We start from the raw sequence: 51,093 nt of genomic DNA, 5'->3' as shown, positions 1-51,093 counted from the left end.
GCACCCTGATCGTCGAAGGTCTGGACCGGCTGTCGCGAGACCTCGTCGAGAGCGAGCGTATTGTCCGGCGACTGGAGCATCGTGGAGTGCGCATCATAGGTTGTGCCGACGGTTACGACTCGGAGCTTGCCGGCCGCAAGGTGATGCGGCAGGTGCGCAGCCTGGTCAACGAGCTGTATCTGGACGATCTGCGGCACAAAACGCATCGCGGACTTGCCGGGCGGGTCGATCGCGGTTTCCATGGGGGCGGTAAGTCTTTCGGCTATCGGTCCGTCCCTATTGACGGGGGGCACAAGCTCCAGGTCGACGCTGAACAGGCTCGCTGGGTGACATGGATCTTCGAGCAATATGCCCATGGCTGGAGCGTTCAAGCGATTGCCTATCAGTTGAACCAAATGGGCGTAGCGGCGCCCAGAGGCGGCACCTGGGCGGTCTCCTGCATTTATGGCAATCGACGCAAGGGCAGCGGCATCCTATGTAACGAGCTCTATGTCGGGCGTTATGTCTGGAACCGATCATTGTGGATGATCGAGCGCAACACCCACGAATCGCTGATCACCGAAGACGAAGCGCACATGCTGCTGAATCAGCTGCAGTGCCGTAGCCAAGCGGTGACACGGCAGCGCCGCAGCGTCTATCTGTTCGGCAGCCTGCTGCATTGCGGCTGTAGTGCCCGCATGGAAGGTAACGCCGGTTACTACTGCTGCAGCCAGTCTTGCGGTGCGCGTGGCATCAAACGCGACCCGCTCGACCAAGCCGTGCTGGCTGCGGTCCTGGATAAACTGGTGACGTTGGAAAGCCTCAGCGCCTTACGTGTTGAAATCGAGAAGCAGGTGCGTACGGTACAGCAAACCCAGGATAGCCAGGGGCAGGCACCCCAGCAGGAACTCAAGGCACTGGACAAGGAAATCTGCGAACTGACCGGCATGCTGACCGAAGTCAAGCACCGGCGCCCGATTCTGGAGCGGCTGGATCAACTGGAAGAACAGCATCTGGCACTGGCAAAACGGCAAACAGCAGCCAAGCTCATGACCGCCACCCCGATCGACCTATCGGATGCGGCATTGAGACGTTATGTTCAGGAGTTTCGCCACAATCTGGCGATGGGCGGTATCAAGCACCGCAAGGCGCTGGTACGAACGGTGGTGGAAAAGGCCGTGCTGAAAAACGGCATCTTGCATTTGCACCCAGCAACCGAAAAGATCACTGGGGTTAAGATGGCGTCCCCACGGGGATTCGAACCCCGGTTATCGCCGTGAAAGGGCGGTGTCCTAGGCCTCTAGACGATGGGGACATTGAGGCTATGTCTTGCTGCGGAGGTGTGGCGTCCCCACGGGGATTCGAACCCCGGTTATCGCCGTGAAAGGGCGGTGTCCTAGGCCTCTAGACGATGGGGACGCTACGTTTCCACGCTGCTGGGCAACGAGGAAGGCGCGCATTCTATGCTGGCATGTGGCGCGTGTCAACGCTTTTTTGATTTGATTGCTAGATGGCCCGGGCTTGGGTGGCGTCATCATAGTCGGGCTTGCTGGCTGTGTCGCCGGTGGGAACCTGCCTGATGTCCCAGTTGGCGATTGCCCATTGCCACAAACTGGGTAGGTCGGCCAGGTTGGCGTCGAGTGGTGGCTGCATGCCGAGAAAGCGCAGTGCGTCAGCCAGCGAAGCGGCTGCACGGGCGGCGTCGAGCGGCTTGGCGAGGTTCTGCTTGGAGAGTTTGTCTCCCTGGCGATTGAGCGCTAGCGGCAGGTGGGCGTAGCTCGGGGTGGGCACGCCAAGGCAGTGTTGCAGGTAGATCTGGCGTGGCGTGGAGAGCTTGAGGTCGGCGCCGCGCACGATGTCGGTGATGCCCGCGTCGGCGTCGTCCACCACCACAGCGAGTTGGTAGGAGTACAGCCCGTCGGCGCGCTTGAGGATGAAGTCGCCGATCTCGCTGCCCAATTGCTGGCTGACTGGCCCTTGAATCCGGTCGTCAAACTGGATTGACCCATCGGGGACGCGGATCCGCCATGCACGTGGCGTGCGCCCGGTGGCAAGCCCGTTGCGGCAGGTGCCGGGGTAGACCAGGCCCTCGATTCCGCGTGTTGCCGAGTCGGCGATTTCCTTGCGCGTGCAGGCGCAGCCGTAGGTCAGGCCTGCGACGTCGAGTCGGGCGAGCGCATCGGCGTAAGCTGCGTTGCGTCGGCTTTGATAGACGACTTCTTCGTCCCATTCGAAGCCGTGAGCTTCCAGCGTGCGCAATATGTCGTCAGCCGCGCCTTTGAGCTCGCGCGGCGGGTCGATGTCTTCGACGCGGAGCAGCCACTGGCCATTGCGCGCGCGGGCATCCAGGTAGCTGCCGACTGCTGCGACGAGCGAGCCGAAGTGCAGTGGCCCGGAGGGCGTCGGGGCAAAGCGGCCACGATACGGTTTGTGCGATGGAGAAGGCATCTGCGGCTGGCTGGCAAATGAGGGCGGCATAAGCATCAGGAAATCGGCCGCATGATGCGGTGATTCTGCTAAAATCAAGCACTGACGCCGACTTAGCCGTATGTAAGGAATCTCAATGACCTACGTTGTAACCGAATCCTGTATCAAGTGTAAATACACCGATTGCGTCGACGTATGCCCGGTGGATTGTTTCCGCGAAGGCCCTAATTTCCTGGTGATTGACCCGGATGAGTGTATCGACTGCACGCTGTGTGTCGCAGAGTGCCCGGTAGAGGCTATTTACGCTGAAGACGATGTGCCTGCGGGGCAGGAGCACTATATCGACCTGAACCGCGATCTGTCGAAGAACCCGAAGTGGACTGTGATCGTCGAGAAGAAAGATCCGCTGCCCGACCACGAGCAGTGGGCCACGGTGAAAGACAAGTTCAACGAGCTTGATCGTAACGAGTAAGCCCGCACTTGGCGTGGCGCCGAACGAGCCCTGCAGATGCAGGGCTCAGTTTTTTGTGGCGAGCCGCAGTACGCATTCCACCCATATTCCCAGCCGTGACTGCACCAGCAACCAGCCAATGGCCACACCGGTGCTGTTGGCGAGCATGTCCATGGTGTCGTAGGTGCGATACGGCGTCATGCCCTGCAGGAACTCGATGGCGACGCCCATGCCGACCAGCAGCCCGGCGATCGTGAGCCGCCGCCCGAGCCCGGGGTAGAGCAGGGCGAACCAGAACATCGGGAAGGCATAGGCGGTGAAATGTTCGACCTTGTCGAAATTGCTGATGTCGATCTGGGGCGGGCTTGGGGTCAACGAGCCGTAGCACACGAGAGCGAGCCAGCCCCAGCCCATCGCCAAGCGTGCCAAACGTAGCTGCTTGCTTGAAATCATCGTGCCATAATAGCGTAAAAACCAGCACTGGCGCCGCATGACGCACTCCCTCCTGAATCGTTACCTACTCCCTTTCCTGATATTTGTTTGCGTCTTAGCGCCGGCCAGAGGCGATGGCGGCAACGATGGCAGCCTGAGCGAGCGCGACGACGTGCGGGCCTTTATCGAGCAGATGGTCGAGCGCCACGGTTTCGAACGGACCTGGCTGCAGGATCTGTTTGGCGCCGTGCAGATCAAGCCGTCGATCATCGCCGCGCTGGACAAACCGGCGACGTCGCGCCCGTGGTACCAGTTCCAGGGTAATTTCCTGAATGAGCACAAGACGCGCGAAGGGATCGCTTTCTGGCGTCAACACAAGGCTTGGCTGGACAAGGCCCGTGCCGAGTACGGCGTGGCGCCCGAATACGTAGTGGCCATCCTGGGGGTGGAAACGGGCTATGGGCGCAATGCCGGCGGTTTCCGCGCCATCGACGCATTGAGCACCATCGCTTTTGATTACCCGCGTCGCGCGGACTATTTCAAGGAGCAGCTGGAAAACTTCCTGCTGCTCGCCCGCGAGGAAAACCGGGACCCGCTCGACTTCAAGAGCAGCTATGCCGGCGCATTGGGCATGCCGCAGTTCATGCCAGCCAGCTTCCGCGAGTTTGCCGTCGATTTCGATGCCGATGGTCAGCGTGATATCTGGCGCAACCCGGCCGATGCGATCGGCAGCGTGGCTTACTACTTCAAGAAATATGGCTGGCAGGCTGATGCCCCGGTAGCGGTCAGGGCCGAGGCAGAAGGCGACCAGGTGGCGGCCTTGCTGGCCGACAAATTCAACCTGCACTACAGCGTGGCGGAGTTGGCCGAACGTGGGGTGAAGCCGGTGGAAGCGCTGCCCATGGGCGACAAGGCCGTGCTGTTCATGCTGGAAACCGAGCCCGGTGTGAACGAATACTGGCTTGGACTCGGCAACTTCTACGCGATTACGCGCTACAACCGTAGCGTCAATTACGCGATGGCTGTCAATCTACTGGCCCACCGCCTGCGTGAGGCCTATGAGCACCCCGAAACGCTGGCGCCAGAGCCAGCCAGATCAACTGTCGTGGGCAAGCGGCATGCTCAGTCCCAAGCCCGCCACAAGCCGGCCAAACGCGGACGTTGAGTGACGGCCGGTAGCCCCGGTCAGGGTTTATTCGTCCTCGAAGCGATTGGCCCAGACGATTGCCTCGATGTGCTCCCGGTTGACATCCTGCTCCGTCAGCGTGAGTGGCCCGGCAAGCGCAGCCAGTTCTTTCGGCGTTGCATTTTCGCAGGCGATGGCCAGCTGCAGGTAGGCGAAACACGGGCCGCTGTCGTGCAACAGGGCATCCACCACATCCTGCGGCAGATTGAGGTAGCCCAGGGCGCGATGCATTGGCTGTTTCAGCAACACGTCGAGCAGCGAAAAGATTCCCGTCAGGAACAGGGTGGTCGATTGTGCCTCGCCCAGGCTGGGCTTACCGATCTGTTCCATGAAGCGGGCCCGGATCAGCGCATTGTCGAGCAGCGCGAACTCCTCACCCAGATCTTCGCCCGAGACAAACAGCAGCAGCGATAGCCAGCCATAGAGCTTGTCGCGGCCGATCACCATCACCGCCTGTTCCGGCGTCTCGACCTTGGCGCGCAGCCCAGTGAGCGGACTGTTGACGAAGCGCAGCAGCTTGTACAGCAGCACCGGGTCGCGCCGTAACGTGTCGGCGATGGCGGTGCTGTCGACCTCCTGTTTCACCTTGTTCAGCAGTTCGATGATGCGCAGCTTGCTGGCCTCGATCGGCTTGTCTTCCCACGGCTCGCGCGAGGTGACGAATGGCCCCTGGAAATACTGGACCTGCTGGCTCAACGCCGCACTGTCGTAAACGGCATTGAATTCTTCGTGCAGGACGATGTTCTTGGCCAGCAACTGGATCGCCGGCCGCTCGCCCAGAATGGCGCCGATCGGCGAGGCGATGTCGGTGTCGGTCGGGCGGCTCAGGTCGATTGCCAGAAAATCGACCTGCTGGTAGACCTCCAGATCGGCGAGCTCGAAACGGCCGTCGAACACCGCGCAGATACGGAAACCGCGTTGGCGCAGGTCGGTGATGCGTGCGCGAACATCCTCGAATGGGGTGGCGCGGAACAGTTCAAAATCGAAGCTCAGCACGCAATGTGCGGCGGAAAGATCGTCGATGCCCTTGTCGTTCAGCGATTCGAGCGCAAACAAGGGGATGAAGGCCATGCGCTTGCCGAGCAGGCGATCGATACCCACAGCCAGCATGTGGGCGATCAGGGCGATGTCGTACAGACGGGCGATGGCGCTGGTCTGCAGCTTGACGCGCTGGGTCAGCGAACGGTGCAGCATGAATTCGTAGCCGGCCACGCGCTGGTCCCGATCCAGTACGGCCTCGCGGCACAGAAACGCGCGTTCTTCACGCAACTGACCGTTGATCGAGAGTGCCGGTTCGTCCTGGTGCTCGTCCGGCTCGTTGATCAGTGGCGAGATCGAGTTGAGTTTCTCGAAGCTTGCACGGTCTTCGGCTGGGGTGGATTTGCTGCTGCGGCGCTGGAAAAATCGTTCAAGCATTGTCGTTATCGCTCTGGTCCGGTCATGCCGTTCGTTCATCGGTCGGTGGCGAAGCTTATCGGGCGCGCAAGCACACTACGCCAGGATATATGTCAATCTTAGCCCGAGAGGCCGATTTTACAAGCGTTCGCGGGCCTGGCCGCCGCCTTGCTCAACGGCCTAATTCGTCATCCCAGAATTTGTTGAGGCGCTTCAGCGATACCGGGAAGGGGGTCTTGAGCTCTTGAGCGAACAGTGACACACGCAGCTCCTCGATCAGCCAGCGGAAGTCTTCGAGCTTGGGTTGATCCACGCCGTTCTTGCGGTTGCGCTCCTGCCGCTGCAGGTAGCGCGCCCATAGCTCGTTGACCTCGGCGCTGCGCTGCTGGTCGCGTGCCTGGGCATTGGCGTATTTTTCGAGCCTGACGCGCAAGGCCTTGAGGTAGCGCGGCAGATGGGCGAGCTGCGCCCACGGAGTCGCGTGGAAAAAGCCCTTGTACACGAGCCGCTGCATCTGCTCGCGCAGCTCGGCCATCGGTTTTTGGTTGCCGGCGAGCTTGAGCACATTCTGCTGGTATTCGGTGGCGATCTGTCCAAGCAACTGCATCGCGCCCTGCGTCACGGCCGGCAGGCGCGTCTTGGCCTTCTGGCGCAGCTCTGTGAAGGCCTTGTCGTTGCGCGGCAGGTCTTCATCGCCGATGAAGGCACGGTCGGTGATGGCGAGCAGCACATCGTCCCTGAGGTCGTCGGCATTGGCGACGGCACGCAGCTGCATGGCGATCTGCGTGAAATTAGGCAGTGATTTCTCCAGCTGCTTCATCTGCTCCTTGAGCTCCAGCCTCATCAGCCGCCGCACGCCGGCACGCATGGCGGCCTGTGCCTCGAGTTCGGTGTCGAACAGGCGGATCGCGACCGACTCGCCGTTATCCTCGAGCGCGGGATAGCCGGTCAGCTGCTGCTTGCCCTTGTTGAAGGTGATCTTCTCGGGCAGGTCGCCGACATCCCATTTGGTGATGCCTTCGCGCTCGATCGACGGGGCATTGTCACGGAAGGTGAGCTGCGCCGCCTGGCCGAGCTGCGCTTTCAGCGCGTTGAGGTCGCGGCCCATCGCCAGCTCGTTCCTGGCGTCGTCGACGATGCGGTAATTCATGAAGCTGTGAGGCGACAGCTCCGCCAGATTCCAGTCGCCATGCACCACGCTCTGCCCGGTGCGCTGCTGGACGTAGGCACCGAAGGCATCGAGCAGCGGGCCGTCGCCGATTTTCATTGACGTCATCGCGGCGGTAACGAAGTCGGGTACCGGCACGCAGTTGCGGCGTATCGCCTTGGGCAGCGATTTGATCAGGCTGGCGAGCTTCTCGCGCAACATGCCCGGCACCAGCCAGTCGAACTGTTCGGGCTCGAGCTGGTTGAGCAAGGCCAGCGGCACGCTGATGGTGACGCCGTCGAGTGCGTGGCCGGGCTCGAAGCGGTAGCGCAGTGGCAGGCGCACGCCATTGATGTCCATCGCCTCGGGGTAGAGATCGGCCGTGACCTGGTTGGCGCCGTGGCGCATCAAGGCCTCGCGCGTCATCCACAGCAGCTTGGGCTGCTGTTTTTCTGCCTGCTCGCGCCAGGCCTCGAAGCCGGCTGCGGTGCAGATGTCGGCCGGGATCAGCGCGTCGTAGAAGGCGAAGATCTGTTCGTCATCCACCAGCACATCGGGCCGACGGGCCTTGTGTTCGAGCTGCTCGATGTCGCGGATCAGGTGCTGGTTGTGCTGGTAGAAGCCGCCTCGCGTGATCAGCTGGAACGTCGCCAGCCCCTCGCGGATGAACAGCTCGCGTGCCTCCTGCGGGTTGATGCGGCCATAGGACACATTACGGCGCGGCACGATAGGCAGGCCGTAGAGCGTGACGCGTTCCCACGCCACCACTTCGCCGCGGTCCTTCTCCCAATGCGGCTCGTAGTAGTGGCTCTTGCACAGGCTGCCGGCGACCGGCTCGACCCATTCCGGCTCGATTTTGGCTACACAGCGCGCGTAGAGCTTGGTGGTCTCGACCAGCTCGGCGGTCAGTACCCATTTCGGCCGTGACTTCTTCAGCCCCGAGCCGGGGAAGATGCTGAACTTGATGCCGCGTGCGCCCAGGTATTGCTCGTCCTCTTGCTGCTTCATGCCCAGATTGCCCAGCAGGCCCGACAGCAGGGCCTTGTGCAGCTGTTCGTAGGTGGCCGGCTTGTCGTTGAGGCGGTAGCCCATGTCGGCCACGATACCGGCCAGCTGGGCATGCAGCTCGCGCCACTCGCGCAGGCGCAGGTGCGACAGGAAATGCTCGTGGCACAGATTGATCAGCTGCTTGTTCGACTTCTTGTGCTTGAAGGCCTCATCGAAGAAGTCCCACAGCTTGAGGTAGGCCAGGAAATCCGACCGCTCGTCGGCAAAGCGTGCCTGGGCGCGGTCGACAGCCTCGCGCGCCTCGTAGGGGCGCTCGCGCGGGTCCTGGATCGACAGGCCGGAGGCGATGGTGAGTATTTCGGCGAGGCAATGCTCGTCGCGGCCCGCGATCAGCATGCGGCCGATTTTCGGGTCGACCGGTAACTTGGCAAGCTCGCTGCCGAGTGGGGTCAGGCGGCGTTGTTCGTCGACCGCGCCGAGCTCCTGCAGCAGCTGGTAGCCATCGGCGATCTGGCGCGACGAGGGCGGCTCGATGAACGGGAACGCCTCGACCTCGCCGAGCTTGAGCGCCTCCATGCGCAGGATGACGTTGGCGAGCGACGAGCGCAGGATCTCAGGATCCGAGAACGGCGGGCGGGCATTGAAGTCGTCCTCGTCGTAGAGCCGCACGCAGATGCCTTCCGCCACCCGGCCACAACGGCCGGCACGCTGGCGGGCGCTGGCCTGGCTGATCTTCTCGATCTGCAACTGCGTGACCTTGCCGCGCGGGCTGTAGCGGTTGATGCGCGCGAGCCCCGTGTCGATCACGTAACGGATGCCGGGGACGGTCAGCGAGGTCTCCGCGACGTTGGTAGCCAGCACGATGCGGCGTGCGCCGGACGGCTTGAAGATGCGCTGCTGGTCCTCGACGCTGAGGCGCGCAAACAGCGGCAGCACCTCGACGCCACGCATCGCATGCTTGCGCAGATGCTCCGCGGTATCGCGGATCTCTCGCTCACCGGGCAGGAAGACGAGGATGTCGCCGCCACCCTCGCGCATCAGCTCGTCCACCGCGTCGACGATGGCTTCTTCCATGTCTTCCTCGCGGTCGTCCTCGTCCTTGGTCTGCAAGGCGCGGTAGCGTACCTCGACCGGGTAGGTGCGGCCCGAGACTTCGATCACCGGTGCACCGTTGAAGTGCTGGCTGAAGCGTTCGGCGTCGATGGTGGCCGAGGTGACGATCACCTTCAGGTCGGGCCGGCGCGGCAGCAGCTGCTTCAGGTAGCCGAGCAGGAAGTCGATATTGAGGCTGCGCTCGTGCGCCTCGTCGATGATGATCGTGTCGTAGGCGTTGAGAAAGCGGTCGCCCTGTGTCTCGGCGAGCAGAATGCCGTCGGTCATCAGCTTGATGTGGTTGCGCTCGCTGATCTTGTCATTGAAGCGCACCTTGTAGCCGACCGCCTCGCCGAGCGGCGAGCTGAGTTCCTGCGCGATGCGCGATGCCACTGAGCGCGCGGCGATGCGGCGCGGCTGGGTATGGCCGATCAGGCCGGCGACGCCACGCCCGAGGTCGAGGCAGATCTTGGGTAGCTGCGTGGTCTTGCCCGAGCCCGTTTCGCCACACACGATGACGACCTGATGTTGCTGGATGGCTGTGCGAATCTCGTCGAGCCGCTGGTTGACGGGCAGAAAGTCGTCGAAGGCCGGGCGCGGCAGGGTTGCCAAGCGCCGCCGATAGCCGTCGAGCGAGTGGCCGATGGCGGTTTCCAGCTCCTCGTGCATGCGGTCGGACGGCTTGCCTTGCTTGAGCCGTGCATCGAGCTCGCGCAGGCGCCGGCGCAGGTTGGGCCGGTCTTTCTGCAGACAGGAATCGAGACGGGAGCGAAGTTCGGACAACGTGCTGGGCATGAGGTGAAACGGGCCGGAAAAAGCGGCAATTCTAGCACAGCGGGCCCTCGGCCCTTTGCGGCTACAAGGCCGACGAGACGGGGCGCGGGCAAGGTGAGTGCCATGCCGTTGGCGGGCGCCCGGCGGTGCCGTTCAGCTGCGAAACAGGCGTGGATCGAAGGGATAACGGGCTGATGCAACGACGCGGCAACCGCGCGCGTCGGGATGAAGCGGGTTGAACAGCACATTGTGCGTGTGCGGCACGATGGCGCTTGGCACATGCAGCAGAGCAGAGGCATGGTCGCGCAGCCAGCGGTCGCCGATGCGGCGGGTGAGCAGGGCCTGCCTGTCCCAGTCGTCGGTCAGTATCGACGGATCGAGATCGAGCCGGCTGACTTGCGGCGGCACGTCGATCTGCAGCAGCTGGTAGGCCTTGGGCAGCGCGCGCGGGGAATCGAGCTCGAGGTGGACCAGTATCTCGAGCAAGGCGCTGGCGGGCGACGTCGCGAGGTAGACGATGGGACGCCCCTGGCTGTGCCAGCGTGCAGCACCCAGCAGCCCGCCGGTGCCGGCCAGATCGGCATGGTTGCTGATACGCCACAGGGTCAAGGCTGAGTGGGTGGGAGTCAGGCTGCGTAACCTTCGTCGATCTGGATCAGGTAATGCTCGACGAGGCGTGCGCCGACATCGGTATGCAGCATGTCCAGCGGCGTCTTGCCGGCAAAGCGGCGAAGCGGCTTTCTGAGCCAGGCCAGGGCGGCATCGTGGTCACCCCACACCGTTTCGGCCTGAGCGATGACACGTGCCAGCCGCAGCGCGCGCTCGCTTTCTTCCGGGCTCAATGGCTCGCCCTTGCTCTGGCGATGCTGCAAGGTGCGTGCGGGGGCGACCAGATCGCTTATCTCGCTGCGCTTGATGCCGGCGGCGGTGAGGGTGTTGACTGCGGCGATAGGCAGCCCGGCGACGATCTGTTCGGCCACGTTCAGCTCGTCGCTGAATTCGACTGAGAGCAATTCGGCCACACGAGAGTAATCGTCAGCCGCATAAACGGCTGCTGGCTCAGAGAGGGTTTGGGTGGTGTACTGGCTCATGGTGTACAGAATATGATGGGTACGCAATTTGCCGTTTAATGTTAGGCGTTTTGCGTTTTTTGTGCAAATCAAAATGTGACGCGTGCCTCGAACCCGCCCTCGGCATGATTGTGCAGCAGCAGCGTGGCGCCATGGGCATCGACGATCCGTTGGACAATGGCCAGGCCGAGCCCGCTGCCACCATCGGCCTGGCGAGCGGGGTCGAGGCGGACGAAGGGCTGGGTGAGCTGCGAGATCGAATCCTCGGGCACCCCCGGGCCATGGTCGCGCACCGCGAGCCAGACCCGGCCGGCTGCCTGCCCGGTGGATAGCTCAAGCGGCGGTGAGCCGTAGCGGCGCGCATTGTCGATCAGATTGCTGAGCAGACGCTGCATCGACAAGGGGCGTGCCGTCAGCAACGGCAGGTCGCCCACCAGCCGGGTGTCGATGGGAACGCCTTCACGGCGGTAGCGTTGGCAGACGTCGTTGACGAGCACATTGAGATCGGTCGCATCGACGGCTTCTTCCGGCTCTCCGCCAATGAAATCGCGGAACTGCCTCACGATGCGTTCGATATCGCCAAGATCGGTCAGCATGCCGTCACGCAGGCTGTCGTCGCTCATCATCTCCACGCCAAGGCGAAGGCGAGTCAAGGGGGTGCGCACATCGTGCGAGATGCCCGCCAGCATGATGCGGCGATCGCTTTCGGCCTGTTCCAGTGCCGTCGACATGCGATTGAAGCTCTGTGCCAGCGTACGGGTTTCCTTCACACCCCGTTCGGATAGCCGCTCGGGGTATTGCCCCTGAGCCAGCTGCCGGGCTGCTTCGGCCAGACGCTTGAGCGGGCGGTTCAGATACCAGGCAAAGACAAAGGCCGCAGCCAGCGCCACGACGCCAAAACCGAGCACGGCAGCAAGAAAGGTCCAGCGCAGCTGGCCGCCGTCCTCGCCGAGCGGGACGGTCAGCCAGTACCAGTCGCCGAGCATCGATACCTTGATCCACAGCACGCGCTTGGGCGTGTTCTGGAAGCGCGCATCGGTGAACGAGACGTGGTCCGCCACCAGCCGCTCAGCCAGAAAGCCGGCAAAACGGTCTGCGTCCGGCGTCTGGTGCGGTGGGTGGGCAGTGGCGACTGGCAACAGGTTGATCGAATAGGGACGGTTGTACAGATCGAGATACACCGCCCGCTCGTCCGCAGAGGCCTGGTCCAGCGCCGATTCGAGCTCGGCCAGCGCATCGATCGCCTGTTCGGACAACTGCCGGGCGACGAGCTGGGCCCGGCTGTAGCCCAGCAGCCCGAGCGTGAAGACCTGGCTCACAATCACGAGCCCGACGACCAGCAACGCCAACCGGCCGAACAAGGTGCCGGGAAGAAGGCGCGGCAGCCAAGTCACCGCGCGCCGCCGTCGGGCACGAACACGTAGCCGAAGCCCCAGACGGTCTGGATGAAGCGAGGCTCGGCCGGGTTATCCTCGATCAGTTTGCGAATGCGCGACACCTGGACATCGATCGAGCGGTCGAAGGCCTCGTGCTCCTTGCCGCGCGCCAGCTCCATCAAGCGTTCGCGCGACAGCGGGTGGCGTGGGTGCATCGCCAGCACCTTGAGGATGGAGAACTCGGCATGGGTGAGCGGGATGTCCTGGTCGGCACGGGTCAGCTTGCGGCTGCCGGCGTCGAGCACGAAATCGGCGAATTCATACACTTCGTCGCTGTTGTAGGCCGCCGCCAGTGCTGGCAGATTGGATTGCCGCCGCAGGATGGCGTTGATGCGTGCGACCAGCTCGCGTGGGTTGAAGGGCTTGGCCAGGTAGTCGTCAGCGCCCATCTCGAGGCCGATGATGCGGTCGATGTCGTCACCTTTTGCCGTCAGCATCAGGATCGGCAGGCTGTCCTGCTGCGCGCGCAGGCGGCGACAGATCGACAGCCCGTCCTCGCCGGGCAGCATCAGGTCGAGCACGAGCAGGTGGGGGCGATTGCGCTGCAGGCGTTTATCGAGCTGGCTGCCATCGGCATAGGCGTCGGCATCGAAGCCTTGTTCCGTCAGGTAGCGCAACAGCAATTCCCGCAGGCGCGGATCGTCATCGATGATCAGTATGCGTTTCTTGTTCGTATCCATGTCCAAAAGTGTAGCAAGCCCGACCGCAGATGGCGTGGGGCGATTTGTTAAAAGCTGTATCGCAAGCGCGATGGCATGCGGGATTTTTACAATCCTCCCCATTTTGCAAACATCGGTTTTACAGCGAGCCGTGAAACTGGAGCCTCTCGCCGGCTGGCTCTGTCGGGCCTGCGAGCGGCAGGCTTGCCCCCGACACAGATATTTACAACTGGGGTCGGCCAGGCAACACCGGGGACAAGCCATCGGAGTAACGTTGAAATGGAGGACAATATGAATAAATTTACCGCTATCATCGCCACGTCGCTATTTGCCGGGTTGACGCTCAGCGCCGTTGCCGGGCCACTCCATCACGAGGAGCACCGGGACGATCGGCGTATCGCGCAGGGAGTCGCAAGCGGGGAGCTGACCAGGACCGAGGTGCAATCGTTGCGCCAGGAGCGCCGCGCCATTCATACCGAACAGCAGGCCTACCGCGCTGATGGCAAGCTTAACGTAGCGGAGCGCAAGGACTTACGCCAGGATCTCAACCAGTTCAGCCACGATATCTATACGGAAAAGCATGATGCGGAGAAGCGTTAAACCGTGAAACGTAAGGCGATGGCATGGCCATCAATCATTTCCCTCCCTTGTGCTGCAGCCTTGCTGCTGGCCGCCATGGCAGGCCATGCCGTGGCTGGCCCGCCAGTTGGCGCGCTGCGGCCGATCGTTCAGGATGACGAGGCGAATCAGCAGCGTCAGCACAGGGAACGCAGGCTCGAGCGGGCGCTCAAGGACGGCAAGCTGACGCCTGACGAGGCCAACGACTTGCGCGAGAGATGGGATGCGCGCGCGAAGTGGCGCGAGCAGGCGGGGCGGAGCGGCTTACCGCCGGAAAAGCTCGACGCCTTGCGGGAGCAGATGCAGGCGAGGCGCGAAGCGGAGCATCGGGCCTTTTTCGACAGCCTGAGCCCGGATCAACGGGAGCAGGCGCGCGCGCAGATGCAGCGCGATCGCGATACGCATGACCGCATATTGCAGGCACTGACGCCGGAGCAGCGCGAGCAGTGGCGCCACAAGAACGAGTTGGCCCCGGAGCAGCGCAAGCAGTTCTTCGACAACCTGTCGCCCGATGTGCGTGAGCAGATACGCGGCTATCTGCAACAACGCAAACAGCAGCGCGAACAGTTTATGCGCGGCCTGACACCGGAGCAGCGCGCCCTGCTGCCACTTCCGCCGCCCAATGAGGGCCCGCCGCGGCCTCCTGTTGAATGAGAGTGGAAGGCGAGCGCTGCGGAATCCAGCAATTGCCCGGGAAAGCCGGTTCGAATACGCGCGAAACCGCAAAAATATATCGTTTGTGTGCAATTGACACGGCCAGATAGTAGGCGGACAATCCGGCCCAACGTATTGCATTGCGCTGCCACCGGCCACCAGCTGGAGGAGGGTGCTCACAGGCCACAGGCACCCCCTGTGGCTTTTTCATGCCTGATTCCGACGTCTCTGCAACCGGGCCGCGCTTGCTTGCCTGCAACGCTGGCCGTATCCTAGCCCGCCATGCCCGTCGGCCCCGCTTACTTCGCCATCATCTTTATCTGGTCCACCACCGCGCTCGGCATCCGCTGGAGTGTGGATAGTGTCGGCTTCCTGTCTGGCGTCGCCAGCCGCATGTCGATCGCACTGGCGCTGACGCTCGTGCTGTGCCGTTTGCTGAAAGTCAGTATCCCGCACGACAAGCGCGCGCTGGAGACCTATTTCGCCGCAGGGGTGCTGCAATACTGCTCGATGATGCTGACCTACTGGGGGGCCCAGTATGTGCCGTCAGGGCTGATCGCGGTGCTCTACGGCACGGGGCCGATCTGGACCGGGCTGTTTGCCTCCTGGTGGCTGGCGGAGCGATTCTCGCGGCAAAAATTGCTGGGACTGATCATGGGGCTCATCGGGTTGGCGGTGATCAATCGCTCGTCCTTGCTGGTTGGCCCACAAGCCGCGCTGGCCGTAGGCGGGGTTCTCGTCGGTGCGCTGATACAGGCGCTGAGTACTGTCTGGGTGAAGCGTATCGGCGGAGCACACGACCCCTTTGCCATCACCGCCGGGTCGCTCACGCTGGCGTTGCCGCTCTATCTTGTCAGCTGGTGGCTGTTTGGCGGAGGTGTGCCGGCAGTGGTCCCGGTGCGAACCATCGCCGCCATCGCCTATATGTCGACCGTCGCCTCGGTTGCGGGTTTCAGCCTGTTTTTCTACCTGCTCAGGCATCTGCCTGCCAGCCGGGTGGCGTTGATCCAGCTGATCACGCCTGTCACCGCCTTGTTGCTTGGCAGCGCATTCAACCACGAGGCGATCGACCCAGCCGTCTGGCTTGGCACGGTGCTGATCCTGCTTGGGCTTGGCATCAATCAATACGAATCGCTGCGTCGCAGTATTCAGCGCTGATGCCGGGCTGGCTAAGCCTGGCGGGCTTTTCCATAATGATGATGACGACTGTTCATCACCGCGGAGCGCAAGCCCATGCCAGACCCCCTGAAAGACCACCGCGCACTGCTTGATATTGCCCACAAGCTCGCCAAACCGCTGCGTGTCAGTGATGGCGCCGGCTTCAAGCTCAAAGACTGGGACCCCGCCGACACGGGCGGGCTGGGCGCCGAAGAGAAGCCGCTGAGCAAGGATTTGCTGCAGCAGGGCATCCTGGTGCTGAGCGAGCTTCAGCAGCGCCTGTACTCGCAGGATTGTTGGGCCGTCTTGCTGATATTCCAGGCGATGGACGCCGCGGGCAAGGATGGCGCCATCCGCCACGTGATGTCGGGGATCGATCCAGCCGGCTGCCAGGTCTTTTCATTCAAGGCCCCGTCGGCAGAAGAACTCGACCACGACTACATGTGGCGTTGCATGCGCAACATGCCCGAGCGCGGCCGCATCGGCATCTTCAACCGTTCTTACTACGAAGAAGTGCTGATCGTGAAGGTGCACCAGCACCTGCTGCAACAACAGAAACTACCGGCAGGGCTCGTCACCGACAATCTCTGGCATGAGCGCTACGAGGATATTCGCCACATCGAGCGTTACCTGTCGCGCAACGGTGTGCTGATCCGCAAGTTCTTTCTCAATGTCTCGAAAGCCGAACAGAAGAAACGCTTTCTTGAGCGCCTGGACAATCCGGACAAGCATTGGAAGTTTTCGGCCGCCGATGCGGCCGAGCGAGATCACTGGGACCACTACATGGCGGCCTATCAGGACATGATCCGCAATACGGCGACCGACTATGCGCCGTGGTATGTGGTGCCTGCCGACAACAAATGGTTCACACGCATTGCCGTCGCCAGTGTGATACTCGACTCGCTGACCGGGCTCGACCTTCATTACCCGGAACTGGACGAGGTGCGAAAGAGCGAGTTACGTAAGGCACGTGAGGCGCTCCAGCGCAAGGAATGAAAAAACCGCAGGTATCGCACCTGCGGGTTTTTTTGGGGTCGTCGGGCCGCCTCAATGACTGCCGCGTTTCTCGCGATGGCACTCATATCGCTGCGTGATCTTGCCCTGTGGGTCGACAGCTTCGAGGTTCACATCGAAGCCCCACAGCCTGGCCACGTGTTTCAGTACTTCGTCCGTCTGGTTGCTCAAGGGTCTGCGCTGGAACTGGGTATGGCGCAAGGTGAGCGCGCGGTCACCATGCGTGTTGACCGACCATACTTGGATATTGGGTTCGCGATTGCCCAGGTTGTACTGGTCGGCCAGTTTCTGGCGGATGTAACGGTAACCATCTTCGTCATGAATGGCCGAGATCGCCAGCTGATCTTCGGCATCGTCGTCCAGCACCGAGAAGAAGTGGAAATCGCGGATCAGCTTGGGGGAGAGGAACTGGGCAATGAAGCTCTCGTCCTTGAAATTGCGCATGGCGAAATCCAGCGTCTTGAGCCAGTCGCTGCCTGCGATGTCCGGGAACCAGTAGCGGTCTTCTTCCGTCGGCGCTTCGCAGATGCGGCGAATGTCCCGCATCATTGCAAAGCCTAGTGCATAAGGATTGATACCGCTGTAGTAGGGGCTGGTGACGGGGGGCTGGTACACCACATTGGTATGGCTTTGCAGAAATTCCATCATGAAGCCGTCGCTGACAACCCCTTCGTCGTACAGGGTATTCAGGATGGTGTAGTGCCAGAACGTGGCCCAGCCTTCATTCATCACCTGGGTTTGGCGCTGCGGGTAGAAATACTGGCCGATCTTGCGCACGATGCGCACCACCTCGCGCTGCCAGGGCTCCAGCAGCGGGGCGAATTTTTCGATGAAGTAGAGCAGATTCTCCTGCGGTTCGGCTGGGAATCGCATGGGCATATTGTTCGCGATTTCCTCGGCGTGTCGCGGCAGGGTGCGCCACAGCTCGTTGACCTGGGTCTGCTGGTACTCCTCGCGCTCCTTCTGGCGCGCACGCTCTTGCGCCAGCGACAGCTTTGCCGGCCGCTTGTAGCGGTCCACCCCGTAATTCTGCAGGGCGTGGCATGAGTCGAGCAGCTCTTCGAGGGCGTCGACGCCATAGCGTTGTTCGCACTCGGCGATGTAATTCTTGGCGAACACCATGTAGTCGATGATGGCGTCGGCATCCGTCCAGGTGCGGAACAGGTAGTTGCCCTTGAAAAACGAATTGTGGCCATAGCTGGCGTGCGCGATCACCAAGGCCTGCATCGTCAGCGAGTTCTCCTCCATCAGGTAGGCGATGCAAGGGTTAGAATTGATCACGATTTCATAGGCCAGCCCCATCTGGCCACGGCGGTAGCCTTTTTCGGTGGACAGGAAATGCTTGCCGAAAGACCAGTGGTGATAGCTGACCGGCATGCCAACCGAGGTGTAGGCATCGATCATCTGTTCCGCGGTGATCACCTCGAGTTGATTGGGATAGGTGTCGAGGCCGTAGCGCTCGGCTACACGACGAATTTGCTGATGCGCCTGCTCCAGCAGTTCAAATGTCCATTCGGATTGATCCGGCAGGCGTTGCGCCTTGACGAGCTTTTTTGATCGTGTCATTTCGGCTGCTTTTTGAAGAGTTCGCGGAACACCGGGTAAATGTCTGCCGGCGACTCGATTTTCTGCATCGCGAAATGCGGGTGGTAATCTGCAACCTGGGTGTATTCCTCCCAAAGATTCTGTGGCTGGCCATCGGTGATCTCGACATAGGCGAAGTACTGGACCAGGTCCATGATGGTATTGGTCAGTAACTCGCGGCAGGTGACGGAATCACTGTCCCAGTTGTCGCCATCCGATGCCTGGGCAACATATACATTCCAGTCGGATTTGGCGTAGCGCTCGCGGATGACCTTGGTCAGCAGATGCAGCGCGCTTGACACCACCGTACCGCCGGATTCGCGCGAGTGGAAGAACTCGTTCTCATCGACTTCGGCGGCCGAGGTGTGATGGCGGATGAATACGACCTCGATCTTGTCGTAGGCACGTGTCAGGAACAGGTAGAGCAGAATGAAGAAGCGCTTGGCAATATCCTTCTTGTTCTCATCCATCGAGCCAGACACATCCATCACGCAAAACATTACCGCCTGGCTGGTCGGCTTGGGGAGCTTGACGCGATTCGAATAGCGCAGGTCGATCGGGTCGATGAAGGGTATGGCGAGCAGCCGCACCTTGATGTGATGGATTTCCTGCCTTAGTGCCACCACGCGTGGATCATCCTCGCCTACCTCGTCAAGCAACAAGGCCAGCTCTTCTTCCGCTTCCTTCAGGCGCTTCTTTGGGGTGCCTCCAACCGCGATCCGGCGCCCCAAGGCGCCGCGTAGCGAACGTAGCACATGGATATTCGACGGGGTGCCGGAAATGGTAAAGCCGGCTCGGTGCTGCTTGAACTCGGTGGCCGAGGCCAGCTGGGTCTTGACCAGATTGGGGAGCTCCAGATCCTCGAAGAAATAATTCATGAACTCTTCGCGCGAGAGTTCGAAGACGAAATCATCCTCGGTCATCTCGTCGCTGTTGCCGGCCTGACCACGGCCCGAGCCGCCGCCGCCACCCTGTGGGCGAGGCACCCGGTCGCCTTTCAGGTATTCCTGATTGCCTGGGTGAACCGTCTCCCAGATGCCGCCCCGAGTGTGCCCAAAGGTCGGCTCGCCAATATCTTTGACCGGGATGGAGACTTTTTCGCCACTTTCGATATCCGTGATCGAGCGGCCCTTGACCGCACGCGCAACCGCCTCCTTGATCTGAGCCTTGTGCCGGCGCAGAAAGCGCTCGCGATTGATCGCGGACTTGTTCTTGCCTTGCAAACGTCGGTCGATGAGGTAAACCAAATCGATCTCCCGAAAAATTTAGCTCAGGCAAACCGGACGTCGGTGCTGGCACCTAGGCCCGGCTTGTGTTTGATGTTACGACGACTTGCGTACCCGCAGATACCATTCGCACAGCAGCCGTACCTGCTTGGCCGTGTAGCCTTTGGCTACCATGCGGTCGACGAAGTCCTGGTGCTTCTTCGCGTCTTCGGCACTGGCCTTGGCGTTGAAGGAGATCACCGGCAGCAGGTCTTCGGTGTTCGAGAACATTTTCTTCTCGATCACTGCGCGCAGCTTCTCGTAACTGGTCCAGGTCGGGTTCTTGCCACCATGCTGGGCGCGGGCGCGCAACACGAAGTTGACGATCTCGTTGCGGAAGTCTTTCGGGTTCGAGATACCGGCCGGCTTCTCGATCTTCTCGAGCTCGTTGTTCAGCGCATTGCGGTCGAAGCTCTCGCCGGTGTCCGGGTCGCGGAATTCCTGGTCCTGTATCCAGAAGTCGGCGAAGGTGACATAGCGGTCGAAGATGTTCTGACCGTATTCGGAGTAGCTTTCCAGGTATGCCGTCTGGATTTCCTTGCCGATGAACTCGACGTAGCGCTGCGCCATGTACTCCTTGATGTATGCCATGTACTTCTGTTCGAGCTCGGGCGCAAACTGTTCGCGCTCGACCTGTTGCTCCAGGACATACAGCAGGTGCACCGGGTTGGCGGCGACTTCGGTGTTGTCGAAGTTGAATACCTTGGACAGGATCTTGAACGCAAAGCGTGTCGACAGCCCGTTCATGCCTTCGTCCACGCCGGCGTAGTCGCGATACTCCTGCATCGACTTTGCCTTCGGATCGGTATCCTTGAGGTTGTCGCCGTCGTAGACCAGCATCTTCGAGAAGATGCTGGAGTTCTCTGGCTCTTTCAGCCGCGACAGCACCGCAAACTGCGCCATCATTTTCAACGTGCCAGGGGCGCATGGCGCTTGCGACAGCGAGGAATTGCGCACCAGCTTTTCGTAAATCTTGATCTCTTCGGACACGCGCAGGCAGTAAGGCACCTTCACGATGTAAATCCGGTCGAGGAAGGCTTCATTGTTGCGATTGTTCTTGAACTGCTTCCACTCGGATTCATTCGAGTGCGCCAGCACGATGCCGTCGAACGGGATGGCACCAAAGCCTTCCGTACCCTTGAAATTACCTTCCTGCGTCGCGGTCAGCAAGGGGTGCAGCACCTTGATCGGCGCCTTGAACATTTCGACGAATTCCATCAGCCCCTGGTTGGCGAGGCACAGGCCGCCGGAGTAGCTGTAGGCATCTGGATCATCCTGTGCATAGTCTTCCAGCTTGCGGATGTCGACCTTACCCACCAGTGAACTGATGTCCTGGTTGTTTTCGTCGCCCGGCTCGGTCTTCGAGACGGCTATCTGTTTCAGTACCGAAGGGTAGCGTTTGACGACGCGGAACTTGTTGATGTCGCCGTTGAATTCATGCAGCCGCTTGACGGCCCATGGCGACATGATGGTCTTAAGATAGCGCCGCGGGATGCCGTAGTCCTCTTCGAGGATCGGGCCATCTTCGTCCTCGCTGAACAGGCCGAGCGGGGACTCGTTGATCGGAGAACCCTTGATGCAATAGAAGGGGATCTTCTCCATCAGATACTTCAGCTTTTCCGCGATCGAAGATTTACCGCCGCCGACCGGACCCAGCAGATAGAGAATCTGCTTTTTTTCCTCCAGCCCCTGTGCGGCATGGCGGAAGTAGGCGACGACCTGTTCGATCACCTCTTCCATGCCGTAGAACTCGCGGAATGCCGGGTAAACCTTGATGACTTTGTTGGCGAAGACGCGTGACTGGCGCGAGTCATTGCGGGTATCGATCATCTCCGGATCGCCGATGGCGGCGAGCATGCGCTCGGCTGCGGTGGCGTAGGCAAGCTTGTCTCGCTTGCACAGGTCCAGATACTCCTGGAGGGTGTACTCTTCCTCCCGGGTGCGTTCATAACGTGCTGCGTAGTTATCAAAGATATTCATATGCAATGCCCTTTGCTTGTCTACCAGTCATGTTAGGTCGGCGAGTGGTGCCCAGACCCAGAGAATTAGTCTCAAAACGGTACGGGGAATTCCATCGTGCGAAGATATTTTTGTGTGATTGTGCGCCGCAGCAATTTTAGGTGTTGCGGCTGTCTCCGGCCCTGAGCGTTTTTGTTTCCCTTGCTGTCAGCATAGCCGAATCTGCTTGGCATGCCACCGTACAAACCGGATCGGCGGGAGAGGGAAGCGGATGGGTGGAAGGGCGGGCGCATCGCCCCGCATATATGAGTAAGCGCTTAAACGCCAACAAATCAAGCGATTGCGTTGTCAGCTTTTAGCTATGGTGCCGGGGTGTGCGATAGAGAATTGTTGGTGTTTCCGGACAAGCGGGTGTTGTATTCATACGACATATCGAACGGCGAACTCGACCGTTCCTGGCCATGGTACGGTTGGCCTGCTTGCGCGGGATACCACGAATCCCGGCGGGGTAGGCAGACGATGCACTCAACAACGCGGGAATATTTCAGTGTCGCATCGTCGGCCAGCCAGCGCCGTGTTTAGCGTGCGGCCATGCGGATCGCGCCGTCCAGGCGGATCACTTCACCGTTGAGCATCGAATTCTCGATGATATGCCTTGCCAGCGCCGCGTATTCCTCCGGGTGCCCCAGGCGTGAGGGGAAGGGCACCTGCTGGCCGAGCGAGGTGCGCACCTCTTCCGGCAGGCCGGCCATCATCGGGGTATCGAACAAGCCGGGGGCGATGGTCATGATGCGAATACCGTGGCGCGCCAGTTCGCGGGCAATCGGCAACGTCATGCCGACGACGCCAGCCTTGGATGCTGCATAGGCCGCCTGGCCTACCTGGCCATCGAACGCCGCGACCGATGCCGTGTTGATGATCACGCCACGCTCGCCATCGGTACCGGGTGGATTGTGGGTCATGGCTTCTGCGGCCAGCCGCACGACATTGAAAGTCCCGATCAGGTTGACCTGTATCGTGCGCGAGAAGCGTTCCAGCGAGTGGGGGCCTTCCTTCCCGACAACCTTTTCGCCTGTTGCGATGCCCGCGCAGTTGACGGCTCCCCACAGGCTGCCGAAGGCCGTCACGCATTCGTTCACCGCCGCCGCGACCATGGCTTCGTCGGACACATCGGTCTTGATGAAACGGGCATTTTCGCCAAGTTCTGCCGCCAAGACCGAGCCGGCGGCGTTGTTCCAGTCCGCGATGATCACCTTGGTGCCTTGCGCTACCAGCATGCGGGCCGTGGCAGCCCCCAGGCCGGATCCACCGCCTGCAATCAGAAAGCCTTTGCCAGATGGGTTCAAAATCAGTCTCCTCTTCGTTATAGGTATCGGGAGCCACGATTTTCGATGAGGACCGCCCCCACGTCCAGCGCAGACCAAACAAAAGAGGCCGGTCAGGCCGGCCTCTGCATGCGTGCGCTTGGCTCGCTCAGCGACAGATCAACTTCAGCATGCGATCGGCCAGCTCGTTGATACTCATGTTGCCATTTGGCCTGAACCATTGCACCGTCCAGTTCATGCTGCCGAACAACATCTTGCGCAGGAATGCGGTATCGTCAGGCAACAGGCCGTCCCTGGCGACTTCGTCGAGTACGACCTGCCATATTGCCTCATAGCGGTCGCGCAGTTCGACGATGCGCTCGCGCGCTTCGGGCGACAGGCTATGCCACTCATACAGCAACACTTCCAGTGCATGCTGGCTCGAGCCCAGCAGTGCCTTCAGGTGCTCGCGGATCAGCGATCGCAGCTTTTCAATGGGGGCAATGTCATGTTGCAGCGCTGCTTCGGCATTGATCGTGATATCGGTCACGCCCTTGGCCATGACAGCCTCTAGGATCTCTGCCTTGTTCTTGAAATGGTAGAACAGGCTACCGGACTGCATGCCGACAGCCTGAGCGAGGTCACGGACGGTGGTGCGTTCGTAACCTTGCTCACGGAACAGATGGGCCGCGGCGTCGATCAATTCGTCACGCCGGCTTTTGTCTAGAGTGTTTTGCATGGTGCAAGTGTATCAATCAAGCGATTGATTGCCCATCAGCATTATTCCTAATCGGCCCCCGTGGGGGCCGAATGGCTCAATGGCAGCTGGTCGCGCTTGGGTTGTCGCTGTAGGTCGTGAAGTAAACCCGACCATAGCTATCGAGCGTGGTGAGCTTGAGCTCACGGGCCAGCACGTTGCTCAGGCCCTGGCCGTTGTTGAAGAGGAAGTTCTGGGCCAAGGTCGGATTGTTAGGATTTGTGTCACTGCTCTTGTTCTTGTCGGTCGTGAAGATGATTTCACGATTGCCTGCCGTATCCTGGTAGTTCGCGTTTGCGACAGTCTGGGCAATGTTGACGATGCCAAGCTGGCAGGTCTTGATCTCAAGGCCGATGGTGAACGTCAGCAGGTTGTCGGTCACGCTACCGCTATTGAGCGCCCAGTAAACCGGCAGGTCGCCCGTGGTGTAGCCGCGCCAGGTAGTCAGCGTGGGGTTGTTGACTTGCGTGCCATCGCTGTTGGCAATGGTGGCCGGCAGGATCATCTTCGGCGCCACATTGTCTGTCGCCAGCAGCGGTTTCACGGGCAACGATGCCTTGTAGCTGGTGGGGCTGGTGTCGGTCGGGCTGTGATAGAGCAGGAATTCGTACTGATAGCCGAAATCGTCCTGAACGGCGGATGGCTCCGCGAAATCATAGCGGGTTTCGCACAGGCTCGGAACCAGGGTGAACACGGCGCAGCCCTGCGCCTGGCTTCGATATAAGGTGACGCCTGCAGCAGGAATTCCCTTGCCCTTGACGACAACGTGGTCGACGCCCAGATTGCTGTTATCGAGCACGCGCAGAATCAGGCCTGAACTGGTGGCGCCCGACGCCAGCGGGTTGCCGGCGCTGTCGAAGCGATTGGCAAAGAAGGTGGCCAGGTCAATCTCGGTCGGGCTGCCATTGCCGACGAAACGCCAGCCGTCGGCCGCCAGTGCAATCGTCGTGGTCTGAAAAATGGTGTTGCCGCTGACGTCGCGAATGCGGATCACCACCTGGTACTGATTGCCGGTGACCCCGACGACGCTTTCCAGCGAATACGTGGCACGGGCATAAGAGCTGTTCGAAAGCTCAGCCTTCAGCGCCGCGGCGTTGGTGCCATCGTTCATATAGCTGCTCGAAACGACTTGATCGAGCTGGCTGTCGCTTGGCACCCCGTTTGCGAACAGGGCGGTCAACCTGTCGGCAAAGCTGCCAATGCTGGACAGATCGCTCGGCGCGGTAGCGGGCAGACTGCCACTGTAGCTCCTGGTGCTCAGGTCGAGCACGACCTTGTTGCTGAAATCCGCCTTGTTGAACAGGGCGAACTTGCTGCCGTCAATCGATGGCACCACGCTGAGCAGATCGAGCGCCTTGTCCATGCCGGTATGGTTGGCGCTGAAGCCGGTCCGGATCAGGTCGATGTTATCGGGGCGGGTGATGCCGGTCGCCACCAGGAAATTGTAAAGGCTGTTGCGCAGGTTGAATTCGGCGGTGGTAGCCGTATTCCGATCGTAGTTTGCGAGAACGGGGCTGGCGAATGCGAGCTGCGGCAGCCCCCCAACGACATTGGCGTAGATGACCTCGGTCAACGGTGTCACGTTGATATTGGCGCTGGTACGGGATGCATTGAGCTCGTCGAAGGCCAGCGAGTGGTAACTACGCGTCTGGCCGGCAACAATGCCTGTGACTTCGACAAGATACGGTGGTTTGTAGGCCGTGGTGAGGTTGATGGTGTAATTGCCGAGTGTGTCCGTCAACACACCCTTGGCTGTCACCGAATTACCGTTGGCGTCCCAGGCCTTGAGCACGACGGTTGCATTGGCAATGGCCGTGCCTGCCGCGACGGTGCCGGTGACTTTGGTTGCGGTTTCCGTCGGGGTCGGCGTGGGTGTTGTGCTCCCTCCGTTGTCATTGCTGCCCCCCCCGCTGCCCCCTTGGCATGCAGCCAGTACTGCGACGAAGGTAGCGGCCAGCAGGGCAGATTTCGGTGACAACATGGGGACTCCAGGATTCAGTCAAATGTCATGCGAGTATATCACACGCTAGAGTGTTTACTCGGCCGTGCTAGCGGGCGTTGCCGCGCAAGGCCTGCACCTGTTGCTGCAGGCCTGTTGCGGTCACCTGTTCGGGGGCAAGTGGGTGGGTGGCGACCAGCGAAATCTTCGACCAGAAACGGCGTGGGATGCGCCCCATGGCAGGCCCGCCCTTGCGGCTGAAGAAGCTGCCCCACATGCCGCGCAGCGCCATGGGAACGACCGGTACTGGCGTGCGTGCGACGATCTCTTCAATGCCGGACTTGAACGGGTTGAGCTCGCCATCATAGGTAATCTTGCCCTCGGGGAAGATACAGACGACTTCGCCGGCGGCGAGTTCCTCTGCAACCCGCTCAAAGGCCCGGGTCTTCATGTCGGGGTCTTCCTTCGCCGGGGCGATCGGAATCGCGCGTGCAGTGCGGAAGATGAAGTTCAGCACCGGTATCTTGAAAATCTGGTGATCCATGACGAAGCGCACCGGGCGGCGGCAGGCACCGGCAATGATCAGCGGGTCCATGAAGCTCACGTGGTTGCAGACGATCACCACCGGGCCTTCGTCCGGAATGTTGTCGAGCCCGTCGTGGCGAACCCGGTACATGGCATGGGTGATGATCCACACCAGAAAGCGCATGAGGAATTCCGGCAGCAAGGTGTAGATATAGCCGGCCACCAGCAGGTTCAGCAGTGCCGACACCAGCAGCACCGTGGGAATGTCGACTCCGAAAGCAGCCATCACGGCGGCAAACGCAGCCGAGACAACCATGAAGAGGGCGTTGAGGATGTTGTTGGCGGCGATGGCACGCGAACGGAACGCGGGCTCCGAGCGCGACTGGATCAACGCGTAGAGCGGCACAATGTAAAAGCCGCCAAAGATGCCGATCAGCATGAAATCTGCGACGAGTCGATAGTATTGCAGCTGGGTGGCGAGCGTCAGCCAGTCGATTTCAGTGCTGGCCCTGGGCGGGGTGGCGAAATACAGGTCGATACCGAACAGGCATAGTCCGATCGAGCCAAAAGGCACCAGACCCAGCTCCACCTTCCGGCCCGACAGTTTGTCGCAAAACATCGAGCCCAGGCCTACGCCGAGCGAGAACAGCGTCATCAGGAAGGTGTAGACGCTCGCATCGCCACCGAGCACGGATGAGGCGTAGGTCGGTAGCTTGGATAGATAGATGGCACCCAGGAACCAGAACCACGAAATGCCAAGCAGCGACAGCCATACCGCACGATTTTGCTTGGCGTGGCCAATGATCTGCCAGGTCTGGCGAGCAAAATTCCAGTCCACCTGCAGGCCGGATATCGAGCTGGGCGCCGTCGGCATTTGCCGTGCCGCGCCGTAGCCGATCATGGCGCAGAGCAGCAAGGCCGTGATGATTGCGGTGCGGGATGGATCGTGGTCGATCAGCAGTGTACCGGCGACCTGGCCGAGGATGATCGAGACAAACGTCCCCATTTCGATCAGGCCATTGCCGCCCACCAATTCGTCCGGGTGTAAATACTGCGGGAGTACGGAATACTTGAGTGGCCCGAACAGGGCCGAATGGATCCCCATCATGAAGACGGTCGACATCAGTATCACGCCGTTATGAAGCAGGAACCCAAGTCCGGCAACCAGCATGATGACGATTTCGAGTTGTTTCACGAAGCGCGCGACGATTGCCTTGTCGTACTTCTCGCAGATTTGCCCGCTCGTCGCGGAAAACAGGAAGAAAGGCAGGATGAACAGGGCCGCTGCAAGCTGGATCATCAGCTCGGGCGCCAGGCCCAGCATGCGCATGCCATGAAAGTTGATCATCACGACCACGGCGTTTTTCAGCAGATTGTCGTTGAACGCGCCGAAGAACTGGGTCACGAACAAGGGCAGAAAACGGCGTGTCTTCAGCAATGAGAATTGGCCTGTGCCACTCATGGCATCTCCCGGTAAATCTTGCATGGCCGCAATAGGTTGGGCTGGTTGTTGATGTGTGTGTGCGGTGCGTCGTGGCTTCAGGCTGGGTAGAGCGCGCCGAGGATGCGTGGCCCCGCTGCGCCGGTCACCGCCGGCAGATTGCCCGGCAAACGCTGGTCGAAACGCCAGGCGAGCCATGCAAACGCGATGGCCTCGACCCAGTCGGCATCGATCCCGAGCGCATCGGTCTTGTCGACCTTGATCTGTGGCAGCAGTGCGCCAATGTGCGCCAGCAAGGTCGAGTTGCGGGCGCCGCCGCCACAGACAAACAGCGTGTCCAGGCCTGGGCAGAATCGGTGTATGGCATCCGCGACGCTGCGAGCCGTCAGTTCGAGCAGGGTGGCCTGGACATCGGCGGGCTGCATGCTATCCGGCAGGGTTGCCTTCAACCAGTCGAGGTTGAAGTAGTCACGACCGGTGCTTTTCGGCGGTGGCGAGACAAAGTAGGGGTCCTCAAGCCATTGCTGCAATAGCGGCTCGGCAACCTGCCCCGAGCTCGCCCACGCGCCGTCCTGGTCATAGCGCTTGCCCCGATGGGCCTGTATCCACGCATCCATTAGCAGATTGCCGGGGCCAGTATCAAAGCCGCGGACTGCGCCATTTCCTGGCAGGCAGGTAATGTTGGCAATGCCGCCGATATTAACCAGCGCCCGGCCTTCGTCAGCCTGACCAAATACCGCCTGATGGAAGGCCGGCACGAGCGGCGCGCCATGGCCACCGGCGGCCATATCGCGGCTGCGAAAATCGCCGATGACCGAGATGCCCGTCAGTTCGGCCAGCAGGGCGTGATTGCCTAACTGGAGCGTGTAGTGGCTGTCCGGGTGGTGGCGAATAGTCTGCCCATGGTTGCCGATAGCGGTGACCTGCGCGGGCCCGATGCCCGCCGTCGCCAGCAGCTTGTGGACGGTATCGGCATAGTGGTGGGACAGCGCGTTGCCGAGCATGGCGGCGCGATGTAGTTCGTTCTGGCCGGGATGGTGGATGTCCAGAAGAGCCTGCACCAGCTGCCCATCGTATGGCTGGTAATGGGTGGCAACCAGGCTGGGCTGGCCGCTGCTGAAGTCGACCAGGGCGGCGTCAATGCCGTCGAGGCTGGTGCCGGACATCAGTCCGACAAATAGCTTGGATGTGGTGCTCATGGCGCGGAGCTTAGCAAGACGCTGCACAGAAAAGCAAAACGCCGCGCAGATGCGCGGCGTTTATCGCTACAAAGGCGGTGCTCAGTCGAGCTTGGCCAGGTTGGTGTTGCGCAGCTGATCGAGCACGTGCAGGCGTTCCGAGGCAACCTTATGGAAGGCTGCCATGCTGGTACCAGCCAACTGATTGGCAATGGGCACGACATTGGTTAGTGGGTCACGTGCTTCTCCGTCAACGCGGAACTCGTAGTGAAGGTGGGGGCCTGTCGCCCAGCCTGTCTGCCCGACGAAACCGATGACGTCACCCTGCGATACCCTGCTACCCTTGTGGATGCCAGCTGCGAAGCCGCTGAGATGGCCATAGGCGGTGCTGTATTTGCCGTTGTGCTTCAGTACGAGCAGGTTGCCATAGCCGCCCATCTGGCCGGCGTAGTCCACCACGGCGTCTGCCGTTGCCTTGACGCGGGTGCCGATCGGCGCAGCAAAGTCGACTCCCTTGTGGGCGCGCCATTTTTGCAGGATGGGGTGAAAGCGTGCGACGGTGAAGCCGGAGCTGATACGGGAGAACTCGAGCGGGGAGCGCAAAAATGCCTTCTTCAGATTTTTGCCGTCGGCGGAATAGTAGCCTTCCTTGCCGTCGCGATCGACGAAATAGACCACCTGGTAAGTCTTGCCGCCATTGATGAACTCGGCCGCCAGCACTTTTCCTGGCTTGACCTGCTCGCCGTTGAGCGTGAGCATTTCATAGACCAGCGTGAAGCGGTCACCTTTCTGCAGGTCTTTGTGGAAATCGATTTCCGCGCCGAAGATGTCGACCATTTGCATGGCGATGGCGTCGGGCAGGTTGGCCTTGTCTGTCGCGGCAAACAGCGAGCTGTTGATCATGCCGGATTTCATGACTGCAACGCTCTGATACTGCGGCGCTGCGGTCTGCACCTGGAGGCGGCCGTTGTTCCGGCGCAGCGTGGTCAGATTGCCGTCGCTATCGAGGTAGCTGAGCTCGATCAGGCGGCCATTGTCGGTACTCTTCGCGCTCAGCGTCTTGCCCGTGCGCAGACGGTAGAATGGCTTGGCTGCGTCGTTCTCGCGGATGAAGGCTTCGGCTTCGGCATCGTTCACCTGCATTCTTGCGAGAATGCTTGCCAGTGTATCGCCGGGCCGCACCCGCTCTTCACGCCAGAAGGCTTCGTCGTGATTGCTTGCGTCACCCGGCAGTTTGATCGCCAGCTCTTCCGTGACGCTGATGGGGGCGGTCGGCTCCAGGCTGTCGGCGGGCGCGACGGCAAAGGCTGCAATCGTGCCGAATAGCGGAATGGACGAGAGCCCGAGCAACCAGCGTAGCTTGTGTGCTGCGGGTTTGCCGGCGGTTTTTTGTGTTAGATTAGCGAGTTTTTGTAACAGCATTCGTAAATTAGCGATCCCTAAAACTGGCGAGAGGGTAACAGAAAAATATCCATGCGCAAAGAAAATGTATCGTTGCAGCAATGGGTTACGTTTCAGTTGAGGGTGTGCGTGCCGCCTGGCTCTGCAATGGGGCGGGTAAGCGGCGAATGCTTCTAGAGTTCAATTGCGAGAAAGAGTTTCACATGGCTGTCGATGTTCAACACGCACTCGATGAAATCAAGCGCGGCTGCGAAGAGCTGCTGATTGAAGCCGAGCTGGTCGAAAAGCTCAAGAGCGGCCGTCCACTACGCATCAAGGCGGGCTTTGATCCCACCGCACCTGACCTGCATCTTGGCCACACCGTCTTGCTGAACAAAATGCGCCAGTTTCAGGATCTCGGGCATCAGGTCATCTTCCTGATCGGCGATTTCACCGGCCTGATCGGCGACCCCACCGGCAAGAATGCGACCCGTCCGCCGTTGACGCGCGAGCAGATCGCCGACAATGCCAAGACCTATGCTGATCAGGTGTTCAAGATATTGAAGCCAGAGCAGACCGAGGTGCGCTTCAACTCGGAATGGATGGAGGCGCTTGGCGCCGCCGGCATGCTCAAGCTTGCTGCAAGCCACACTGTGGCGCGAATGCTGGAGCGCGATGATTTTTCCAAGCGCTTCAAGGGCAACCAGCCGATCGCAATCCATGAGTTTCTCTACCCGCTCATGCAGGGCTACGACTCTGTCGCGCTAAAGGCTGATGTCGAGCTTGGCGGGACCGACCAGAAGTTCAACCTGCTGATGGGGCGGGAGCTGCAGAAACAGCATGCTCAGGCGCCGCAGGTGGTTCTGATGATGCCGTTGCTGGAGGGGCTGGACGGCGCCAACAAGATGTCCAAGTCGCTTGCTAATTACATTGGTATCGACGAGGCGCCAAATGACATCTTCGGCAAGGTGATGTCGATCTCCGATGAGTTGATGTGGCGTTGGTATCAGCTGCTCAGCTTCCGTCCGCTTGCCGAGATCGCAGAGCTCAAGCTGGCCGTGGCTGGCGGGCGCAATCCGCGTGACGTCAAGGTGATGCTGGCGCAGGAGCTGGTTGCCCGTTTCCATTGCCAGGCGGATGCCGAGGCTGCACTGGCGGATTTCGAGGCACGTTTCCAGCGTGGTGCGATCCCCGATGATGTGCCAGAGGTCAATCTGACGCTCGATGGCGATGTCGTGGGCATCGTCCAGTTGCTGAAGCTGGCAGGGTTGACGACCTCAACCTCCGAGGCAATGCGCATGATCGAGCAGGGTGGCGTCAAGGCCGACGGCGAGAAAGTCAGTGACAAGGGGCTTCAGCTTGCCAAGGGGCAAAGCGTGGTGCTGCAGGTGGGCAAACGCAAATTTGCCAAGGTCTCACTGAATTGATTGGTGGCTTGGGGTGTCCGCGACCTCTGATGCTTTGAGGGGGCGCGGTACTTCAATGTAGCTGGCGTGGGCTGATATCGCCGTAGGCTCTGCCATGTAGGCAGGCACCTAAGGCCAGCGCTTGTTCGGCGGTCAGTGTGTGTGGTTTGGCGAGGTAGCGTTGCGCCAGCCGCCCCTCGATTACCCTCGCGGTGCTCGCCTGTGTCGTTGCCGCCAGTTCGATGACGAGCGGGGCCAGCTCGGGACACTCAGCCTCGATCTTCATCAAGATTTCTGTTGGGATGCTGGTGATATTGCTCATTTGTATTAAATGCTGAAGTTATCTGGCCTGATTTTTGCTTGAAGTGTGTCCATGAATTGTGAGTATCGGACTCCGCTGGAGCAACTGAACGGCCATGAGTAATGGAATCAATCTAACCCCCATCAACCCGACTCCCATGCCGGCGAACCTGCCCGATAACGACTTGGCTGGGACGGCCAATACTGCCGATTTCGGCCAGTCTCTGCAACAGGCCATGGTTGGTAGGGTGGTGCAGGGAAGGGGTGAGCTGTCGCTGCGGGATTCGGACTCGGATGCCTCGAGTGATGTCGTTTCAGATGAATCGCCTGCTGCAGATGGTAAGGCCGAGACGCTGCTGCCGGACGCGTTGGGACTAGCCCAGAATCCAATGGCCGCGGCGATTGTGAATCTACACATGCAGCTGCAGAGGCCCGCCGAGAATCGTCAAGATGAGCATCCAGCCCAACAGGGGGGGGGGCTCCAGGCGATGTCTTTGGCGAGTCATTTGGTGGGTGAGCGAGGGGGGCTTTCTGTGGATCGACTGCTTGCCGACCCGGCAGAAACTGCCATCGGCGGCAAGAATTTGCCGCATTCGAACGACTTTTCTTCGGAATTGGCTGATGCGCTGACGCCTGCTCAAGGGGGGGCGTCGAGCCCGCTGGTGTCTCAGCTTGTGCCGCACACGTCGAACGGCCTTGGTCATGCGGCGTCGACATCGGCACCGGTTTCATTGCCGTTGGCAAGTTCGTTGTCTGATGGTCAAACCTGGTCAAAAGAGCTTGGCCATAACCTGATCTGGATGACAAACCAGAAGCAGCAGGTCGCCGAGATGCAGCTGAATCCGCCCAACCTGGGGCCGCTCGAGGTGCGGGTAACGATCCAGAATGACCAGGCAAATCTGATGTTCGTTTCGCCACATGCGGCTGTGCGTGACGTGATCGAGTCGGCTCTGCCCAGGCTTTCCAGCATGTTCGGTGAAAATGGTATCTCCATGGGGAGCGTGCTTGTTGGTGACCAGTCCATGGCACGGCAGCAACAGCAGCAACAGTCGCCTCGCCAGCGTTTTGCACGGCCGGAAGAGGTCAAGGATACGGAGTTGGGGTGGCGTAGGGGGGCGTTCGACCTGAATATCAGTATCCTGGCCTGAATTGAGTGGGCAATGCGAGATGATCGCCGCGAGCGTATTGTGAAAGTACTTAAACTCGGTTTTGGATATAATTGTTTTGCATTATCTTTTGGGGAATATGGTCGGGCCTGCTAAAGTTTGACTCAGGATCGCCGACTAACTGTTTACGCGCCCGAAGCGCATGGAAATTCAGGGATGGCCGAAGAAAAACCAAAAAGTAAGAAGATGTTGATCATCATCGTGGCGGTCGTGCTCGTCCTGCTGCTGGTCGTCGGCGGGGTCGTGGCGGCGCTGATGCTGTCCGGTAGCAGTGGGCACGGTGATCAGGAGGCGGGGCAGGAAGAGGTCGTCAAGAAGAAGGATAAAAAGAAGAAAAAGGACAAGGAAGCTGCTCCTGTCTTTGAGAAGCTTGAAGTCTTTACCGTCAATCTGGTCGGCGACAGCAACGAAATGCTGCAGACCGAGCTGAATGTCGAGCTTCACGATGAGCATATGAAAGAGACATTGAAGTCCTATATGCCGAAGATTCGCAACAATGTCATCCTGCTCTTGTCCTCCAAGAAGGCAGATGAGCTCAAGACCCCGCAGGGTAAGCAGAAGCTGATAGACGAATTGAAAAAGACCATCAATGAAGCAATGGGTGTAGACGAGGAGGAGGGCGTTCAGGGTGTGACATTGTCTTCGTTCATCCTGCAATGATCTGAGCCATGGCTGACGATATCCTTTCCCAGGAAGAAGTCGATGCGCTGCTGCGCGGTGTCACCGGTGAGGAGGATGCCGTTGAAGAGGCGGGCGATGCTTCGTCCGTGCGCAACTACGATATCGGTCGCCAGGAGCGCATCGTGCGTGGGCGTATGCCTACGCTGGAAATCATCAACGAGCGCTTTGCCCGCAATCTGCGCGTTGGGCTGTTCAACTTCATGCGGCGTAGTGCCGAGATTTCGGTTGGCCCGGTTCGCGTTGTCAAGTACAGCGAATTCATTCGCAACCTGGTGGTGCCGACCAACCTCAACCTGATCCACATGAAGCCGCTACGCGGCACCGCGCTATTCATCTTCGACCCGGATTTCGTGTTCCTGGTCGTCGATAATCTGTTCGGTTCCGACGGGCGCTACCATGTGCGGGTTGAAGGCCGCGACTTCACCGCGACCGAGCAGCGCATCATTCGACGTCTGCTTCAGGTGGTGTTCGACGAATACAAGAAATCCTGGGATCCGGTGTTCGAAGTCGACTTCGAGTATGTCCGCTCGGAGATGAATACCCAGTTTGCAAATATCGCGACGCCGACCGAAGTGGTCGTTGCCGCTACCTTCAAGATCGAGCTGGGCGCCGGTGGCGGCGATTTTCACGTCTGTTTTCCCTATGCTATGATCGAGCCGATTCGCGACCTGCTCTACAGCTCGATGCAGGCCGACCGTATGGAAGCGGACAATCGCTGGGTAAAGTTGTTGTCCCGCCAGGTTCAAGCGGCGGAGGTAGATCTGGTGGCTCACCTGGGCCATGCACCTGTCACGCTGGGGCAGATTCTCGACCTCAAGGTCGGGGATGTCATTTCATTGGAAATTCCGGAAGCAATCGTTGCCGAAGTGGACGGCGTGCCTGTGTTCGAGTGCAAATATGGCGTGAAGAATGGCCAGTATGCACTCAAGGTGAACAAGGTACTGGCAGGCGCGGACCAACTGGGTAGCGGAGAAGACCTTGGCTGAAGAACAGAATACGCAACCTGACGAAGAGCAGGGATTGGATGATTGGGCCGCCGCGCTGGCGGAGCAGGAGGCCGCGGACGCCGCGCGTGCTGCGGAACCTGGTGCATCGGATAGTCTGCCTGCCCCAGCCAATATATTTGAAAACTTTGATGCACCCATCGAAAAACGGCCCGATCTTCCGCCCAATTTCGACATGATCATGGATATCCCGGTCAACCTGACGGTTGAGCTGGGGCGCACCAAGATCGCCATTCGCAGCTTGTTGCAGCTCGCACAGGGCTCTGTCGTCGAGCTCGATGGCCTGGCGGGCGAGCCCATGGATGTGTTGGTAAACGGCTGCCTGATCGCGCAGGGTGAGGTGGTCGTCGTTAACGACAAGTTTGGTATCCGTCTGACGGATATTGTGACGCCGCAAGAGCGCATCCGGCGTCTGCACAAGTGATGCGGGGGCTGGTTCTCTTTGCCGCAGCGCTGCCTGCTGCAGCTTTCGCTGCTTCCCCTCCTCCTGTTGCGTCTCCTTCCACCAGCATTTTTCAGGTATTTCTTGGCTTGTTGCTGGTACTGGCGCTGATTGCTGCTTGTGCCTGGCTGCTGAAACGCATGACCCCCGGGGGGCTTTCCGGCGCGGCGGGCATGCGCGTTGTCGGTGGGTTGATGGTCGGGCCCAAGGAACGGATCGTGGTGGTCGAATTGGACAGCAATTGGCTGGTATTGGGGGTAACCGCTGCGCAGGTCTCCCTGTTGCACTCCATGCCCAAGCCGGAGGGGGCTGGTGATGCAGATCAACCCGGCGCAGTAGCCACGTTTCCCAAATGGCTGCAGGCTGCCTTGCAGAAGCGCAAGGCCGACGGACCGCTTTCTTCTCAATCGTCTGGGCAACACGAATGAAAGCCGTATTTCGTTGGCTAGGGTTGATTACACTGGTTGCCTTGCCTTGCCTGGCAATGGCTGCCGACAGCCTGCCTGCCATCAACAGCAGCCCTGCGCCTGGGGGCGGGCAGAATTACAGCCTGTCTGTACAGGCATTGCTGTTGATCACGTCGCTGACGTTCCTGCCGTCCATATTGCTGATGATGACTGCCTTTACCCGCATCGTCATCGTGTTGTCATTGATGCGCCAGGCGCTCGGTACGGCCACTACGCCGCCAAATCAGGTGCTGGTGGGCTTGTCGCTGTTCTTGACATTGTTTGTCATGTCGCCGGTTCTTGACAAAATCTATGTCGATGCCTATCAGCCGTTTGCCGAGGACAAGATCACCTTCAATCAGGCGCTGGATAAGGGTGCCCAGCCGCTGAAACAGTTCATGTTGCGCCAAACCCGGCAGAAGGATCTGGCCACGTTCATCGAGTTGTCCGGTAGCGCCAAGCCCAACGGGCCTGAGGATGTCAGCATGAAAACGCTGATCCCCGCCTATGTAACAAGCGAGTTGAAGACGGCGTTCCAAATAGGCTTTCTGGTGTTCCTGCCGTTCCTCATCATTGACCTGGTGGTGGCCAGCGTGCTGATGTCCATGGGGATGATGATGGTGTCACCGGTCATCATCTCGCTGCCATTCAAGCTCATGCTGTTTGTGCTAGTGGATGGATGGACGCTGCTGATGACATCGCTGGTACAGAGCTTTTATACCTGAGCGCCTGATCCGCCAACGCCATCGGCTACAATCAGGTAGCCACCTATGTGTTCTTGCCGGCACCCAGAGCCGTGGCGCGGCCATACCTCAGCGGATTCACACCAACTCGTAATACGGGGGATACATGACACCTGAAATGGTGATTACCATTGTTCAGCGCGCGATCGAAGTCATGTTGCTGATTGCCGCGCCGATGCTGATTACGGGCCTGGTGGTGGGGCTGTTGGTCAGCATCTTCCAGGCAGCCACGCAAATCAACGAGATGACGCTCTCCTTCATCCCCAAATTGCTGGGCACGTTCGCGGTCATGGTGGTGGCTGGCCCATGGATGCTGGAGCTGCTGACCGATTACACCATCCGTTTGTACACCAGCATTCCCAATCTGATCGGCTGACGCTGTCGGCATGGTGAGTTTTTCTTCCGGCGACCTGTCCACGCTACTGGCCATGTTCTTCTGGCCTTTCGTCAGGGTGCTCGCGCTTGTTGCTACCGATCCCATTTTCGGTTCACGAACCATCCCGGGGCAGGTGAAGATCGGTTTCTCCATCCTGCTTACCCTGGCAATCGCACCGGCATTGGCACCGATGCCTGCCGTCTCGCCGTTCTCAGCCTATGGGTTGCTTATCGTGGTGCAGCAGGTCGTCATCGGTATGGCCATGGGGTTGGTGATGCGTGTGGTCTTCACTGCAATCGAAATGGCGGGCCATCTTGCCGGTCTGCAGATGGGGCTGGGCTTTGCCATGTTTTTCGACCCCCAGCATGGGGCGCAGGTGCCTGTCGTGTCGCAGTTTGCGTCGCTGTTCGGGATATTGAGCTTCTTCGCCATGGATGGCCATCTGGTGGTGATTTCCACCTTGGTTGAGAGCTTCAGGCTATTGCCCGTGCAAATTACGCCGTTGGTGGCGGATGGTTTCAAGCTGCTGTTCCTCTGGGGGCAGCAGATATTCATTACCGGCCTCATGCTGTCTTTACCGGTTGTTGCTGCGCTGTTGATCACCAATTTGGCCATTGGCGTGATGACGCGTGCGGCGCCACAGTTCAATGTATTTGCGGTAGGGTTCCCGCTGACAATGTCGGTTGGTTTCTTGGTGCTGTACCTGACACTGCCATACTGGTCCGGCTCGCTGGGTGAGTTCTTCAGCGCTGGCATGGCGACGGCGCTGAGAATGCTGCGAACGTTTTCCCTGGGCTCATAGCAACAACGCTTGGTATCGGCAAGCTAGATGGTGCGTTACTGATGTCCGCTTATCCTCCACTCACCATTCGCATTGTGCGTTCGACCGTGCTCGGCGTGGGGTTCGTAGCCTCGCACCTGGTGGCGCTACTGGCCGTGTTGTTGACCGTGGCATTGCCGCTGTGGATACGGGCAGCCATCGGCTTGGCGGTGATACTGAGTCTTCTTCGTGCCTTGAGGGGATGGGCCCGGCACGATGCCCTTGCCGTCCTGGCGCTGGAGGTGTCTGTACGTGGCGAGTTGCGTGCGCTGTACCGTCAGCAATGGGTCGTGGCCGAGGTGCTCGATGGTTCGCTGGTGACGCCGGCCATCTGCTCCTTGCGCCTGCAGTTGCAGGATCAAACAAGGGTATGGGTCCTGCTGTTGCCTGACTCAGCGGATCAACATGAGTTGAGGCGGCTGCGCGTCTGGCTTCGGTGGCGTCGCAAATAAGGGGGCACATGCCCCCTTTGCCATGATTACGGGATGAGAACCGTATTGTGTACCTCGGGCGAGGTGTCGGGATAGTCCCGGCTGTAGTGCAGCCCACGGCTTTCGTGTCGCTGTTGTGCGCACTGGATGATCAGCTCGGCGGTCTGTACGAGATTGCGCAGCTCGATCAAATCGTTGCTGACGCGGAAATTACTGTAATACTCGTGAATTTCGTCCCGCAGCAGCTTGATGCGGTGCTGGGCCCTTTCCAGACGCTTGTTGGTGCGCACTATGCCGACGTAGTCCCACATGAAGCGTCGCAGCTCGTCCCAATTGTGAGCGATGACGACCTCTTCGTCGGGGTCGGTCACGCGGCTCTCGTCCCACTCCGGAATGGCAATGCGGGCAGGTGAGGGTGCGTGCAGGATGTCATCCGCCGCGGCTTTCCCCAGAATCATGCACTCGAGCAGCGAGTTGGAAGCCAGGCGGTTCGCCCCATGCAGCCCGGTGCACGCCACTTCGCCCACCGCGTACAGGCGTGGCAGGTCCGTCCTGCCCTTGAGGTCCGTCATCAGTCCGCCGCAGGTGTAGTGGGCTGCCGGCACGACGGGGATGGCTTGCTTGGTGATGTCGATGCCAAGGCTCAGGCAATGGCTGTAAATGGTGGGGAAGTGTTCCTGGATGAAATGGGCCGGCTTGTAGGAAATATCGAGAAATACACAGTCGAGGCCATGTCGTTTCATCTCGTAGTCGATGGCCCGGGCGACGATGTCGCGTGGAGCGAGCTCTGCCCGCTCATCGTGCTCCGGCATGAAGCGTGTGCCGTCGGGCAAGCGCAGGATGCCACCCTCGCCGCGTACCGCCTCCGAGATCAGGAATGACTTGGAGTGAGGGTGATACAGGCAGGTCGGGTGGAACTGGATGAATTCCATGTTCGCCGCCCGGCAGCCCGCACGCCAACCCATGGCAATGCCGTCGCCTGTGGCGATGTCCGGGTTGGTGGTGTAGAGATAGACCTTGCCAGCGCCGCCGGTGGCAAGCACCGTGTGGTCGGCTGAAATCAGGCACACACGGTCGGCCTTGCGGTCCAGTACGTAGACGCCGTGGCAGGCATTCTCCTCAAGGCCCAGCTTGCGCCCGGTCACCAGATCGACGGCGATATGCTCTTCGAGAACAGTGATGTTGGGGTGCGAGCGAATCTTGCCGGCCAGGGTCTTGATCACCGCATCCCCCGTGGCATCGGCCGCGTGGATGATACGCCGATGGCTGTGGCCGCCTTCGCGGGTCAGGTGAAAGCCGGTCTCGTGCTGTGCATCCTTGGTAAACGGCACGCCAAGGCGGATCAGCCATTCAATGGCGGACTTCGCGTTTTCGACAATGAACCGCGTGGTCGTTTCGTCGCACAGGCCGGCGCCCGCAACCAGTGTGTCCTGAATGTGGGCCTCGATGGAGTCGCGTGTGTCGAGTACGGCGGCGATCCCGCCCTGAGCCCAATTGCTGGACCCGTCCATCAGGCCTTTTTTGGTGACCAGCGCGACCTTGCGATGGTCCGCCAGATGCAGCGCCAGCGTCATGCCAGCGAGCCCGCTACCGATGATTGCTACGTCGAAGTGCATCCTGCTTGAACCCATGACGACAAAGCCCCAACTATATCACCAGCCTTGCCCGAAGGTCGCCTCGGGAGCTGGTTGACTGCAGATATGTCCGGCGATAAATGAACTATTCTTCACGCCGCCAGTCTGTTTGGCAAAATCGCGGTTTCCCGTGCGCGACAACGGCGGCTATACTTGGCCCGATTCGCATGCGAGATGGAACTTATACCTCGCGAACAACGACAAAATAGGGAGTGATGTGAATGGGCGATCGTGAGATCGACCAGCAATTGGTCGAGCGAGCCCAACAGGGTGACAAGCGAGCTTTTGAGCTGCTGGTCGGAAAATACCAGCGCAAGCTGGCGCGCCTGTTGTCTCGCTTCATTCGCGATCCGGCAGAGGTGGAAGATGTCACCCAGGAGGCCTTCATCAAGGCATACCGGGCGCTTCCAACGTTCCGCGGTGACAGTGCGTTCTATACGTGGCTGTATCGTATTGGCATCAATACGGCGAAGAATTATCTCGTTTCGATGGGGCGACGGGCTCCCGTCAGTGCGGACATTGGCGATGACGACGAAGGCGACGGGCCTGGGGCGGGTGAAAGGTTGCCGGATATGAATACGCCGGAAACCGAACTAATGAATCGACAGATAGTCGATACCGTGAATGAAGCCGTCGAGGCATTGCCTGACGAGCTACGCACCGCCATCACGCTGCGGGAGATGGAGGGGCTGAGTTATGAAGATATTGCATCGATTATGAATTGCCCGATCGGTACCGTCCGGTCGCGTATATTCCGCGCACGCGAGGCCATCGCCGTGCAATTGCGTCCTTTGCTCGATACCGGGAAAAACAAGAGGTGGTAGACAATATGAAAGACCAACTATCCCAACTGATGGACGGGGAACTTGACGATGTGGCGGTCAGCCATTTGCTGTCTTCGTTGAAGTCCGACCAAGAGCTTGCCGAGGATTGGCAGCTTTACCACCTGATCGGCGATTCCTTGCGACAGGACGCTCCTTTGTCTGCAGATTTTTCCTCTCGCTTCAGCGAGCGGCTCGCTGCGGAGCCGGTTATCTTTGCGCCCAAGGCTGTCAATCGCCGGGCCAGCGGCTTTTCGCGGCGCTACGTGGCGATGTCCGCAGCCGCATCCGTCATGGCGGTGGCTGCCGTCGGCTGGTTTGCCTTCAATCATGGCCGCCAGGGCGGAGATACGGTTGCCGTTGCGCCGATGATGGCCGCCAACGACCCCGCGTTGCGCCAGGTCGCTGTCTCCAACGGTGGCTATGATGCCATGCAGGATTATCTGGTCGCGCACCGTGAGTTTGCGGGGTTGCAGACCGCCGCATTGACTACCGCGCAAATGCATAAAGGGCATTGAATCCATGAAGGTGTGGGTGGGCTTTCTGCTGCTCTCGTTGGCAGCGGGCGGGGTGAGTGCTGCCGAAACGATCCTGCCGGCGTCTGAGGCTGGCGCGACGTTGAGGCGCGTTGCCAATGCCGTGCGCAAACATAACTATGTCGGTACCTACGTCTATCAGCACGATGGCGAGGTTGAAACCTTCAGGCTGGCACATTTGGTCGACGGCGACGATGAGTTGGAAAAGCGTGATTCGCTGGATGGCCCGATGCGTGAATTCGTGCGCAATAACGATCAGGTCAATTGCTACCTTCCTGATACGCCCAGCAATCCTGTTGAATTGCGCAAACGGGTCAGCATCAAGCTGTTTCCTGCCGTCCTGCCTGAAGAACCGAGTGAGTTGCTCAACTACTACCAGTTTCGCAAGCTCGACGCCGAGCGCGTGGCGGGTATCGACAGCGCTGTCTTGCTGATGGAGCCAAAGGACAATCTCCGCTATGGGCGGAAATTGTGGTTTGACCCGGCGTCCGGCTTGCTGTTGCGTTTCAGTGTCTTGAATTCCCGCCGCGAACCGGTCGAACAATTTTCGTTTACCCAAGTCAATGTCGGCACCCAGGTGGAGCGCAAGTCACTGAAGCCGCGCTTTGCCAACAAGGTGGCATTGAAGCCACAGGAGTTGGCTGGTACAGACAATGCTAAGGCTGATTCTGGCTATGAAATCAAGCCTTTGCCTCCTGGTTACCGGATGGTGCAGGAAGGGCGTCGGGTCATTGGCCAGCGCAATATCCAGGTTGCTCACCTGATGCTGAGTGATGGCCTGTCCGCCATGTCTGTTTTCGTCGAGCCACTGGCGAACGCGCCGAAATCGGTCAACATGATGATCAGCCATGGCGCCATCAACATCTACACACGCTTTACCGGCGACAGCCGAATCACTGCAGTGGGGGATGTACCCGAAGCAGCGTTGTTGATGGTGGGTAATTCGGTCGTCAGCAAATCGGCCAAACCAGGTGCCGCCACTGCTACCCAGTAAAGGATGGCTACGCTACCGCCTTTGCGTGGCGTTGCCGGCCAGCCAGTTCCAGATAAATTAATCAATCAAAGGGTATGACAATAATGAAGCAGTTGCTTGCCTCCTCGTTGTTGCTGTTGGCCTCTGTTGCCTCTGCCAGGGCTGCGTCGGCATTGCCGGACGTGGCCGGCCTGGTGGAGCGGGAAGGCACCGCCGTAGTCAATATCAGCACCACGCAGACCGTGGTCAATAATGGGGGGGCGCCCGGGTTGTCCGAGGATGACTCGCTTAACGAGTTGCTGCGCCGCTTTCAGCCACGCCAGCAGCCGCGCGAGTTTCAGGCGAAATCACTGGGGTCTGGTTTCATCATCAGTGGCGACGGCTACATCATGACCAACGCGCACGTGGTCGGAAATGCCGACGAGATTACCGTCAAGCTCACCGACAAGCGCGAATACAAGGCCAAGGTGATCGGTTCGGATGAGCGTACCGACGTTGCATTGATCAAGATCGAGGCCAAGAGTCTGCCGATCGTGCGGATGGGTGACCCGGAGCACCTGCGCGTTGGTGAGTGGGTCGTGGCCATCGGTTCCCCGTTTGGTTTCGACAACACGGTTACTTCCGGCATCGTGAGTGCCAAGGGGCGCTTCCTGCCGGACGAGAATTTTGTGCCGTTTATCCAGACGGATGCCGCCATCAACCCTGGCAATTCGGGCGGGCCGTTGTTTAACATGAATGGCGAAGTGGTCGGCATCAACTCGCAGATCTATAGCCGCACCGGTGGGTTCATGGGGCTCTCCTTCGCGATTCCGATCGATGTGGCGCTCGATGTCTCCAAGCAGCTCAAGGAAAAGGGCAAGGTGACGCGTGGCCGCCTCGGTGTGAATGTTCAGGAAATGTCGCGGGAGCTGGCCGAGTCTTTCGGTCTGGTCAAGCCTCAGGGAGCGCTGATCAGCGGCCTCGAGAAAGATGGCCCGGCCGACAAGGCTGGCATTCAGCCATCCGACATCATCACGAAGTTTGATGGCAAACCCGTCAATGCTGCCGGTGATCTGGTTCGGCTCGTGGCGGGCTCCAGGCCTGGCAATCAGGTTGCCGTCGAGGTGTGGCGCAACAAGGGCGTGAAGGCGTTGTCCGTGGTTGTCGGCGAGCTGCCGGAACAGCTGGATGGCAGCGCCAAGCGTTCGCGTAGCAAGCAGAATGCCAATGTCGGGCAGGTTGGCCTGTTAGTGGGAGAGTTGACCCCAGTACAGCGCAAGCAGCTGAATATCGAATATGGTCTGGTCGTTCAGGCAACTCACGGTGCTGCGGCCAAGGCCGGGGTACAAGCTGGCGACATCATTGTTGGTATTGGCAATCAGAACCTGACCAGCTACCAGCAATTGGCAAAAGCCATTGAAGACGGCAAGACCACCAATGCCATCCTGAATCTGCGAATTTTCCGTAGTGGCGGCTATCTGTTCGTGCCGCTGAAACTGTCGCAGAGCAAGGCCGATGACTAAGCCTTGCCTTACCGTTGTGTTCCGCGATTATTGCAGCCTGTGTCATGCCATGATCGCGGCGCTCGAGGCAAGGGCTGACCGCGGCTGCTTCGATATCAAGGTGGTGGATGTCGACAAGGACGAGGTCATGCTGGCGAAATGGGACGAGTTGGTGCCCGTGCTGCTTGCCGGTGATGTCGAGTTGTGTCATTACCACTTGGACGGGGCCGCGCTTGATGCGCATTTGGCCTCAATCGGGTAGAATTGAACATTGCCTCAACGTACAGGGCACGCAAGGCGTGCCCTTATTTTTTGCTCGACGTATGAACCATATCCGCAATTTCTCGATCATCGCTCACATCGATCACGGCAAGTCCACCTTGGCCGATCGCTTCATTCAATTCTGCGGTGGCCTCGAAGCCCGTGAAATGTCCGAACAGGTGCTTGACTCGATGGATATCGAGAAAGAGCGCGGCATTACCATCAAGGCGCAGACCGCTGCCCTGCAGTACAAGGCTCGTGATGGTCAGGTTTATGACCTGAACCTGATCGATACCCCTGGGCATGTCGACTTTTCCTACGAAGTCAGCCGCTCGCTGTCGGCATGCGAAGGTGCCCTGCTCGTGGTTGATGCATCGCAGGGGGTCGAGGCCCAGACCGTTGCCAACTGCTACACCGCGATTGAATTGGGTGTGGAAGTGGTGCCCGTGCTGAACAAGATCGACTTGCCGGCCGCCGACCCCGAGCGCGTGATTCAGGAAGTCGAGGACATCATCGGCATTGAAGCCGGCGATGCCGTGCGTGCTTCTGCCAAGAATGGCATCGGTATCGAGGACATCCTGGAGGCCGTGGTAGCCAAGGTGCCAGCACCGCAAGGCAATCCGGATGGCCCGCTCAAGGCCCTGATCATCGACTCCTGGTTTGACAATTACGTCGGTGTGGTCATGCTGGTGCGGGTCGTCGACGGCATGGTCAAGCCCAAGGACAAGCTGTTGTTCATGTCGACCAAGGCTCAGCACCTGTGCGAGCAGGTCGGCGTGTTTACCCCCAAGTCGCTGCAGCGTGACGCGCTCAAGGCGGGGGAGGTGGGCTTCATCATCGCAGGCATCAAGGAGCTGGCATCGGCGAAGGTCGGTGACACGATCACGCTGGCATCGCGGCCGGCTGCCGAGGCGCTGCCCGGCTTCAAGGAGGTCAAGTCTCAGGTATTTGCCGGCCTCTATCCCGTCGAATCCCACGATTACGATGCACTGCGCGACTCGCTCGAGAAACTGAAACTCAACGATGCTAGCCTACATTTCGAGCCCGAGGTGTCGCAGGCCTTGGGCTTTGGCTTCCGTTGCGGCTTCCTTGGTCTGCTGCATCTGGAGATCGTGCAGGAGCGGCTGGAGCGGGAATTCGACATGGACCTCATTACCACGGCACCAACCGTGGTTTACGAGGTGCTGCTCAAGGATGGCGACCTGATCGAAGTCGAGAATCCATCCAAGTTGCCCGATCTCTCGAAGATCCAGGAAATTCGCGAGCCCATCATCACCGCGACGATTCTGGTGCCGCAGGACTATGTCGGCTCGGTGATGACCCTGTGCAATCAGAAGCGTGGCGCCCAACGCAATATGCAGTACATGGGGCGTCAGGTGATGTTGACCTACGACATGCCGATGAATGAGGTTGTCATGGATTTCTTCGATAAGCTGAAATCCACGTCACGCGGTTATGCCTCGCTCGACTATGAGTTCAAGGAATTCCAGGCTGCTGATTTGGTGAAGCTCGACATTTTGGTCAACTCGGAGAAGGTCGATGCGTTGAGTTTGATCGTGCACCGCCAAACTTCGGTTTATCGTGGCCGCGAACTGGCGTCGAAGATGCGGGAACTGATTCCGCGTCAGATGTTCGATATCGCGGTTCAGGCTGCCATCGGCTCCAACATCATCTCGCGGGAGACGATCAAGGCGCTGCGCAAGAACGTGCTGGCGAAGTGCTACGGTGGCGATATCACGCGTAAGCGCAAGCTATTGGAAAAACAAAAGGCCGGTAAGAAGCGGATGAAGCAGGTGGGTAATGTGGAAATCCCACAGGAAGCATTCCTGGCCATTCTCCAGGTGAGTGACAAATAAATGAATTGGCTTTACTTTTTTGCCTTCATCACCGTGCTTGGTGGTGTGCTTGCCGCGGCAAATCGCCAGCCGGTTGTGCCCGGTGAGGAGCCGCCGGTGATTCTGCAGGCCGGCTATCTGGGGATCTTTGTCGGTATTTTTGGGTTGTTCGCCCAGTTCATGAGCCTGACCGCAGCCATGCTGCTGTTCGTTGTCGTGATTGGTGTAATGTCCTATGGTTACAAGCTGGTAGAAGCCAAAGCGGGCAGCCTGTCCGCTGCTCGTGTGCCGCTGGCCGTCGAGTATGCTCGCGACTTCTTTCCCATTCTGCTTGCGGTTTTCCTGCTGCGCTCGTTTCTGGTCGAGCCTTTCCAGATACCATCAAGCTCGATGCGCCCGGGGCTGATCGTTGGTGATTTCATCCTGGTGAACAAGTTTGCTTACGGCGTACGTACCCCTGTCATCAACAATGTCGTGCTGCCCGTCGGCGAGCCCAAGCGGGGTGACGTGATGGTGTTTCACTACCCGGAGGATGACAAGATCGATTACATCAAGCGGGTGGTGGGGCTGCCGGGCGACAAGGTTGAATACCGCAATAAGAAGCTGACCATCAATGGCAAGCCGATGGAACAGACGGAATCCGGCTCGTATCGCTATGCAGACAACGGTCTGGATGTGATCGATACCAAGCAATACACCGAGAATCTCAGCGACCATCCACACCCGGTCATTATCGACGAAACCAAGCCATCTATAATGACGATAGGCGTGAAGGATTTTCCCGGCCGTGATAACTGCGTCTATAGCGACGATGGTTTCACTTGCATGGTTCCCCAAGGCCATTACTTCATGATGGGCGACAATCGTGACAATTCTAGCGATAGCCGTTATTGGGGGTTTGTGCCCGAACGTAATATCGTAGGCAAGGCGTTTCTGATCTGGATGAATTTCCGTGATCTGAAGCGTGTTGGAACCTTGATTAATTAATAACCACAAGGGGGAGGTATGAAAAAACAACGTGGCTTGAGCCTGTTTGGGTTGTTGGTCATCGGTGCCTTGGTGGGGTTTTTTGTGCTGCTGGGCATCAAATGTGTTCCCGCTTATACAGAGTATTTTGGCGTAAAAAATGCCATCACCGCTTTGATCAAGGACTCAGCAAGTGCTCCTGCCCAGGAAATTCGAGCCGCTTTCGATAAGCGTGGGCTAATTGAGGGCTATAAGATTCGAGGAGATGAGCTCGATATCGATCAGACGCCCAACGGTACCACCATCGGTATCGAATACGATCGCGAAGTACCTGTCGCGGCCAACATCAGCCTGAAGATTCACTTCACCGTGAGTCAGTCGACGGCTGGCAAGTCAGCAGAGCAGGGGCAGTAATTCAATCGATGCATTTTCAGCGGCTGATCAAACTACTCGCACATGAATTTGCCAATGTCGCGTTGCTGCAGCAGGCGCTAACGCATCGCAGTTTTGGCAGCCCCAATAACGAGCGCCTGGAGTTTCTTGGTGACTCGGTGTTGAATTGTTGCGTGGCAAAGTTGTTGTATGAACGTTTCCCCAAGCTCAGCGAGGGCGAGCTGTCACGCGTGCGGGCCAGTTTGGTCAAGCAGCAGTCGCTCGCGGATATCGCACAGGTGTTGAGCCTTGGCGACTACCTCAAGCTTGGCGAAGGGGAGCTCAAGAGCGGTGGCTTCCGTCGCCCCTCGATCCTGGCGGACGCGCTGGAAGCCATTTTCGGCGCGGTATTGCTTGACTCGGGTTTTGATGCCGCATGCAAGGTCATTGCCGGCCTCTATACGCCAATCATCGAGTCGATCGACCCACTGTCGTTGAGCAAAGACCCCAAGACGCGCCTGCAGGAGTGGTTGCAGGGTCGGCGCATGAATTTACCGCAATATCAGCTGCTTGCCATGCAAGGTGAGGCGCATGATCAACGATTTGACGTTGAATGCCAGGTGCCAGAGTTGTCACTTCGTGCCGTTGGCAGCGGCGGTAGCCGTCGCGCGGCGGAGCAGGATGCCGCAAGGCAGATTTATGACATGATTGCTGCCCAGGGGCGAAAATGAGCGATACGCAGTTCCATTCCGGTTTTGTGGCGATTGTCGGTCGCCCCAATGTCGGCAAATCCACGTTGCTCAATCATCTGATCGGCCAGAAGATCAGCATCACCTCGCGCAAGGCTCAGACGACGCGCCATCGGGTAACGGGAATCCATACCGACGAGCATTCCCAGTTCGTCTTTGTCGATACCCCGGGTTTCCAGACCCGGCATCGCAATGCAATGAACGATGCACTTAACAAAAGCGTCAAGACCACGCTGGGTGACGTCGATGCCATCCTGTTTGTCGTCGAAGCATTGAAGTTCGGGCCTGCCGATGAAGAGGTATTGCAACTCTTGCCCAAGCACCGGCCCGTATGGCTGGTGATCAACAAGATCGACAAGCACGATAAGACCTTGCTGCTACCGTTCATGCAACAGATGGCAGAACGCTTCGATTTTGCCGGCATTGTGCCCGTCAGTGCGGAAAAGCATATCCAGATCGAGGCCTTGCTCGATGCGGTCAGGCCACATTTGCCGCAGGGCGATCCGATGTATCCAGAGGACCAGATCACCGACAGGAGCGAGCGTTTCCTGGCGGCGGAGATCATTCGCGAGAAGCTGTTCCGCTTGCTGGGAGAGGAGCTACCTTACTCTATCAATGTGGAAATCGAGAAATACGAGCAGGAGGGTGATCTGCGCCGTATTTTTGCCGCCATTCTGGTCGACAAGGCCAACCAGAAGGCCATCATCATTGGTAAGGGCGGGGAAAAGCTAAAACGGGTGTCGAGCGAAGCGCGCGTCGATATGGAGCAGATGTTCGAAGGGCGCGTCTACCTCGAGGTCTGGGTAAAGGTCCGGAGTGGATGGGCGGACGATATCCGTTTCCTCAAGCAATTGTCTGGCGAAGGGTGACCATGACTCGGCCTGATGGTCCGTATTACGCCGTGATCTTTACGTCCAAGCGCTGCGATGGTGACGATGGCTATGGTGCCATGGCTGAACGCATGCTGAGCTTGGCCGCACAGCAGCCCGGCTATCTGGGAATGGATAGCGCAAGAGGGACGGACGGTATCGGCATCACGGTCAGCTATTGGCAGGACGAGCAATCCATCGTGGCCTGGAAAGGCAATGTGGAACATCAACTCGCGCAAAAGCTTGGCCGCGAACGCTGGTACGAGTATTTCTCGGTACGCGTGGCGCGTGTCGAGCGGTCATACGATTTTCCCTTTCCGCCTCAGGCATGAGTGAAGCACGAAAGGTCGAAGCTCAGCCGGCGTTCGTGTTGCATGCCTACCCCTATCGCGAAACCAGCCTGATCATCGAGGTCTTCGCACGTGACCATGGTCGCCTAGCCATTGTTGCGCGCGGTGCACGGCGGCCCAAATCGGCCGTGCGCGGGGTGTTGATGGCCTTTCAGCCGCTATTGCTGTCGTGGTTTGGCAAGAGTGAACTGAAGACACTGCATTCCGCCGAGTGGCAGGGGGGTATGCCGCAGATGTCGGGTTTGCCGCTTATCTGCGGTTTCTATCTGAATGAGTTGCTGCTGAATCTGCTTGCCCGTGAAGACCCGCACGAGCAGCTGTTCGATCATTATGGCGAAACCCTCCGCAGCTTGTCGCAGGGGGCGCCTGTCGCACCAATCCTCAGGCGTTTCGAGCTACGTTTACTGGAGCAGCTTGGTTACGGGCTGGATCTGACCCACACTGCGGCTGGCCAGGCTATCGAGCCCGGCGAGTGCTACCGTTTCGAGCCCAGTGCCGGCCTGCTGCCAGGTGCGGCATCCGAGCCGGGGGCGGTCGCTGGTAGAACCCTGCTGGCAATGGCCGAGGATCGCCTCGATGACCCGGGCGTACTGGCGCAAAGCAAGGCCTTGATGCGTTCGCTGATCGGCCACCAGCTGGGAGATCGCCCCCTGCACACCCGCAGGCTACTGCGGGATCTCAACCAGCTATAATTGGCAATACAATTCCCCCCCAAAGGCTGCCAGGCAGGTAAGACGAACCGTCAACTGGTGGCGACCATGCAATATCGTTGTGCCAGTTGAACTGGCATGTCAGGAGCGAAACATGATTCAACTGGGCGTCAACATCGACCATGTCGCAACGTTGCGGCAAGCTCGAGGCACGCGTTATCCGAGCCCGATTCAGGCCGCCGTCATCGCCGAGTCGGCCGGGGCTGATGCGATCACGCTGCATCTGCGGGAAGACCGGCGGCACATCCAGGATCGCGACGTCGAGATTCTGCGCGAAGTGCTGCAGACGCGCATGAACCTGGAGCTGGCCGTGACCGACGAAATGCTGGCCCATGCACTCAAGATCAAGCCGCACGATGCCTGCCTAGTGCCGGAACGGCGCGAGGAATTGACGACGGAGGGCGGGCTCGACGTGGTGCGCAACCGGGATCGCGTCAAGCAGGCGATCGACGAATTGACCCGAGCCGGCAGCCGGGTGTCGCTGTTCATCGACGCTGATCGAGAGCAGATCGAGATGGCGCACGCGCTTGGCGCACCCTGCATCGAGATTCACACCGGTCGTTACGCCGAGGCCGACACCATTGGCGAGATGAGCCAGGAACTCGAACGTATCCGCGACGCCGTGGCATTCGGCACCGGCCTGGGCTTGCGCGTCAATGCAGGCCATGGGCTGCATTACCACAATGTGCAGAAGGTCGCAGCCATCCCGGGGGTACGTGAATTGAACATCGGCCATGCCATCGTCGCGCAAGCGCTCTTCGTCGGCTTCAAGGAGGCCGTGCGCGAGATGAAGTTGCTGATTGATGCCGCATCCAAGATGCAATCGCACACGTGATTTACGGCATTGGCACCGACATCGTCGAGATCGCCAGAATCGAATCTGCGCTATCGCGGCATGGCGAGCGGTTTGCCCGCAAATTGCTCTCAGACGAGGAGTGGCAAGAGTTTCTCCTCAAAGGCCAGGCGGCGGCCTGGCTGGCCAAGCGCTTCGCCGCCAAGGAGGCCTTTGCCAAGGCGCTTGGCACGGGCATCCGGGGTGAGGTGACCCTTCCCCGCATTGCCGTCCGTAACGATGCACTGGGCCGCCCGGTGCTGGTTCTCGATGCCAGGCTGCTAGCCTTACTCGACGAACGCAAGATTCGCGCCATGCATCTCAGCCTGAGCGATGAAAGGCAGTTTGCTTGTGCTTTCGTCGTGCTCGAAACCTTACACAAGGTTCCTTCTTCATGATTCCCCCTCTGCCCATGGCCCTTGGCCCCGTGATGGTCGACATCGCCGGCAAGACACTGACTGACGCCGAACGTGAACGCCTGCTTCACCCCAATACCGGTGGCATCATCCTGTTTTCGCGCAATTACGAGTCGCCAGAACAACTCAAGGCACTGACCGCTGAGATACATGCGCTGCGCAACCCGCCGCTGCTCATCGCGGTGGATCATGAGGGAGGGCGCGTGCAACGTTTCAAGTCCGGCTTCACGCGTTTGCCACCCATGCGGGAACTGGGGCGGCTATGGGACGAAGCCGAGCACAAAGCAGCGCTCCATACGGCCGAACAGGTCGGCTGGGTAATGGCCGCCGAGCTGCGTGCCTGTGGCGTCGATTTCACCTTTGCGCCCGTGCTCGATGTCGACCACGGGCGTTGTGCGGTCATCGGCGATCGTGCATTCCATGCCGACCCGGCTGTGATTGCTGCTCTGGCACATGCCCTGCAGCTCGGACTGAAGCGGGGCGGGATGCCGTCCGTGGGCAAGCACTTCCCCGGCCACGGCCATGTGGCGGAGGATTCGCACCATGAATTGCCTGTCGATGAGCGCTCATTCGAGCAGATCGAGGCTGTCGATCTGAAACCGTTCGAGCAGATGATCCACCATGGGCTGACTGCCGTGATG

50 protein-coding genes, 2 tRNA genes and 1 pseudogene (1 of these 53 running past the window's edge) are annotated in these 51,093 nt (G+C 59.6%); 32 read left to right on the top strand and 21 right to left on the bottom strand.

Annotated features, from left to right (window positions below; genetic code table 11):
- Positions 1–5 precede the first annotated feature (5 nt).
- Positions 6–1,259: a recombinase family protein gene (locus tag ABWL39_RS15940; RefSeq protein ID WP_367793417.1), complete on the top strand. Its 1,254-nt coding sequence runs from the start codon at positions 6–8 to the stop codon at positions 1,257–1,259.
- Here ABWL39_RS15940 and ABWL39_RS15935 read toward each other — a convergent pair.
- From ABWL39_RS15935 to gluQRS, 3 genes are all read right to left on the bottom strand, one after another.
- Positions 1,219–1,294: transfer RNA gene (locus ABWL39_RS15935), tRNA-Glu, on the bottom strand. The two genes, ABWL39_RS15940 and ABWL39_RS15935, sit on opposite strands and share 41 nt — an antisense overlap.
- Positions 1,295–1,322: 28 nt before the next feature.
- Positions 1,323–1,398: transfer RNA gene (locus ABWL39_RS15930), tRNA-Glu, on the bottom strand.
- Positions 1,399–1,485: 87 nt separating this feature from the next.
- Positions 1,486–2,427: a tRNA glutamyl-Q(34) synthetase GluQRS gene (gene gluQRS / locus ABWL39_RS15925; RefSeq protein ID WP_367793397.1), complete on the bottom strand. Its 942-nt coding sequence runs from the start codon at positions 2,425–2,427 to the stop codon at positions 1,486–1,488.
- Positions 2,428–2,542: 115 nt separating this feature from the next.
- Here gluQRS and fdxA point away from each other — a divergent pair, with 115 nt between their 5' ends.
- Complete coding sequence (gene fdxA, locus ABWL39_RS15920; RefSeq protein WP_367793394.1) at positions 2,543–2,878, top strand: ferredoxin FdxA; 336 nt, start codon at positions 2,543–2,545, stop codon at positions 2,876–2,878.
- Between the two features lie 45 nt (positions 2,879–2,923).
- Here fdxA and ABWL39_RS15915 read toward each other — a convergent pair whose 3' ends face one another.
- The gene (locus tag ABWL39_RS15915; protein ID WP_367793391.1) at positions 2,924–3,286 is read right to left on the bottom strand and encodes a VanZ family protein; all 363 of its coding nucleotides are present in this window, start codon (positions 3,284–3,286) and stop codon (positions 2,924–2,926) included.
- Positions 3,287–3,347: 61 nt separating this feature from the next.
- On the opposite strand from ABWL39_RS15915, the gene mltB reads away from it, so the two are divergent.
- Entirely contained in the window at positions 3,348–4,454 is a 1,107-nt protein-coding gene (mltB, locus tag ABWL39_RS15910; protein ID WP_367793388.1) for a lytic murein transglycosylase B, read from the top strand.
- A gap of 27 nt (positions 4,455–4,481) precedes the next feature.
- Here the strand turns inward: mltB and ABWL39_RS15905 are convergent, their stop codons facing one another.
- The 6 genes from ABWL39_RS15905 to ompR all read right to left on the bottom strand — a co-directional run bounded on the left by ABWL39_RS15905 (position 4,482) and on the right by ompR (position 13,077).
- Entirely contained in the window at positions 4,482–5,891 is a 1,410-nt protein-coding gene (locus tag ABWL39_RS15905) for an EAL and HDOD domain-containing protein (protein ID WP_367793385.1), read from the bottom strand.
- Positions 5,892–6,042: 151 nt separating this feature from the next.
- A complete protein-coding gene (hrpA, locus tag ABWL39_RS15900) occupies positions 6,043–9,912 on the bottom strand; it encodes an ATP-dependent RNA helicase HrpA (RefSeq protein WP_367793382.1) in 3,870 nt (1,289 codons plus the stop codon).
- A gap of 132 nt (positions 9,913–10,044) precedes the next feature.
- Entirely contained in the window at positions 10,045–10,500 is a 456-nt protein-coding gene (locus ABWL39_RS15895; RefSeq protein ID WP_367793379.1) for an RES family NAD+ phosphorylase, read from the bottom strand.
- Between the two features lie 17 nt (positions 10,501–10,517).
- The gene (locus ABWL39_RS15890) at positions 10,518–10,913 is read right to left on the bottom strand and encodes an antitoxin Xre/MbcA/ParS toxin-binding domain-containing protein (RefSeq protein WP_367793375.1); all 396 of its coding nucleotides are present in this window, start codon (positions 10,911–10,913) and stop codon (positions 10,518–10,520) included.
- 137 nt (positions 10,914–11,050) lie between these two features.
- On the bottom strand, positions 11,051–12,355 hold the full coding sequence (locus ABWL39_RS15885) for an ATP-binding protein (RefSeq protein ID WP_367793372.1): 1,305 nt from the start codon (positions 12,353–12,355) through the stop codon (positions 11,051–11,053).
- A complete protein-coding gene (gene ompR / locus ABWL39_RS15880) occupies positions 12,352–13,077 on the bottom strand; it encodes a two-component system response regulator OmpR (RefSeq protein ID WP_367793369.1) in 726 nt (241 codons plus the stop codon). The genes ABWL39_RS15885 and ompR overlap by 4 nt, the downstream gene beginning before the upstream one ends.
- Positions 13,078–13,347: 270 nt before the next feature.
- Here ompR and ABWL39_RS15875 point away from each other — a divergent pair, with 270 nt between their 5' ends.
- From ABWL39_RS15875 to ABWL39_RS15860, 4 genes are all read left to right on the top strand, one after another.
- Positions 13,348–13,656, top strand: a complete 309-nt coding sequence (locus tag ABWL39_RS15875) for a hypothetical protein (RefSeq protein ID WP_367793366.1) — start codon at positions 13,348–13,350, stop codon at positions 13,654–13,656.
- A gap of 60 nt (positions 13,657–13,716) precedes the next feature.
- A complete protein-coding gene (locus ABWL39_RS15870) occupies positions 13,717–14,328 on the top strand; it encodes a hypothetical protein (protein WP_367793363.1) in 612 nt (203 codons plus the stop codon).
- Between the two features lie 282 nt (positions 14,329–14,610).
- Positions 14,611–15,486: a DMT family transporter gene (locus ABWL39_RS15865; protein ID WP_367793360.1), complete on the top strand. Its 876-nt coding sequence runs from the start codon at positions 14,611–14,613 to the stop codon at positions 15,484–15,486.
- Between the two features lie 75 nt (positions 15,487–15,561).
- Positions 15,562–16,482 (top strand): polyphosphate kinase 2 family protein, encoded by a 921-nt coding sequence (locus ABWL39_RS15860; RefSeq protein WP_367793357.1) that lies wholly within the window; start codon positions 15,562–15,564, stop codon positions 16,480–16,482.
- 51 nt (positions 16,483–16,533) lie between these two features.
- Here ABWL39_RS15860 and ABWL39_RS15855 read toward each other — a convergent pair whose 3' ends face one another.
- From ABWL39_RS15855 to ABWL39_RS15815, 9 genes are all read right to left on the bottom strand, one after another.
- Positions 16,534–18,066: a SpoVR family protein gene (locus tag ABWL39_RS15855; protein WP_367793354.1), complete on the bottom strand. Its 1,533-nt coding sequence runs from the start codon at positions 18,064–18,066 to the stop codon at positions 16,534–16,536.
- Positions 18,063–19,331, bottom strand: coding sequence for a YeaH/YhbH family protein (locus ABWL39_RS15850; RefSeq protein ID WP_367793351.1), 1,269 nt, complete (start codon positions 19,329–19,331; stop codon positions 18,063–18,065). Before ABWL39_RS15850 ends, ABWL39_RS15855 begins: the two co-directional genes overlap by 4 nt.
- A gap of 75 nt (positions 19,332–19,406) precedes the next feature.
- The gene (locus tag ABWL39_RS15845; RefSeq protein WP_367793348.1) at positions 19,407–21,329 is read right to left on the bottom strand and encodes a PrkA family serine protein kinase; all 1,923 of its coding nucleotides are present in this window, start codon (positions 21,327–21,329) and stop codon (positions 19,407–19,409) included.
- 557 nt (positions 21,330–21,886) lie between these two features.
- Positions 21,887–22,654 (bottom strand): 3-hydroxyacyl-CoA dehydrogenase, encoded by a 768-nt coding sequence (locus tag ABWL39_RS15840; protein ID WP_367793345.1) that lies wholly within the window; start codon positions 22,652–22,654, stop codon positions 21,887–21,889.
- Positions 22,655–22,781: 127 nt separating this feature from the next.
- Complete coding sequence (locus ABWL39_RS15835) at positions 22,782–23,351, bottom strand: TetR/AcrR family transcriptional regulator (RefSeq protein WP_367793342.1); 570 nt, start codon at positions 23,349–23,351, stop codon at positions 22,782–22,784.
- Between the two features lie 76 nt (positions 23,352–23,427).
- Positions 23,428–25,350 (bottom strand): hypothetical protein, encoded by a 1,923-nt coding sequence (locus tag ABWL39_RS15830; protein ID WP_367793339.1) that lies wholly within the window; start codon positions 25,348–25,350, stop codon positions 23,428–23,430.
- Positions 25,351–25,417: 67 nt separating this feature from the next.
- Complete coding sequence (locus tag ABWL39_RS15825) at positions 25,418–27,295, bottom strand: MFS transporter (protein ID WP_367793336.1); 1,878 nt, start codon at positions 27,293–27,295, stop codon at positions 25,418–25,420.
- 77 nt (positions 27,296–27,372) lie between these two features.
- Positions 27,373–28,473, bottom strand: a complete 1,101-nt coding sequence (locus ABWL39_RS15820) for an anhydro-N-acetylmuramic acid kinase (RefSeq protein ID WP_367793333.1) — start codon at positions 28,471–28,473, stop codon at positions 27,373–27,375.
- Between the two features lie 81 nt (positions 28,474–28,554).
- On the bottom strand, positions 28,555–29,955 hold the full coding sequence (locus ABWL39_RS15815; RefSeq protein ID WP_367793330.1) for a peptidoglycan DD-metalloendopeptidase family protein: 1,401 nt from the start codon (positions 29,953–29,955) through the stop codon (positions 28,555–28,557).
- Between the two features lie 101 nt (positions 29,956–30,056).
- Here ABWL39_RS15815 and tyrS point away from each other — a divergent pair, with 101 nt between their 5' ends.
- Complete coding sequence (tyrS, locus tag ABWL39_RS15810; protein WP_367793326.1) at positions 30,057–31,259, top strand: tyrosine--tRNA ligase; 1,203 nt, start codon at positions 30,057–30,059, stop codon at positions 31,257–31,259.
- A gap of 52 nt (positions 31,260–31,311) precedes the next feature.
- Here the strand turns inward: tyrS and ABWL39_RS15805 are convergent, their stop codons facing one another.
- A complete protein-coding gene (locus ABWL39_RS15805) occupies positions 31,312–31,560 on the bottom strand; it encodes a hypothetical protein (protein WP_367793323.1) in 249 nt (82 codons plus the stop codon).
- 94 nt (positions 31,561–31,654) lie between these two features.
- Here ABWL39_RS15805 and ABWL39_RS15800 point away from each other — a divergent pair, with 94 nt between their 5' ends.
- The 9 genes from ABWL39_RS15800 (at position 31,655) to ABWL39_RS15760 (ending at position 37,668) form a co-directional block, all read left to right on the top strand.
- Positions 31,655–32,686, top strand: coding sequence for a flagellar hook-length control protein FliK (locus ABWL39_RS15800; RefSeq protein WP_367793320.1), 1,032 nt, complete (start codon positions 31,655–31,657; stop codon positions 32,684–32,686).
- 174 nt (positions 32,687–32,860) lie between these two features.
- The gene (locus tag ABWL39_RS15795; RefSeq protein ID WP_367793317.1) at positions 32,861–33,364 is read left to right on the top strand and encodes a flagellar basal body-associated FliL family protein; all 504 of its coding nucleotides are present in this window, start codon (positions 32,861–32,863) and stop codon (positions 33,362–33,364) included.
- A gap of 8 nt (positions 33,365–33,372) precedes the next feature.
- A complete protein-coding gene (gene fliM, locus ABWL39_RS15790; RefSeq protein WP_367793314.1) occupies positions 33,373–34,371 on the top strand; it encodes a flagellar motor switch protein FliM in 999 nt (332 codons plus the stop codon).
- Positions 34,364–34,813, top strand: coding sequence for a flagellar motor switch protein FliN (gene fliN / locus ABWL39_RS15785; protein ID WP_367793311.1), 450 nt, complete (start codon positions 34,364–34,366; stop codon positions 34,811–34,813). The genes fliM and fliN overlap by 8 nt, the downstream gene beginning before the upstream one ends.
- A complete protein-coding gene (gene fliO, locus ABWL39_RS15780) occupies positions 34,813–35,259 on the top strand; it encodes a flagellar biosynthetic protein FliO (RefSeq protein ID WP_367793308.1) in 447 nt (148 codons plus the stop codon). The genes fliN and fliO overlap by 1 nt, the downstream gene beginning before the upstream one ends.
- Entirely contained in the window at positions 35,256–36,002 is a 747-nt protein-coding gene (fliP, locus tag ABWL39_RS15775) for a flagellar type III secretion system pore protein FliP (RefSeq protein ID WP_367793305.1), read from the top strand. The genes fliO and fliP overlap by 4 nt, the downstream gene beginning before the upstream one ends.
- A gap of 124 nt (positions 36,003–36,126) precedes the next feature.
- A complete protein-coding gene (gene fliQ / locus ABWL39_RS15770) occupies positions 36,127–36,396 on the top strand; it encodes a flagellar biosynthesis protein FliQ (protein ID WP_367793302.1) in 270 nt (89 codons plus the stop codon).
- A 10-nt stretch (positions 36,397–36,406) separates the two neighbouring features.
- Entirely contained in the window at positions 36,407–37,198 is a 792-nt protein-coding gene (gene fliR, locus ABWL39_RS15765) for a flagellar biosynthetic protein FliR (protein WP_367793299.1), read from the top strand.
- 41 nt (positions 37,199–37,239) lie between these two features.
- Positions 37,240–37,668 (top strand): protein YgfX, encoded by a 429-nt coding sequence (locus tag ABWL39_RS15760; RefSeq protein ID WP_367793296.1) that lies wholly within the window; start codon positions 37,240–37,242, stop codon positions 37,666–37,668.
- Between the two features lie 26 nt (positions 37,669–37,694).
- Here ABWL39_RS15760 and nadB read toward each other — a convergent pair whose 3' ends face one another.
- Positions 37,695–39,263, bottom strand: coding sequence for an L-aspartate oxidase (gene nadB / locus ABWL39_RS15755; protein ID WP_367793413.1), 1,569 nt, complete (start codon positions 39,261–39,263; stop codon positions 37,695–37,697).
- Between the two features lie 239 nt (positions 39,264–39,502).
- Here nadB and rpoE point away from each other — a divergent pair, with 239 nt between their 5' ends.
- The 15 genes and pseudogenes from rpoE to nagZ all read left to right on the top strand — a co-directional run.
- Positions 39,503–40,105, top strand: a complete 603-nt coding sequence (gene rpoE, locus ABWL39_RS15750; RefSeq protein WP_367793293.1) for an RNA polymerase sigma factor RpoE — start codon at positions 39,503–39,505, stop codon at positions 40,103–40,105.
- A gap of 5 nt (positions 40,106–40,110) precedes the next feature.
- Positions 40,111–40,620 (top strand): sigma-E factor negative regulatory protein, encoded by a 510-nt coding sequence (locus tag ABWL39_RS15745; protein ID WP_367793290.1) that lies wholly within the window; start codon positions 40,111–40,113, stop codon positions 40,618–40,620.
- Between the two features lie 4 nt (positions 40,621–40,624).
- A complete protein-coding gene (locus ABWL39_RS15740; protein ID WP_367793287.1) occupies positions 40,625–41,632 on the top strand; it encodes a MucB/RseB C-terminal domain-containing protein in 1,008 nt (335 codons plus the stop codon).
- Between the two features lie 83 nt (positions 41,633–41,715).
- Entirely contained in the window at positions 41,716–43,113 is a 1,398-nt protein-coding gene (locus ABWL39_RS15735) for a DegQ family serine endoprotease (RefSeq protein WP_367793284.1), read from the top strand.
- Positions 43,106–43,354, top strand: a complete 249-nt coding sequence (locus tag ABWL39_RS15730; protein WP_367793281.1) for a glutaredoxin family protein — start codon at positions 43,106–43,108, stop codon at positions 43,352–43,354. The genes ABWL39_RS15735 and ABWL39_RS15730 overlap by 8 nt, the downstream gene beginning before the upstream one ends.
- Before the next feature lie 61 nt (positions 43,355–43,415).
- The gene (gene lepA / locus ABWL39_RS15725) at positions 43,416–45,209 is read left to right on the top strand and encodes a translation elongation factor 4 (RefSeq protein WP_367793278.1); all 1,794 of its coding nucleotides are present in this window, start codon (positions 43,416–43,418) and stop codon (positions 45,207–45,209) included.
- Entirely contained in the window at positions 45,210–46,175 is a 966-nt protein-coding gene (gene lepB / locus ABWL39_RS15720; protein ID WP_367793275.1) for a signal peptidase I, read from the top strand.
- An 18-nt stretch (positions 46,176–46,193) separates the two neighbouring features.
- Positions 46,194–46,568 carry a DUF4845 domain-containing protein gene (locus ABWL39_RS15715; RefSeq protein ID WP_367793272.1) on the top strand — a complete coding sequence of 125 codons (375 nt, stop codon included), beginning with the start codon at positions 46,194–46,196 and terminating at the stop codon, positions 46,566–46,568.
- A gap of 8 nt (positions 46,569–46,576) precedes the next feature.
- Positions 46,577–47,221, top strand: a pseudogene (rnc, locus tag ABWL39_RS15710) (ribonuclease III); the annotation flags it as partial.
- Between the two features lie 32 nt (positions 47,222–47,253).
- Positions 47,254–48,144 carry a GTPase Era gene (era, locus tag ABWL39_RS15705; RefSeq protein ID WP_367793269.1) on the top strand — a complete coding sequence of 297 codons (891 nt, stop codon included), beginning with the start codon at positions 47,254–47,256 and terminating at the stop codon, positions 48,142–48,144.
- Positions 48,145–48,146: 2 nt separating this feature from the next.
- Positions 48,147–48,476: an antibiotic biosynthesis monooxygenase gene (locus ABWL39_RS15700; protein WP_367793266.1), complete on the top strand. Its 330-nt coding sequence runs from the start codon at positions 48,147–48,149 to the stop codon at positions 48,474–48,476.
- Positions 48,473–49,186: a DNA repair protein RecO gene (recO, locus tag ABWL39_RS15695; protein ID WP_367793263.1), complete on the top strand. Its 714-nt coding sequence runs from the start codon at positions 48,473–48,475 to the stop codon at positions 49,184–49,186. The genes ABWL39_RS15700 and recO overlap by 4 nt, the downstream gene beginning before the upstream one ends.
- 112 nt (positions 49,187–49,298) lie before the next feature.
- Entirely contained in the window at positions 49,299–50,039 is a 741-nt protein-coding gene (pdxJ, locus tag ABWL39_RS15690; RefSeq protein WP_367793260.1) for a pyridoxine 5'-phosphate synthase, read from the top strand.
- Positions 50,036–50,434 carry a holo-ACP synthase gene (acpS, locus tag ABWL39_RS15685; protein ID WP_367793257.1) on the top strand — a complete coding sequence of 133 codons (399 nt, stop codon included), beginning with the start codon at positions 50,036–50,038 and terminating at the stop codon, positions 50,432–50,434. The genes pdxJ and acpS overlap by 4 nt, the downstream gene beginning before the upstream one ends.
- A 14-nt stretch (positions 50,435–50,448) precedes the next feature.
- Positions 50,449–51,093, top strand: the 5' portion of a protein-coding gene (nagZ, locus tag ABWL39_RS15680; RefSeq protein WP_367793410.1) for a beta-N-acetylhexosaminidase. It continues 423 nt past the right edge of the window; the window shows 645 of its 1,068 coding nt (coding positions 1–645); the start codon lies at positions 50,449–50,451; the stop codon falls past the right edge of the window.

The organism is Chitinivorax sp. PXF-14, assembly GCF_040812015.1.
Lineage (GTDB): Bacteria > Pseudomonadota > Gammaproteobacteria > Burkholderiales > SCOH01 > JBFNXJ01.
This window is presented reverse-complemented; position numbering and strand designations above follow the sequence as displayed.

What these genes read in the sequence shown, in the direction of transcription:
- rpoE (WP_367793293.1), top strand. Translation starts at nt 39,503, where the DNA reads ATGGGCGATCGTGAGATCGACCAGCAATTGGTCGAGCGAGCCCAACAG.
- gluQRS (WP_367793397.1), bottom strand. Translation starts at nt 2,427, where the DNA reads ATGCCTTCTCCATCGCACAAACCGTATCGTGGCCGCTTTGCCCCGACG.
- pdxJ (WP_367793260.1), top strand. Translation starts at nt 49,299, where the DNA reads ATGATTCAACTGGGCGTCAACATCGACCATGTCGCAACGTTGCGGCAA.
- ABWL39_RS15800 (WP_367793320.1), top strand. Translation starts at nt 31,655, where the DNA reads ATGAGTAATGGAATCAATCTAACCCCCATCAACCCGACTCCCATGCCG.
- ABWL39_RS15830 (WP_367793339.1), bottom strand. Translation starts at nt 25,350, where the DNA reads ATGTTGTCACCGAAATCTGCCCTGCTGGCCGCTACCTTCGTCGCAGTA.
- recO (WP_367793263.1), top strand. Translation starts at nt 48,473, where the DNA reads ATGAGTGAAGCACGAAAGGTCGAAGCTCAGCCGGCGTTCGTGTTGCAT.
- mltB (WP_367793388.1), top strand. Translation starts at nt 3,348, where the DNA reads ATGACGCACTCCCTCCTGAATCGTTACCTACTCCCTTTCCTGATATTT.
- ABWL39_RS15700 (WP_367793266.1), top strand. Translation starts at nt 48,147, where the DNA reads ATGACTCGGCCTGATGGTCCGTATTACGCCGTGATCTTTACGTCCAAG.
- fliP (WP_367793305.1), top strand. Translation starts at nt 35,256, where the DNA reads ATGAAAGCCGTATTTCGTTGGCTAGGGTTGATTACACTGGTTGCCTTG.
- ABWL39_RS15735 (WP_367793284.1), top strand. Translation starts at nt 41,716, where the DNA reads ATGAAGCAGTTGCTTGCCTCCTCGTTGTTGCTGTTGGCCTCTGTTGCC.
- lepA (WP_367793278.1), top strand. Translation starts at nt 43,416, where the DNA reads ATGAACCATATCCGCAATTTCTCGATCATCGCTCACATCGATCACGGC.
- lepB (WP_367793275.1), top strand. Translation starts at nt 45,210, where the DNA reads ATGAATTGGCTTTACTTTTTTGCCTTCATCACCGTGCTTGGTGGTGTG.
- ABWL39_RS15745 (WP_367793290.1), top strand. Translation starts at nt 40,111, where the DNA reads ATGAAAGACCAACTATCCCAACTGATGGACGGGGAACTTGACGATGTG.
- ABWL39_RS15865 (WP_367793360.1), top strand. Translation starts at nt 14,611, where the DNA reads ATGCCCGTCGGCCCCGCTTACTTCGCCATCATCTTTATCTGGTCCACC.
- ABWL39_RS15860 (WP_367793357.1), top strand. Translation starts at nt 15,562, where the DNA reads ATGCCAGACCCCCTGAAAGACCACCGCGCACTGCTTGATATTGCCCAC.
- ABWL39_RS15820 (WP_367793333.1), bottom strand. Translation starts at nt 28,473, where the DNA reads ATGAGCACCACATCCAAGCTATTTGTCGGACTGATGTCCGGCACCAGC.
- ompR (WP_367793369.1), bottom strand. Translation starts at nt 13,077, where the DNA reads ATGGATACGAACAAGAAACGCATACTGATCATCGATGACGATCCGCGC.
- ABWL39_RS15905 (WP_367793385.1), bottom strand. Translation starts at nt 5,891, where the DNA reads ATGCTTGAACGATTTTTCCAGCGCCGCAGCAGCAAATCCACCCCAGCC.
- hrpA (WP_367793382.1), bottom strand. Translation starts at nt 9,912, where the DNA reads ATGCCCAGCACGTTGTCCGAACTTCGCTCCCGTCTCGATTCCTGTCTG.
- ABWL39_RS15715 (WP_367793272.1), top strand. Translation starts at nt 46,194, where the DNA reads ATGAAAAAACAACGTGGCTTGAGCCTGTTTGGGTTGTTGGTCATCGGT.
- era (WP_367793269.1), top strand. Translation starts at nt 47,254, where the DNA reads ATGAGCGATACGCAGTTCCATTCCGGTTTTGTGGCGATTGTCGGTCGC.
- tyrS (WP_367793326.1), top strand. Translation starts at nt 30,057, where the DNA reads ATGGCTGTCGATGTTCAACACGCACTCGATGAAATCAAGCGCGGCTGC.
- fliM (WP_367793314.1), top strand. Translation starts at nt 33,373, where the DNA reads ATGGCTGACGATATCCTTTCCCAGGAAGAAGTCGATGCGCTGCTGCGC.
- ABWL39_RS15835 (WP_367793342.1), bottom strand. Translation starts at nt 23,351, where the DNA reads ATGCAAAACACTCTAGACAAAAGCCGGCGTGACGAATTGATCGACGCC.
- ABWL39_RS15740 (WP_367793287.1), top strand. Translation starts at nt 40,625, where the DNA reads ATGAAGGTGTGGGTGGGCTTTCTGCTGCTCTCGTTGGCAGCGGGCGGG.
- fliQ (WP_367793302.1), top strand. Translation starts at nt 36,127, where the DNA reads ATGACACCTGAAATGGTGATTACCATTGTTCAGCGCGCGATCGAAGTC.
- ABWL39_RS15845 (WP_367793348.1), bottom strand. Translation starts at nt 21,329, where the DNA reads ATGAATATCTTTGATAACTACGCAGCACGTTATGAACGCACCCGGGAG.
- fliO (WP_367793308.1), top strand. Translation starts at nt 34,813, where the DNA reads ATGCGGGGGCTGGTTCTCTTTGCCGCAGCGCTGCCTGCTGCAGCTTTC.
- ABWL39_RS15875 (WP_367793366.1), top strand. Translation starts at nt 13,348, where the DNA reads ATGAATAAATTTACCGCTATCATCGCCACGTCGCTATTTGCCGGGTTG.
- fdxA (WP_367793394.1), top strand. Translation starts at nt 2,543, where the DNA reads ATGACCTACGTTGTAACCGAATCCTGTATCAAGTGTAAATACACCGAT.
- ABWL39_RS15795 (WP_367793317.1), top strand. Translation starts at nt 32,861, where the DNA reads ATGGCCGAAGAAAAACCAAAAAGTAAGAAGATGTTGATCATCATCGTG.
- ABWL39_RS15855 (WP_367793354.1), bottom strand. Translation starts at nt 18,066, where the DNA reads ATGACACGATCAAAAAAGCTCGTCAAGGCGCAACGCCTGCCGGATCAA.
- nadB (WP_367793413.1), bottom strand. Translation starts at nt 39,263, where the DNA reads ATGCACTTCGACGTAGCAATCATCGGTAGCGGGCTCGCTGGCATGACG.
- fliR (WP_367793299.1), top strand. Translation starts at nt 36,407, where the DNA reads ATGGTGAGTTTTTCTTCCGGCGACCTGTCCACGCTACTGGCCATGTTC.
- ABWL39_RS15825 (WP_367793336.1), bottom strand. Translation starts at nt 27,295, where the DNA reads ATGAGTGGCACAGGCCAATTCTCATTGCTGAAGACACGCCGTTTTCTG.
- ABWL39_RS15730 (WP_367793281.1), top strand. Translation starts at nt 43,106, where the DNA reads ATGACTAAGCCTTGCCTTACCGTTGTGTTCCGCGATTATTGCAGCCTG.
- ABWL39_RS15760 (WP_367793296.1), top strand. Translation starts at nt 37,240, where the DNA reads ATGTCCGCTTATCCTCCACTCACCATTCGCATTGTGCGTTCGACCGTG.
- ABWL39_RS15805 (WP_367793323.1), bottom strand. Translation starts at nt 31,560, where the DNA reads ATGAGCAATATCACCAGCATCCCAACAGAAATCTTGATGAAGATCGAG.